The sequence below is a fragment of the Pseudovibrio sp. JE062 genome, assembly GCF_000156235.1.
Classification (GTDB): Bacteria; Pseudomonadota; Alphaproteobacteria; order Rhizobiales; family Stappiaceae; genus Pseudovibrio.
This window is the reverse complement of sequence record NZ_DS996809.1, coordinates 112,735-169,444: the sequence shown is the minus strand read 5'-3', so window position 1 is coordinate 169,444 and position 56,710 is coordinate 112,735. Positions and strand designations below refer to the sequence as shown.

The 56,710-nt window shown below is 52.4% G+C and carries 53 protein-coding genes and 1 pseudogene; 28 read left to right on the top strand and 26 right to left on the bottom strand.

All coding sequences use genetic code 11. The annotated features are described in order from the left end of the window. On the top strand, window positions 1-1,538 hold a 1,538-nt coding region (locus PJE062_RS13155), incomplete at its 5' end, for an ABC transporter ATP-binding protein (RefSeq protein WP_157039173.1). A 76-nt stretch (window positions 1,539-1,614) separates the two neighbouring features. On the opposite strand, the gene PJE062_RS13150 is transcribed toward PJE062_RS13155, so the two are convergent. Then, window positions 1,615-2,061 carry a DUF2000 domain-containing protein gene (locus tag PJE062_RS13150; RefSeq protein ID WP_008549696.1) on the bottom strand — a complete coding sequence of 149 codons (447 nt, stop codon included), beginning with the start codon at window positions 2,059-2,061 and terminating at the stop codon, window positions 1,615-1,617. A gap of 161 nt (window positions 2,062-2,222) precedes the next feature. On the opposite strand from PJE062_RS13150, the gene PJE062_RS13145 reads away from it, so the two are divergent. Continuing rightward, entirely contained in the window at window positions 2,223-2,696 is a 474-nt protein-coding gene (locus PJE062_RS13145) for an Lrp/AsnC family transcriptional regulator (RefSeq protein ID WP_037037042.1), read from the top strand. A 41-nt stretch (window positions 2,697-2,737) separates the two neighbouring features. Here the strand turns inward: PJE062_RS13145 and PJE062_RS13140 are convergent, their stop codons facing one another. Next, complete coding sequence (locus tag PJE062_RS13140) at window positions 2,738-3,805, bottom strand: dipeptidase (protein WP_008549553.1); 1,068 nt, start codon at window positions 3,803-3,805, stop codon at window positions 2,738-2,740. 198 nt (window positions 3,806-4,003) lie between these two features. Between PJE062_RS13140 and PJE062_RS13135 the strand changes: the two genes are divergently transcribed. Next, window positions 4,004-4,318, top strand: coding sequence for a cupin domain-containing protein (locus PJE062_RS13135; RefSeq protein WP_008549620.1), 315 nt, complete (start codon window positions 4,004-4,006; stop codon window positions 4,316-4,318). Between the two features lie 51 nt (window positions 4,319-4,369). On the opposite strand, the gene PJE062_RS13130 is transcribed toward PJE062_RS13135, so the two are convergent. Continuing rightward, a complete protein-coding gene (locus PJE062_RS13130; protein WP_008549837.1) occupies window positions 4,370-5,014 on the bottom strand; it encodes a hemolysin III family protein in 645 nt (214 codons plus the stop codon). Window positions 5,015-5,392: 378 nt separating this feature from the next. Here PJE062_RS13130 and PJE062_RS13125 point away from each other — a divergent pair, with 378 nt between their 5' ends. After that, window positions 5,393-6,859 (top strand): ATP-binding protein, encoded by a 1,467-nt coding sequence (locus PJE062_RS13125; protein ID WP_037036887.1) that lies wholly within the window; start codon window positions 5,393-5,395, stop codon window positions 6,857-6,859. 7 nt (window positions 6,860-6,866) lie between these two features. On the opposite strand, the gene PJE062_RS13120 is transcribed toward PJE062_RS13125, so the two are convergent. From PJE062_RS13120 to PJE062_RS13110, 3 genes are all read right to left on the bottom strand, one after another. After that, on the bottom strand, window positions 6,867-7,730 hold the full coding sequence (locus tag PJE062_RS13120; RefSeq protein ID WP_157039172.1) for a hypothetical protein: 864 nt from the start codon (window positions 7,728-7,730) through the stop codon (window positions 6,867-6,869). Between the two features lie 241 nt (window positions 7,731-7,971). Then, a complete protein-coding gene (locus PJE062_RS13115) occupies window positions 7,972-8,862 on the bottom strand; it encodes a DMT family transporter (protein ID WP_008549582.1) in 891 nt (296 codons plus the stop codon). Between the two features lie 19 nt (window positions 8,863-8,881). After that, a complete protein-coding gene (locus PJE062_RS13110; RefSeq protein WP_157039163.1) occupies window positions 8,882-9,169 on the bottom strand; it encodes a hypothetical protein in 288 nt (95 codons plus the stop codon). 74 nt (window positions 9,170-9,243) lie between these two features. On the opposite strand from PJE062_RS13110, the gene PJE062_RS13105 reads away from it, so the two are divergent. Then, window positions 9,244-11,427: a malate synthase G gene (locus tag PJE062_RS13105; RefSeq protein WP_008550101.1), complete on the top strand. Its 2,184-nt coding sequence runs from the start codon at window positions 9,244-9,246 to the stop codon at window positions 11,425-11,427. Between the two features lie 61 nt (window positions 11,428-11,488). Here PJE062_RS13105 and PJE062_RS13100 read toward each other — a convergent pair whose 3' ends face one another. The 4 genes from PJE062_RS13100 to PJE062_RS13085 form a co-directional block, all read right to left on the bottom strand. Then, window positions 11,489-12,151, bottom strand: a complete 663-nt coding sequence (locus PJE062_RS13100; RefSeq protein ID WP_008549667.1) for a DUF1906 domain-containing protein — start codon at window positions 12,149-12,151, stop codon at window positions 11,489-11,491. Window positions 12,152-12,283: 132 nt separating this feature from the next. Beyond that, a complete protein-coding gene (locus tag PJE062_RS13095; protein ID WP_008550076.1) occupies window positions 12,284-12,952 on the bottom strand; it encodes a DUF1906 domain-containing protein in 669 nt (222 codons plus the stop codon). 125 nt (window positions 12,953-13,077) lie between these two features. Further along, window positions 13,078-14,556, bottom strand: coding sequence for an ATP-binding protein (locus tag PJE062_RS13090; protein ID WP_008549945.1), 1,479 nt, complete (start codon window positions 14,554-14,556; stop codon window positions 13,078-13,080). After that, a complete protein-coding gene (locus tag PJE062_RS13085; protein ID WP_008550010.1) occupies window positions 14,553-15,281 on the bottom strand; it encodes a response regulator in 729 nt (242 codons plus the stop codon). Before PJE062_RS13085 ends, PJE062_RS13090 begins: the two co-directional genes overlap by 4 nt. Window positions 15,282-15,555: 274 nt before the next feature. On the opposite strand from PJE062_RS13085, the gene PJE062_RS13080 reads away from it, so the two are divergent. Next, the gene (locus tag PJE062_RS13080; RefSeq protein WP_008549940.1) at window positions 15,556-16,554 is read left to right on the top strand and encodes an EF-hand domain-containing protein; all 999 of its coding nucleotides are present in this window, start codon (window positions 15,556-15,558) and stop codon (window positions 16,552-16,554) included. A gap of 76 nt (window positions 16,555-16,630) precedes the next feature. Here PJE062_RS13080 and PJE062_RS13075 read toward each other — a convergent pair whose 3' ends face one another. Beyond that, window positions 16,631-18,217 carry a SulP family inorganic anion transporter gene (locus PJE062_RS13075; protein WP_037036884.1) on the bottom strand — a complete coding sequence of 529 codons (1,587 nt, stop codon included), beginning with the start codon at window positions 18,215-18,217 and terminating at the stop codon, window positions 16,631-16,633. A gap of 370 nt (window positions 18,218-18,587) precedes the next feature. Here PJE062_RS13075 and PJE062_RS13070 point away from each other — a divergent pair, with 370 nt between their 5' ends. The 3 genes from PJE062_RS13070 to PJE062_RS13060 all read left to right on the top strand — a co-directional run bounded on the left by PJE062_RS13070 (window position 18,588) and on the right by PJE062_RS13060 (window position 22,673). Next, complete coding sequence (locus tag PJE062_RS13070; protein ID WP_083793252.1) at window positions 18,588-19,424, top strand: nucleotidyltransferase domain-containing protein; 837 nt, start codon at window positions 18,588-18,590, stop codon at window positions 19,422-19,424. Between the two features lie 856 nt (window positions 19,425-20,280). After that, the gene (locus PJE062_RS13065) at window positions 20,281-21,453 is read left to right on the top strand and encodes an aminotransferase (RefSeq protein ID WP_008549479.1); all 1,173 of its coding nucleotides are present in this window, start codon (window positions 20,281-20,283) and stop codon (window positions 21,451-21,453) included. A gap of 197 nt (window positions 21,454-21,650) precedes the next feature. After that, window positions 21,651-22,673 carry an asparaginase gene (locus tag PJE062_RS13060; protein ID WP_008549824.1) on the top strand — a complete coding sequence of 341 codons (1,023 nt, stop codon included), beginning with the start codon at window positions 21,651-21,653 and terminating at the stop codon, window positions 22,671-22,673. A 38-nt stretch (window positions 22,674-22,711) separates the two neighbouring features. Here the strand turns inward: PJE062_RS13060 and PJE062_RS13055 are convergent, their stop codons facing one another. The 6 genes from PJE062_RS13055 to PJE062_RS13030 form a co-directional block, all read right to left on the bottom strand. Continuing rightward, complete coding sequence (locus PJE062_RS13055) at window positions 22,712-24,082, bottom strand: TIGR03808 family TAT-translocated repetitive protein (RefSeq protein WP_008549499.1); 1,371 nt, start codon at window positions 24,080-24,082, stop codon at window positions 22,712-22,714. 19 nt (window positions 24,083-24,101) lie between these two features. After that, window positions 24,102-25,100 (bottom strand): methylmalonyl Co-A mutase-associated GTPase MeaB, encoded by a 999-nt coding sequence (meaB, locus tag PJE062_RS13050; protein ID WP_008549716.1) that lies wholly within the window; start codon window positions 25,098-25,100, stop codon window positions 24,102-24,104. Between the two features lie 175 nt (window positions 25,101-25,275). Further along, the gene (locus PJE062_RS13045) at window positions 25,276-25,596 is read right to left on the bottom strand and encodes a heavy metal-binding domain-containing protein (RefSeq protein ID WP_008549564.1); all 321 of its coding nucleotides are present in this window, start codon (window positions 25,594-25,596) and stop codon (window positions 25,276-25,278) included. Between the two features lie 185 nt (window positions 25,597-25,781). Beyond that, a complete protein-coding gene (locus PJE062_RS13040; RefSeq protein WP_008550092.1) occupies window positions 25,782-26,633 on the bottom strand; it encodes an SDR family NAD(P)-dependent oxidoreductase in 852 nt (283 codons plus the stop codon). A 272-nt stretch (window positions 26,634-26,905) separates the two neighbouring features. Next, on the bottom strand, window positions 26,906-29,071 hold the full coding sequence (gene scpA, locus PJE062_RS13035) for a methylmalonyl-CoA mutase (protein WP_008549685.1): 2,166 nt from the start codon (window positions 29,069-29,071) through the stop codon (window positions 26,906-26,908). Next, complete coding sequence (locus PJE062_RS13030; RefSeq protein WP_008549815.1) at window positions 29,071-31,065, bottom strand: methylmalonyl-CoA mutase family protein; 1,995 nt, start codon at window positions 31,063-31,065, stop codon at window positions 29,071-29,073. The genes scpA and PJE062_RS13030 overlap by 1 nt, the downstream gene beginning before the upstream one ends. Before the next feature lie 749 nt (window positions 31,066-31,814). On the opposite strand from PJE062_RS13030, the gene PJE062_RS26905 reads away from it, so the two are divergent. Then, on the top strand, window positions 31,815-32,516 hold the full coding sequence (locus PJE062_RS26905) for a LuxR C-terminal-related transcriptional regulator (protein ID WP_008549561.1): 702 nt from the start codon (window positions 31,815-31,817) through the stop codon (window positions 32,514-32,516). A 122-nt stretch (window positions 32,517-32,638) separates the two neighbouring features. Here PJE062_RS26905 and PJE062_RS13020 read toward each other — a convergent pair whose 3' ends face one another. Then, window positions 32,639-33,028, bottom strand: coding sequence for a hypothetical protein (locus tag PJE062_RS13020; RefSeq protein WP_008549768.1), 390 nt, complete (start codon window positions 33,026-33,028; stop codon window positions 32,639-32,641). 380 nt (window positions 33,029-33,408) lie between these two features. Here PJE062_RS13020 and PJE062_RS13015 point away from each other — a divergent pair, with 380 nt between their 5' ends. Together PJE062_RS13015 and PJE062_RS13010 are read left to right on the top strand one after the other, a co-directional pair. After that, a complete protein-coding gene (locus PJE062_RS13015; protein ID WP_008549997.1) occupies window positions 33,409-34,797 on the top strand; it encodes a dipeptidase in 1,389 nt (462 codons plus the stop codon). Window positions 34,798-34,895: 98 nt separating this feature from the next. Then, the gene (locus tag PJE062_RS13010) at window positions 34,896-35,477 is read left to right on the top strand and encodes a TIGR00730 family Rossman fold protein (protein ID WP_008549664.1); all 582 of its coding nucleotides are present in this window, start codon (window positions 34,896-34,898) and stop codon (window positions 35,475-35,477) included. Between the two features lie 33 nt (window positions 35,478-35,510). Here PJE062_RS13010 and PJE062_RS13005 read toward each other — a convergent pair whose 3' ends face one another. Together PJE062_RS13005 and PJE062_RS13000 are read right to left on the bottom strand one after the other, a co-directional pair. Beyond that, a complete protein-coding gene (locus tag PJE062_RS13005; RefSeq protein ID WP_208982298.1) occupies window positions 35,511-36,374 on the bottom strand; it encodes a DMT family transporter in 864 nt (287 codons plus the stop codon). Window positions 36,375-36,605: 231 nt separating this feature from the next. Next, a complete protein-coding gene (locus PJE062_RS13000; RefSeq protein WP_008549845.1) occupies window positions 36,606-37,268 on the bottom strand; it encodes a haloacid dehalogenase type II in 663 nt (220 codons plus the stop codon). Window positions 37,269-37,834: 566 nt separating this feature from the next. On the opposite strand from PJE062_RS13000, the gene PJE062_RS12990 reads away from it, so the two are divergent. After that, on the top strand, window positions 37,835-38,704 hold the full coding sequence (locus PJE062_RS12990) for a branched-chain amino acid aminotransferase (RefSeq protein ID WP_008549951.1): 870 nt from the start codon (window positions 37,835-37,837) through the stop codon (window positions 38,702-38,704). A 48-nt stretch (window positions 38,705-38,752) separates the two neighbouring features. On the opposite strand, the gene PJE062_RS12985 is transcribed toward PJE062_RS12990, so the two are convergent. Further along, window positions 38,753-39,967, bottom strand: a complete 1,215-nt coding sequence (locus tag PJE062_RS12985; protein ID WP_008549738.1) for a YbfB/YjiJ family MFS transporter — start codon at window positions 39,965-39,967, stop codon at window positions 38,753-38,755. Between the two features lie 236 nt (window positions 39,968-40,203). Between PJE062_RS12985 and PJE062_RS12980 the strand changes: the two genes are divergently transcribed. The 5 genes from PJE062_RS12980 (at window position 40,204) to PJE062_RS12960 (ending at window position 44,035) form a co-directional block, all read left to right on the top strand. Further along, complete coding sequence (locus tag PJE062_RS12980; protein ID WP_008549597.1) at window positions 40,204-40,803, top strand: superoxide dismutase; 600 nt, start codon at window positions 40,204-40,206, stop codon at window positions 40,801-40,803. A gap of 141 nt (window positions 40,804-40,944) precedes the next feature. Next, window positions 40,945-41,553, top strand: a complete 609-nt coding sequence (locus PJE062_RS12975) for a TetR/AcrR family transcriptional regulator (RefSeq protein ID WP_014285085.1) — start codon at window positions 40,945-40,947, stop codon at window positions 41,551-41,553. Further along, a complete protein-coding gene (locus tag PJE062_RS12970; RefSeq protein WP_037036874.1) occupies window positions 41,528-41,833 on the top strand; it encodes a hypothetical protein in 306 nt (101 codons plus the stop codon). The genes PJE062_RS12975 and PJE062_RS12970 overlap by 26 nt, the downstream gene beginning before the upstream one ends. Next, window positions 41,820-42,980 carry an aromatic ring-hydroxylating dioxygenase subunit alpha gene (locus PJE062_RS12965; protein ID WP_008549766.1) on the top strand — a complete coding sequence of 387 codons (1,161 nt, stop codon included), beginning with the start codon at window positions 41,820-41,822 and terminating at the stop codon, window positions 42,978-42,980. Before PJE062_RS12970 ends, PJE062_RS12965 begins: the two co-directional genes overlap by 14 nt. Continuing rightward, window positions 42,977-44,035: a ferredoxin--NADP reductase gene (locus PJE062_RS12960; protein ID WP_008550016.1), complete on the top strand. Its 1,059-nt coding sequence runs from the start codon at window positions 42,977-42,979 to the stop codon at window positions 44,033-44,035. The genes PJE062_RS12965 and PJE062_RS12960 overlap by 4 nt, the downstream gene beginning before the upstream one ends. Before the next feature lies 1 nt (window position 44,036). Here the strand turns inward: PJE062_RS12960 and PJE062_RS12955 are convergent, their stop codons facing one another. The 4 genes from PJE062_RS12955 to msrB all read right to left on the bottom strand — a co-directional run bounded on the left by PJE062_RS12955 (window position 44,037) and on the right by msrB (window position 47,855). Next, on the bottom strand, window positions 44,037-44,420 hold the full coding sequence (locus tag PJE062_RS12955; protein ID WP_008549520.1) for a hypothetical protein: 384 nt from the start codon (window positions 44,418-44,420) through the stop codon (window positions 44,037-44,039). Window positions 44,421-44,467: 47 nt separating this feature from the next. Next, window positions 44,468-44,884 (bottom strand): hypothetical protein, encoded by a 417-nt coding sequence (locus PJE062_RS26745; protein ID WP_208982297.1) that lies wholly within the window; start codon window positions 44,882-44,884, stop codon window positions 44,468-44,470. A gap of 172 nt (window positions 44,885-45,056) precedes the next feature. Beyond that, on the bottom strand, window positions 45,057-47,150 hold the full coding sequence (locus PJE062_RS12945; protein WP_008549872.1) for a S9 family peptidase: 2,094 nt from the start codon (window positions 47,148-47,150) through the stop codon (window positions 45,057-45,059). Between the two features lie 297 nt (window positions 47,151-47,447). Then, entirely contained in the window at window positions 47,448-47,855 is a 408-nt protein-coding gene (msrB, locus tag PJE062_RS12940; RefSeq protein ID WP_014285092.1) for a peptide-methionine (R)-S-oxide reductase MsrB, read from the bottom strand. A 258-nt stretch (window positions 47,856-48,113) separates the two neighbouring features. Here msrB and PJE062_RS12935 point away from each other — a divergent pair, with 258 nt between their 5' ends. The 10 genes and pseudogenes from PJE062_RS12935 (at window position 48,114) to PJE062_RS12890 (ending at window position 56,527) form a co-directional block, all read left to right on the top strand. Beyond that, complete coding sequence (locus PJE062_RS12935) at window positions 48,114-50,462, top strand: putative monovalent cation/H+ antiporter subunit A (RefSeq protein ID WP_008549950.1); 2,349 nt, start codon at window positions 48,114-48,116, stop codon at window positions 50,460-50,462. Continuing rightward, window positions 50,462-50,878: a Na+/H+ antiporter subunit B gene (locus tag PJE062_RS12930; RefSeq protein WP_008549641.1), complete on the top strand. Its 417-nt coding sequence runs from the start codon at window positions 50,462-50,464 to the stop codon at window positions 50,876-50,878. The genes PJE062_RS12935 and PJE062_RS12930 overlap by 1 nt, the downstream gene beginning before the upstream one ends. After that, on the top strand, window positions 50,878-51,255 hold the full coding sequence (locus PJE062_RS12925) for a Na+/H+ antiporter subunit C (protein ID WP_008549842.1): 378 nt from the start codon (window positions 50,878-50,880) through the stop codon (window positions 51,253-51,255). Before PJE062_RS12930 ends, PJE062_RS12925 begins: the two co-directional genes overlap by 1 nt. Before the next feature lie 4 nt (window positions 51,256-51,259). Then, window positions 51,260-52,846, top strand: coding sequence for a Na+/H+ antiporter subunit D (locus PJE062_RS12920; RefSeq protein WP_008549864.1), 1,587 nt, complete (start codon window positions 51,260-51,262; stop codon window positions 52,844-52,846). Then, window positions 52,843-53,322, top strand: coding sequence for a Na+/H+ antiporter subunit E (locus PJE062_RS12915; protein ID WP_014285096.1), 480 nt, complete (start codon window positions 52,843-52,845; stop codon window positions 53,320-53,322). Before PJE062_RS12920 ends, PJE062_RS12915 begins: the two co-directional genes overlap by 4 nt. Next, on the top strand, window positions 53,319-53,672 hold the full coding sequence (locus tag PJE062_RS12910; RefSeq protein WP_008549505.1) for a cation:proton antiporter: 354 nt from the start codon (window positions 53,319-53,321) through the stop codon (window positions 53,670-53,672). Before PJE062_RS12915 ends, PJE062_RS12910 begins: the two co-directional genes overlap by 4 nt. After that, a pseudogene (mnhG, locus tag PJE062_RS12905) lies at window positions 53,669-54,029 on the top strand (monovalent cation/H(+) antiporter subunit G). Before PJE062_RS12910 ends, mnhG begins: the two are co-directional and overlap by 4 nt. 463 nt (window positions 54,030-54,492) lie before the next feature. Next, entirely contained in the window at window positions 54,493-54,909 is a 417-nt protein-coding gene (locus PJE062_RS12900) for a MucR family transcriptional regulator (protein ID WP_008549808.1), read from the top strand. A gap of 456 nt (window positions 54,910-55,365) precedes the next feature. Then, window positions 55,366-55,809: a helix-turn-helix domain-containing protein gene (locus tag PJE062_RS12895; RefSeq protein ID WP_014285098.1), complete on the top strand. Its 444-nt coding sequence runs from the start codon at window positions 55,366-55,368 to the stop codon at window positions 55,807-55,809. Continuing rightward, on the top strand, window positions 55,793-56,527 hold the full coding sequence (locus tag PJE062_RS12890) for a DUF6456 domain-containing protein (RefSeq protein ID WP_008550039.1): 735 nt from the start codon (window positions 55,793-55,795) through the stop codon (window positions 56,525-56,527). Before PJE062_RS12895 ends, PJE062_RS12890 begins: the two co-directional genes overlap by 17 nt. On the opposite strand, the gene PJE062_RS12885 is transcribed toward PJE062_RS12890, so the two are convergent. Further along, window positions 56,490-56,710: cysteine desulfuration protein SufE (locus tag PJE062_RS12885; protein WP_037036866.1), on the bottom strand; the 221-nt coding region annotated here is incomplete at its 5' end. The two genes, PJE062_RS12890 and PJE062_RS12885, sit on opposite strands and share 38 nt — an antisense overlap.

Sequence of the window (56,710 nt, the reverse complement as noted above, 5' to 3'; positions counted from 1 at the left end):
TGGTTCACGCGGTTAAAGGCGTGAACATCCATGTGGATTCCGGCGAGACAGTCGCAATTGTGGGTGAGTCTGGTTCTGGTAAATCCCAGACCATGATGGCAGCAATGGGTCTGTTGGCAGGCAACGGCATCACGCATGGTGAAGTCCGTTACCGTGGCAACAACATCCTCGGCTCTTCCATTCGCAAGCTCAACAAGATCCGTGGTGCGAAAGTCACCATGATCTTCCAGGAGCCAATGACGTCTCTGGATCCGCTTTACACCATTGAGCGCCAGCTCTGTGAGCCAATGGTTGAGCACGGTGAGTACACCTGGGCAACCGCGAAGAAACGTGCGGTTGAACTGCTCGAACTCGTTGGCATCCCTGAGCCGGCTCGTAAGGTAAAAGCGTTCCCCTATGAGATGTCTGGCGGTCAGCGTCAGCGTGTCATGATCGCAATGGCGCTCGCAAACGATCCGGATATCCTGATCGCGGACGAGCCAACCACTGCGCTCGACGTGACCACGCAGGCTCAGATTCTTGAGCTGATGGCGGACCTTCAAAAACGCCTCGGCATGGCAGTTGTGTTCATCACCCACGATCTGGGTATCGTTGAGCGCATCTCCGACCGTGTGTACGTGATGAAGTCTGGTGAAGTTGTTGAAGAGGGCAACACCAAAAAAATCTTTGGTAACCCTCAGCACGATTACACCAAGATGCTGCTGGATGCAGAGCCAACCGGTTCGAAAGCTGTAGTGCCTGACAGCAACCCGATTGTTCTGGATGCAAAGGACGTGCGCGTTGAGTTTGAAACCGAAACTGGTTTCCTCAAGCCAAACCACGTTCTGCGTGCCGTAAACGACATTTCCATGGAAGTGCGTGAAGGCCAGACCCTCGGTATTGTGGGTGAATCCGGTTCCGGTAAGTCCACACTTGGCCGTGCTGTACTTCAGCTTCTGCCAACAGCAGGTGGCCGTGTGGTTTACCTCGGTAGTGACATCACCGGTGCAACCAAAAAGAAGATGCAGCCACTTCGTAAAGAAATGCAGCTCATCTTCCAGGATCCTTTCGGGTCTCTGTCTCCACGTATGACCGTAGGCCAGATCATCACCGAAGGTCTGCTGGTGCATGAGCCTCAGCTTTCAGCGAAGGAACGTGATCTGCGGGCTATTCAGGCGCTTGAAGAAGTGTCCATGGATCCGGCAATGCGCAACCGCTACCCACACGAGTTCTCTGGTGGACAGCGTCAGCGTATCGCGATTGCACGCACCATGATCCTCAATCCAAAGCTTGTTGTGCTGGACGAACCGACCTCCGCGTTGGACCGTACCGTACAAAAGCAGGTGGTTGAGCTTCTGCGCAACCTGCAGAAAGAACATGGCCTGACCTACCTCTTCATCTCTCACGATCTGGCAGTGGTTCGCGCCATGTCCGATACCGTGATGGTGATGCAGAAGGGTGAAGTGGTTGAAAAGGGTTTGGCAGAAGAGATCTTCTCCAATCCGAAAGAAGACTACACCAAAGAACTACTTGCAGCGGCGGCTCTGAAACCAGCATAAGCTAAGCAATCAGATCTTCTGAAATAAGAAAACCCCGGTGCCATGTGCCGGGGTTTTTGCTTTGATGCTCTGAGGTCTACCGAAGCAGCTTTAGTGAACCGACCAGCGAGCGCACCAATTTGCTGGGGCCACAAAGCCCGATCCCATCGATCTTCTCGCTCTTAAGGGCCTGTGTCGGCACCAGCGCTTCATAGTCCGCGAATGTATGAATGGATCTTGCAAAGGCTGGAAAGACAACCAACGTCATCTCATCGAGACGTGCAGCAGACTTCTCCAGGACGACGCGCATCTGATCGCTATTGGCCTGAAGTATGGGCACAGGCCGATCTGCACTGCTCTTGAAAGACGCACCATCACCGTCTGTGAGAGTGACACCACCAAGTCCTGCATTCGCAGTTCCGATCCCGACAGATATGGCTCCTACAGTGTTGGCAAGTAAACCAACTGGCAAATCTGGATCTACCACAACAGCCAGCCGCAAATCCTGCTCACCCCGCAACGGCTGTTTTTCGATTTGACTCATAAACATACTACCTCCTGTTCAAGGGATAGTATCTGGACGAGTAGAGACAATCTGATCTATTTTGACCTGCGATGATTGTTGAGCAGGTAGGATCTACCCATATTGTTAAATTATAAGGTAGCTTCTGCCTAGAATGGAGAAGGACGTTGGCGAAGAGCGAAATGCAAAAGCAAGCTGTTCAATTAGATGCCGCAGATAAGAAGATCCTGCGGGTTCTTCAGGAGGAAGGACGTCTCTCCAACACAGAGCTTGCTGAAAAGGTGGGAATGTCCACGTCACCTTGCTGGAGGCGTGTCAGACGATTGGAACAAGAAGGGGTGATCAGCGACTACTCAGCTCGGCTGGATCGCCGAACCCTCGGATTTGGTGTGCTCGTGATCGTCACCATCCAGATTGATGCACACAATGTGGAGCAGGCTGTCGAGTTTGAAGAGGCAGTGCTGAAGCTTGAGCAGGTCATCGCCTGCTATTCTGTCGGCGGAGGGGTGGACTTTGTGCTTCAGGTGGTCTGCGAAGATCTTGACGCCTATGCAGAGTTCTCCATGAACACCCTACGGCGCTTGCCGGGCATCAAAGCCATGGAAAGCAACTTCGTGCTGAAGGAACTAAAACCGCTCACCGGATGGCCAATCTAAGCGCGTGCTTATCGGAAAGGCCATCCGCTATGAAGGTTAGCTTAAATCCCGGCACGCTCCAGCACACTGATCCAGTTTTTGTGTGCAATCTTGGCGATGAGCTCTTCACCGAAATCAGCCTTGCGGAATGCGTTGATCAGATTAGGCAGACCAGTCACATCCTTGATGTCCTTGGCAACCAGACAGCCGTCATAATCTGAGCCAATGGCAACCCCATCTTCACCCAGCTTGTTGATCAGATAGTCCGCATGGCGCAGGATCACATCCAGCGGCATATCCGAGTTGAGTTGACCGTCCGGGCGCAGGAAGAATACGGCGAAGTTGATGCCCACCAGACCTTTGGACTCTGCAATTGCATCCAGTTGTTTGTCCGTTAGGTTACGGCTCATCGGGCAGATCTTGAACACGTTGGAGTGGCTTGCCACGATAGGCTTGTCGGTGATCTTTGCCAGATCCCAGAAGCCCTTTTCGTTTAGGTGAGAAACGTCCAGCTGAATGCCGCGCTGATTACACTGGCGCACCAGCTCCTTGCCAACTTCAGTCAGGCCCGGTCCAATGTCTGGGCTATGCTCAAACTCCATCGGCACGCCATAACCGAAGATCGTCTCACGGCTCCACACAGGACCAATAGAGCGAAGCCCGCGCTCGTAAAGCAGTTCAAGGGCCTCAAAGTCCTTATCGATGCACTCAGCGCCTTCAACATGAAGCACCATGGCAAGCTGATCTGCATCCATCGCGTCTTTGATCGCACCGGTTGTCCGGCAAATTTTCACCGCACCGTCGCCCTTGGCCTCCAGGTCTTCGGCGATATCCAATAGCTTCAGCGTATAGTCCAGTGCTTCCTTTTGTGGCACCGTTTTGAAGTGTTCAGGGCTCTTGAAGTCGACCTCTTCACCTTCCTTCGGCTTGGCTCTGACAGATGGGGTGAACATGGCAAACAAACCACCGGCAAACCCGCCTTTGCGAGCACGCGGAAGGTCAATGTGATCGTAACTGGCCTCCTCAAAGAAACTGCGTTCCTTCGGCGTTTGCGACCGGCGCTCCAGTGAAAGGAGCGTATCGTTGTGGCCGTCAAAGACCGGAACAAGGTTCGGGGCAGTATCTGTCATGAAGAACTCCGGGAAATAGAAATATCACTATGAAAAATGCCAATGCTGAAACACAGCTGGGATCTACGCAAACCCAGGGCTTCTGGCAGAAAGCTAGGTCACATTGGCGGAATTTGAAACTACACTGTTAAATATTAAACCCTTAAAATCAATAGGATCACTCCAACTTTCTGAGTGGTGTTGAGAGGGGAAGGCGCAATGGCGACAGTTATCAGAGGCTCTGACTTTACGGCAGACAAGGCGTGGGGCGCACAGCTCATCGCCAAAATGAACGGCATTACAACGCGCCTGCATTGGACCGATAAACCATACAAATGGCACATCAATGACGGAGAGGAGGTCTTCGTGGTTCTGGATGGTACAGTTGAGATGAAGTACCGGCAGGAGGGAGAAGAGCTCTCTGCAATGATGCAGCCGGGAGATATCTTTTTCGCCGCTATCGGCACAGAACATGTCGCTCATCCGCAGGGCGAAGCGCGCGTGCTGGTGGTAGAAACGGAGGGAAGTGTCTGAACCAGCAGACAGGGAAGGGGCACGGCCCCTCCCGCAAAAGATCACTGGGTGTTAAGCCAGTCCGGGCAGGGCCACATCCACCATGATCATGGCAAAGTGACAGGCTGCGGCTGAAAGCACAAAACCATGCCAGATGGCATTCTGGAACGGCAGGTTCTTCCAGATGTAAAACAGCGTCCCAACAGTGTAGAGACCGCCGCCAGTCACCAGCAGCGTAAAGCCAGCCACGGAAAGCTCGTTGTAGATCGGCACGACCGCAAAGAAACCAACCCAGCCCATCGCCAGATAGATCGGCACCGCAAGCTTATCCAGCTGCCGCATATGCAAGATCTTGATGGCCGCTCCCGCAATGGCGCAGACCCAGATGCCGACCAGCATGGAAATGCCAAGCCAACCGCCCAACACCATCAGGCACAGCGGCGTGTAAGTACCTGCAATCAGGAAGTAAATCGCGGAGTGGTCCAAGCGCCGTAGCAGACCCAGCTTGTTGTCTTTTTCAGGGATGTTGTAGGTCGCAGAACAGATCAGCATGGCCAGAAGTGTGGCTGTGTAAACGTAAATGCTGATTTGGCGGGCATAGTCGTCAGCCGCCCACAAAACCATCACAAAGGCAGTGGTAGCAGCTGCACCAAAGGCAATTCCCAAAACATGGATCACGCCATCAGCCACTTTTTCCGCGTAGGTCTCTATTCTCATGCGCAGGCTGTCCCCCCGAATGCACCCGAACTATGTTGAACTACATAATGCCGCCCTTAGCATCTCAACTCAACTGAAACTACTGTGCAAACTGGTCAATATATGGGCATTTGACAGAGCAGGGTGGGTTGCCCCTTGGAAATCGGGCATATCCAATTGCCTCCATCCTTCAGATGTGGCATTGGCTCTCAGGACTTTACTGCCAATATTGCGCTGGTCTGATGGCCGCACCGACCACTTGTGGGAAAGCAATAGAACGCTGCTGCGGGCTTTGCTATTTCCGCAAGAATCATGGATTTTGGTGCGCCTCCCAGCACTCCGATATTGCCGGAACCACGGTTAATCACTGCCTTGAAACGGCACAACAAGAGATTTTGAATGACGGTCAGCATCGAAATGGGTGTCACCCCCCATGGTACCTCCAGTGTTGTCGATCTTGAAGAATTGCTTGCCACGCGACTGCTCGTCCAGGGGAACTCTGGATCGGGTAAATCGCACTTGCTGCGTCGCCTTATGGAACAGAGCGCGCCTTGGGTTCAGCAGGTTGTGATCGATCCGGAAGGGGATTTCGTATCGCTGGCTGATGAGTTCGGGCACGTGGTGATTGAAGCGACCATGAATGATCGCGAACTCACCATGATCGCCGCTCGCGTACGCCAGCACCGCATCTCCGTGGTGCTTAATCTGGAACATCTGGAGCCGGACAAACAGCTCAAAGCTGCCGCCGCTTTCATGAACGGCCTGTTCGATTCCGACCGCCAGTACTGGTATCCCGTTCTCGTCGTGGTGGACGAAGCGCAGCTTTTTGCACCTGCCGCCTCTGGTGACTTTGGTGAGGAAGCGCGCCGCCTGTCTTTGATGGCCATGACCAACCTTATGTGTCGTGGCCGTAAGCGTGGTCTGGCAGGCATCATCGCCACTCAGCGTCTGGCGAAGCTCGCCAAGAACGTGGCAGCAGAAGCTTCCAACTTCCTGATGGGGCGTACCTTCCTTGATATCGACATGGCCCGTGCATCCGACCTGTTGGGCATGGACCGCCGTCAGGCAGAACAGTTCCGAAATCTGGAACGTGGCCAGTTCATCTCCCTCGGCCCAGCAATGACCCGCCGCCCGCAAAAAGTGGTGATCGGTGAAGTTGTGACCGGTAGCCGCGGTGGGTCTCCAAAGCTGATGCCAATGCCGAACCAGCCCGTTGAAACCGCGGCTGAACTGATCTTTACCGCGTCTGACAATGATCCGGTGCTGCACAACAATCGCGTGGCTGCGCCTTCCGCAAAAGACGTAATGTTGCAGCTCTCCCAAACCGCCGCCAGCAACATGCAGGCGCAGCACAGGGAAGTGGTTGAAGCCGAGCCGGAAGATCTCTTCAATCTGGAAGAAAAGAACCAGCAGTATCAGGAAATCATCGCCAAGATCCTTGAAGATCCGGAAGCAGCCTTCGCGCCGGTTTCCCAGCTCTATCAGGATTTCCAGGTCCGCTGTCGTATTGAACGTCTGAAGTCTCAGGACCTCGCAAAGTTCCGCAAGCTTCTCTCTGTTGCCCGCGCTGGCGTGGACAAGAAGGAAGTGGAAGAGGGTGACTGGCAGCAGGCCGAGGTCATCGCCGGACAGCTTCCAGAAGAAATGCGCGGCGTCTATCTGCTGCTGGCAAAAGCTGCATTTGCGGACGAACCATGCCCGGAAGATCTGGAGATCGCAAAAGCCTATGGCACCCGCTCACCGGGCCGCGCCCGTTGGCTGCTCACCCATATGGAAGAGCAGGGCTTCATCATCTGTGCAAGTGATCTGCGTGGAAACCGTATCGTGACACTGCCAGACATCGGCAAGCAAACCGCAACCAAGTAAGCTTTGTTCAGCGGCCATCCGGCAAGGAATGGCCGCCCACCGGGCCTTCGACCTCATCAAAGAACGTGGTCTCTGTGCTGCGCGAGCAGGTCGAGCACAAATGCGGTTTGGAGGGCAGAACATACTTCAGGCAGCAAGCTTTGCGGCGCGGTGCATACTCAATCCGTCCCTCATGTTCGCGCTGCCGCCAAACAATCCCACCATTGATCTTCTTCCCAAGGCTCGCCAGATAAGCCCGCATAATGCTGGCCACCTCAGTGGGCTTGGCTCCATGGCGCCGTAACACCAGAAATGGTGAGGTGATGGAGATGGCTACGGTGGAGTAAAACACTGAAGGCGCTACTTTCCGCCGCCCCAGCTCGCGGTGGAAGACCCGAATGATCTCCTCAAGGCAGATGGAAAGCGCAAATAACTCCGCCGGACCTTGATCCGGGTTCAGCTCAAAATCTTCTTCTGAAAGGCGCGGATCAAAGAACACCTCAACCCAAGGCCCTTTGCCATGCAGCACAAACCGCAGCTCATCAATGCGTGGAGCTCGCCCGGTCAGCAGATAGGTCACCGAGATCCGGTTGAGCAGTGTCTGACACATGGTCTTCAACGCAAGACTGGCCGCAATCTTGGTGGTTGGTGCACCGCGATCTTCCTTGATGAAGTCGATCATGTGCTTGGCAACCAGAGCAAAGTTGCTGTCAAAGCCAGAAAACTCACGCAGTTCCGCTGCCACCACGTGCTCAGTAGGTGCAGTAATTGCCCGCGCTGAAACCAGCTCGCCCCCATCAGGATGGGCTGCAGCAATCAGCCCAGCAAAGCGCGCAGGGATGCCCGCATGTTCTGAGGCGGGAATATCTGTAGGTGGAAGACCGGTAGACACAGCCAACGCAAACCTCTGGATGTACAATTGCGCTTTTGAGGCACCGTAATGATCGGATTTAGGCAAAGAGCGCGATGGAACTTATAGTTACGAGGCGTGCATGTCTGGCTGACAGGTGGCTGAACACGACACAACAACACTTTTGCGTTATTTAGCACAAAAACAAAGTCTACTAAAACAGTAGACTTTGCAGTCTGTGAGTAATGCACCTGTTATGTTGTAACGATCCTCTTGTCGAAGATCAGGCTTTCGCTTTTGTGAACCGCTTCTCCCAGGCGAATTTCTCCGCAATCCAGATGCCACCCAGCACCAGCGCCAGAGCGGCACCGTGGTAGAATGCAAACACTTCGCCCAGCAGAATAATTGCCATCACGGAGGCAAACACCGGCACCAGATTGACGAACACGCCCGCCCTGTTCGGCCCGATGAGCTCAACCCCGCGCATGTAGAAGATCTGTGCGAGGAAGGATGGGCAGAAGGAGATGTAAAGAATAACCAGCCAGCCCTGGAATGTTGGCCATGCGAGTGTTTCCTGACTGTACTCAATCGCCAGCATCGGTACGGAAACCAAAGCTGCAACAAACGCCATCACCGCAAAAAAGGCGAGCGCAGGCACTTTGGGTCTGTTGCGCAGCGCAAGCGTATAGCCAGCGTAAAACACAGCAGCCACCAGCATCAGCGCGTCACCCGGATTGATGTGCAGGTTCAACAGAACCTCAAGACTGCCCTGACTAGCTACAACAAACACACCCAGCAAGGTCAGCAAAATACCGATGAACTGGATCAGCGTCACCTTGGATCCAAACAGGAAGTAGGCCCCCACCACAACGATCATCGGAATGGAGCCTTGCAAAATGCCCATGTTCACCGCAGTGGTGTTGTGAGCTGCTAGATAGAACAGGCCGTTAAAGCCAGAAAAGCCGAAGGCAGCCATCAGGGCAATGCTGATCAGGTGAGGGCGGATTTGTGCCCATGAAGCCACAAGATCACGCCATGCAATCATGCTCATCAGCCCGGCCACAATCGCCCATCTTAAAAACACGATCACCATGGGCGACACGTGTCCCACCGCAAGCTGACCCGCCACTGCGTTGCCGCTCCACATGAGCGTAGTCAACACCAGAAGCAGCATCGGTCTGCTGTACAGGGAACTAAGGATAGGCATGTAAACTCACTGTCAAAAGGCGGGTGGGAGTGCCCGCAGGAAAGGTGCAAACAGACTTCACCTTGCCCCAAATAAATGCAAGGCTATTTTCCGCAAGGGCTGTAGAGGTTTCATCAAGTATGTACCAGCCTTCTATAGCTGCTTGCAAAACCTGCCGAAATGCCGCCAAAATCAAAGCCTTATTAAAGAGTACTCGACCAACCCAATCAATCACCTGTGTTTTGAGCAGCGCGGTAACGAATTGATGCATTGAAACTTGAGATTGAATTTGCAAGGGTCAGGTCTGGAAAACTCAGCGGCAGGAAGTGACGGCATATCCTGCTAAAAATGACAAAACGAGGGGGACCCATGTCGCAAAGAGTAAGCGTTGCATCACTTCAGGTTTCACCGGAACTCTACAATTTCGTAGAGAAGGAGGCTCTTCCGGGTACCGGAGTGGCATCCGACCAGTTCTGGGAAGGCTTCGCGCAGATCATCAAGGATCTGACACCACGCAACCGCGAACTGCTCCAGATCCGTGAAGACATCCAGACCAAGATCGACGACTGGCACAAAGCCAACCCGGGCACGATTGATCTGGAAACCTACAAAACCTTCCTCAAAGAACTTGGCTACCTACTGCCGGAAGGTGAAAGCTTCGACGTTGATACAGCCAACGTTGACCCGGAAATCGCAGAGATCGCCGGTCCTCAGCTTGTTGTGCCTGTCATGAACGCGCGCTACGCCCTCAACGCTGCCAATGCGCGCTGGGGTTCCCTGTATGATGCGCTCTACGGCACCGACGCCATGGGCTCCACCCCTCAGGCTGGCGGATACGATGAAGCCCGCGGCGCAGAAGTCATCGCCTATGCCCGCAAGAAGCTGGATGAAGCTCTGCCGCTGGATGAAGGCAGCTGGGCTGACGTCACCGAGTTCGCCATTATGGGTGGCTCACTGGCTCTGACGCTTGAAAACGGCGACATGGCAGGCCTGCAGGACCCTCTCGGGTTTGTTGGCTATGCTGGTGACAAGGACGAGCCAAAGTCCATCCTGCTGCAGAAAAACGGCCTGCACTTTGATGTACTGTTTGACCGCTCCAGCCCGATCGGTGCTGCTGATAAAGCAGGCATTAGCGATATCATTCTTGAATCCGCCATCTCCACAATCATGGACTGCGAAGACTCTGTTGCAGCTGTAGACGGCGAAGATAAAGCACTGGCCTACCGCAACTGGCTGGGTCTGATGAATGGCGACCTGAAGGAAGAAGTCACCAAAACCGGCAAAACCTTCACCCGTGCCTTGAATGGCGACCGCCACTACACCGATGCACAGGGTGATGCTCTGGCGCTGAAGGGCCGCTCCCTCATGCTGGTGCGGAACGTTGGCCATCTCATGACCAATCCGGCGATCCTTGATGAGGATGGCAACGAGGTCTTTGAAGGCATCATGGACGCCATGGTGACCTCCCTTTGTGCGATCCATGATATCGGCCTGCGTGAAGGCTCGACTGCACGCAACATGAACTCCGTCACCGGCTCCGTTTACATCGTGAAGCCAAAGATGCACGGCCCGGAAGAAGTCGCTTTTGCGGACGAGCTGTTTGGTCGCGTGGAACATGTTTTGGAACTGCCACGCAACACCTTGAAAATGGGCATCATGGATGAGGAACGCCGCACCACGGTCAACCTCAAGGAGTGCATCCGCGTCGCCAAGTCCCGTGTATGCTTCATTAACACAGGTTTTCTTGATCGCACCGGTGATGAGATCCACACCTCCATGGAAGCTGGCCCAATGATCCGCAAGGCGGACATGAAGCAGGCCACATGGATCAGTGCTTATGAAAACCACAATGTAGACACCGGCCTTGCGTGTGGTCTGCGTGAACATGCGCAAATCGGCAAAGGCATGTGGGCCATGCCAGACCTGATGCACACCATGCTGGAGCAGAAGATCGGCCATCCAAAAGCCGGTGCGAACACCGCATGGGTGCCATCTCCAACCGCAGCAACCCTGCATGCCATGCATTACCATCAGGTTTGCGTGCCAGCCGTTCAGGAAGAACTGTCTACCCGCGAACCTGCAAAGCTGGACGATATCCTGTCCATTCCGGTCGCCACCAATCCAAACTGGACACCGGAAGATGTTCAGGCAGAAGTCGAAAACAACGCACAAGGCATCCTCGGATACGTTGTCCGCTGGGTAGAGCATGGTGTCGGCTGTTCCAAAGTGCCAGACATCCATAATGTGGCTTTGATGGAAGACCGTGCAACCTGCCGCATCTCCTCGCAGCACATCGCCAACTGGCTGCATCACAATGTTTGCTCTGAAGAGCAGGTGCTGGAGATCATGAAGCGTATGGCCGCTGTGGTGGATGAGCAGAATGCAGGCGACCCGGCCTACCACAACATGGCGCCTGACTTTGACAACTCCGTCGCCTTCCAGGCTGCGTGTGATCTGGTCTTCAAAGGCCGCATCCAGCCAAGTGGTTATACCGAACCAGTGCTGCACAAACGCCGTCTTGAAGCCAAGGCAAAGTTCGGCGCATCAGCCTGATAAAACACCACCTGCGCAGTTCTGTGACGCTGCGCAGGCTTCTTCCCTATATTGGCAGAGATTAGCTATCAGCCTTAGGCGTAAGGTTTGTGAAGCCGCCAAAGTCTCCATTGCTCAGATTGATCGTGTCACTGTCAAATTCAGTGCCAGAGATTTTGACACTATCACCCTGCAGGATGTTCCACTTCCTGCTCTTGCGAAACGCCTCATAATCTCGAAAGCCTTTGGACTGGCTGAGCCACGTCAGCTCAACAAGACCATCTTTCAGTGCATTTTTGCTGACCAACCCATTCCCATAAACACCTATTCGATAAGGATCGCCTGCCTCCTTAAAGACGGACTGGATCGCCTGAAAATAGGGTTTGATGTAGTGGACATAGTCGTAATAAGAGGCATCGTAATCGACGGCAAAGTAGATGCCGGAGCCTTTGGGCTGTCTGATCACCTCCTGCGCAAGATGCAGCGCCTGATGTGCCTGCTGTGAGCCCGTCGCTCCGGTGAAGGACGAGGGCCTGTCGTTGCTATCCTCGTAAACGGTGATGATAGAAAGGCCCGCAGCAATCAGCTGCTGGGCCTCAGTTGGTTTCAGTTGCTTCCATTTGGAAAAGGAGTAGTAACGCCCAACGGCCTTATACCCTTTCTTGGCGATTGCATTCGCCAGCACTTCCACAATTGTAGCTGTATCAACGGCAGGTTCGGTCTTGATGCCTTTATCGTCAGTCATGGCTTCTCTGCTTCTTATTGTTATGCAGAGTGATGACGAACGTGAGAGAAAGGCCGTGAGAGCCCATCAGTTCCAATGGTTAGCGAAGTTATACGCTGCGCATGGAAGGGCGGGTTGAGGGATGTTTACGCCTCAGTTGGAGCAGGAGGAAGTTGCAAAACTGCCAAAGCCACCATAGGAGCCTTGGTTCAGATTAAGCGTGTCCTGATCGTACTGAGTACCGGCAATTGTCACATATGGACCCTGAAGGATGTTCCAGTCGCCAGACTCTTTGTATTCCTGATAGCCATAGTAACCGGTTGATTGAGAAAGCCACGTCAGCTTCGCAAGGCCATCATCTTTGGCACAGGAGCAAACGATCCCATTGCCATAAACACCGACATGATACGGGTAACCAAAGGAGGCAAACACCTCGTTGATCGCTCTCAGATATGGCCTGATGTAATGAGTGTAGTCGTAACTTGAGGCATCATAATCGACAGCAAAATAGATACCGGTTTGCCGGGGCTGTTGGATAACTGCATCTGCCTGATAAAGCGCCCGCAACGCTTGCTGGTTTCCAATGTCAGCTGAGAAATAAGAGGGAGCATCATTGTTGTCTTCGTAGACCACAAAGATGTCCATATCTGCGGTGAAGAGCTCTGAAGCTTCAGCTCTGGTCAGTTGTTTCCAGCTGTACCGGGAGTAATAACGCCCAACGGCTTTGTATCCGGCTTGTGCCAGTGTTGTGGCGGAAGTACCGGCATTTGAGGCTGTATCAAGTGCTGGGACTAAGAGTTTGGGGGAGATTTTATCTGTCATGTGCTCTGCTTTTTGTTGTTATGCAGAGCAGTGACGAAGAGGTCAGCAGACATGTGAGACAAAGCGTTCTGCTAGAGTAACAGAAGCTTTAATCTCACTTACAATGTAATTGGGGGACAGAGCCCTTAAAGCGGCAGTCTCACGATAGCAATGAGACCTTTTTCCTCGCCGTTTTCGAGACGAATGGTACCGCCCTGAGCGTGGATAATGCTGCGGGTGATCGCAAGGCCAAGCCCGATACCGCCGGTTTCCTCATTGCGGGATTCCTCAAGGCGCACGAATGGCTCAAACACATCTTCCAGCCGGTTCTGCGGAATGCCTGGGCCTCTGTCAGAGATCCGGACTTCAGCATGGGCTTCATCAACGCGGAAACTCACCTCAGCTTCTTCGCCATATCGGATCGCATTGCCGATCAGGTTCTGGAACGCACGCTTCAGAGCAACCGGACGACACTTCAGCACCACGCGGCTCTGTGCTTCCACATTCACATGGTTGCCCATGTCCTCCTGGTCATTGGCGATGCTTTCCAGTAAACCGCCCAGATCAACAGAGCGCAGTTCTTCCTGTTTGGAATCCTCACGGGTAAAGGCGAGCGTTTCTTCCACCATCGCCTGCATCTCATCCAGCGTGGCGATCATGCGCTCGCGGTCTTCATCATCCTCAATGAACTCAGCACGGATCCGCAAAGAGGTGATTGGTGTGCGCAGATCATGACTGATTGCGGCCAGCATACGGGTGCGGTCAGAGATGAAGCGTGTCAGACGTTCCTGCATCTGGTTGAAGGAATGGGTCACAGCCCGCACTTCCGCAGGGCCAGCCTCTTTCAATGGCTTCACATCCGCGCCGCGGCCCAGATCATTGGCTGCGGTTTCCAGCGTCCTGAGCGGTTTCGTCAGGCGATAGACTGAAACCCAGACAATGAGAATAGTCAGCCCTGCCATAATAAAGATTGGCAGCAGAATTGGCACAATAGAGGCTTTCGGCAGACGAAAGTTGCTCTCGATGTTCAGCCACTTGCCGTTCATCAGCTCAATAGCAGCAAACAGCTGCACGCCTTTGAGCGAAAACCAGCGATACTTTTTGAAGAAATCGTCCCGGCGATCATGCATGGCCTGCATATTGTCATGGGGTGACCGGTCTCTTCCTTCGGATGGCCGGTCTCGTCCTTCTGGAGGTGGGCGCCCGTTGTCACGAAACTTGTCTTTGAAGTCTGGTGGAGCACGGTCGTTGTAGACCACCGCAACACGGGCCTGCCTGTCATGATCCAACCTACGTTTCAGATAATTGGCAAGCAGCGCTTCCATGCGCTCATCACCACCCGTGTCCGCCACTACAGGCGTATCGCCAATGGTGAAGCGTGTGCGGGTGTTGGAAACCGTGCGCAGCACCTGCTTTTGCAAACGGGGAGGGGTTGCCTCCAGCAGCTTGACCACATTGGCCGTCCGCCACAGCGCATTGTCACGGGCCAGATTGGCCAGGGCATACTGACGCTCTCGGCCAAGCAACACAAAACTGACCACTTGCGAAAAGATCAGCGCAGCCAGCAGCAGCAGGATCAGCTGAGGCGCAAGGCGGCGAGGGATAAGGTATTTCAAAAACTTCATGCGGTGACTTCTTTGACTTCACCTGTAAAGGTGTAACCGCCCCCCCAGACAGTTTTGATCAATTCCGGACTTTTTGGATCAATCTCGATCTTGCGGCGCAAGCGAGAAACCTGATTGTCGATGGACCGGTCAAACACACCCAGCGAGCGGCCTGAGGTCAGGTCCAGCAGCTGCTCGCGGGAAAGAACCACCCGTGGCCGCTTCAAAAATGCCAATAACAACTGGAACTCACCGGAAGACAGCGGCACAGCAACCTGCTCCGGGTCAATTAACTCACGGCGTGCAGTGTCCAGCATCCAGCCGTTGAACGCCAGCTTTTCAGTCTCGATGGGGTCACGCTCCCGTGGAACACTGGTGGCACGGCGCAGCACAGCGCGGATACGGGCCAGCAGCTCACGCGGGTTAAAAGGCTTGGTCACATAGTCATCAGCCCCAATCTCAAGGCCAACAACACGGTCCGTGTCCTCAGCCATGGCTGTCAGCAAAATAACCGGTGCCTGATTGGTCTCCACCAGATGGCGGCACAGGGAAAGCCCGTCTTCACCCGGCATCATGATGTCCAGCACCACCAGATCAATGGAGGAGTTCTTGAGCACCTTGCGGGCAGCAGCAGCGCTTTCAGCCACAGTGGTACGCATATTATTCTTCGTCAGATAGCGGGCAAGGCTCTCCCGGATATCACGATGATCGTCGACGATAAGAATATGTGCTGTACTTTGAGACATGCGTCCTCGCTTTGTGCCCCGCCTCTCATGCGCGGTGAGAAACAATAGACTATGGGATGCCTAACTTATGCCGCAATCCCAAAGCCAGCGAAAGTGGCTGGGCACTCAAAAATGTATCAAACTGTCACAACCCGATACTCTGGTAAATCCTGTGACAAAACAATGTGTTTTCTGGTGTAGTTTTGCGACAGATGCCTCCTACGTTGTGTTCATCGAAGCACACTCACACAAACCTTCCCCTCGTTTTAGGCTTTGATGATTAGGAGAACACGACATGATGAATTTTAAAACTATTTTGGCTGGTTCTGTAGCTGCAATCATTGCTGGTACCGCTCTGTCTCCTGCCATGGCTGCTCCGGGTTTCGGTGGTGGCTTCGGCAAGAAAATGTCTTCCCAGTTCTTTACAAATTTTGATGCAAACAAAGATGGCTCTGTCACTGCTGCCGAAATTGAAACCAAGCGCAAAGCAGACTTTGCAAAAGCAGACACTGCTGGCGACGGCGTGATCACTCTGGAAGAATGGAAAGTCTTCGCAGCAGATCGCGCAGCTGAGCGCAGCAAAGACCGCTCCGTCCGCATCTTCCAGCGCTTTGACGTCAATGGCGATGGTCAGGTCACCCGTGAAGAGTTCCTCGCGCAGGCTGAACGCATGACTGCGCGCATGGACAAGATGAAAAAGCGCATGGGCGACCGCATGGCTAAGATGCAGGACGGCAAAGGCGGTAAAGGCGGCTGGGGCGATGGCCCTCGTGATGGCAAACCAGGCAAAGATGGCTGGCAGAAAGGCCCACGTGATGGCAAGCAGGGCGATGGCATGCAAGGCAAAGGCGGTTGGGGTGATGGCCCACGCGAGCAGGGCATGATGGGCTTTGGAAAGCACGGTGGCAAAGGCATGCGTGGTGAAATGATGCGCGCAATGTTTGCTAAGGTGGATCTGGACAAGAACGGCAAGATCTCATCTGAAGAACTGGGCAAACTGGCCGACAAGCTCTTCGCAAACGGACCGGTTGATCTGGCTGGCTTCAGAACAATTGCCGCTGAGTTCAAAGAGCCAATGTACGTCCGCTCCTTCCAGCGTCTGGATGCTGATGGCGATCTGAAAGTCACTCAGGAAGAGTTCTTCGCACCGACTGCCCAGATGATGAAGCGCATGGACCGCAACAACGACGGCGTCATCACATCAGCTGACTTCAAAAAGATGAAGAAGGATTGGCGCAAAGGTCAGAAGGACCGCAAAGGTGGCTACGGTCACGGTCATGGTCAGCGCGGTTAAGTCCACCCGCAGTTGACCAATAAAAAAGGCGGAGCCAACAGCTCCGCCTTTTCTTTTTCAATATGTATCAGCAAGATCAGCTGGTCGCTGGCTTGGTCTCTTGCATCTCAGCATCATAGTCTACAGCAACACCGTAATGCGGATCTTCCATAACGGAGACTTCAACCATGCTGCCAGCCTTGTGCAGCAGATCCTTACAGTCAGGAGACAGGTGGCGCAGATGCAGTGTCTTGCCAGCCTGCTCATAACGGGTCGCCAGTGCATCAATCGCAGCCAGACCGGAATGGTCCACCACGCGGGAATTGATGAAGTCGACAATCACGTCATCTGGATCAGACTGAGGATCAAAGATCTCCTGGAAACCAGCCGCAGAACCGAAGAACAGCGGGCCTTCCAGCTTGTAGATCTTCCAGCCATCAGAGTTGGTTGTTGTCTGCGCATCAATACGCTTGGACGCGTTCCACGCATAAGCCAGTGCAGAAACAATCACGCCAACCACAACAGCCACAGCAAGGTCAGAGTAAACAGTCACACCGGTCACCAGTGCAATCACGATGGCATCGGTCCGTGGGATCTTGTGCAAGATCTTGAAGGTGTTCCACGCAAAGGTGCCGATCACCACCATGAACATCACACCAACCAATGCTGCCAGAGGGATCTGCTCAATCAGCGGAGCAGCGAACAGAATGAAGCTCAGCAGGAACAGCGCAGCAGCGATACCTGCAAGACGGGTACGACCACCAGATTTCACGTTGATCATGGACTGACCGATCATCGCACAGCCACCCATGCCGCCGAAGAAGCCGGTCACAACGTTTGCAGCACCCTGTGCCACACACTCTTTGGAAGCACCGCCACGTGTACCAGTCATGTCAGCAACAAGGTTCAGCGTCAGAAGGCTCTCAATCAGACCAATCGCTGCCAGAATAACGGAGTATGGCAGGATGATCATGAAAGTTTCCATGGTCAGCGGAACCATTGGAATGTGAAACTCAGGCAGGCCACCGGCGATAGGAGCCAGATCACCCACGGTCTGCACATTCAGACCAAGGCCGATCACGATGGCGGAAACCACCAAAATACCAGCCAGAGGTGCAGGAATGACGTTGGTGATCTTTGGCAGGAACCAGATCACTGCCATGGTCAGAACCACAAGGCCAAGCATCAGCGCCATATCCATGCCAGCCAGCCAGCTGGTTGCGCCGGTTGTCGCATCAACAGTCTGGAACTGACCCATCTGGGCAAGGAAAATCACGATCGCAAGACCGTTCACAAAGCCTAGCATCACCGGATGCGGCACCATGCGGATAAACTTACCCCAGCGCATAATGCCAAAGAAAACCTGCAGAATGCCCATCAGCACAACAGCGGCAAACAGGTACTCAACACCGTGCTGCACAACAAGAGAAACCATCACAACAGCAAGTGCGCCGGTCGCGCCGGAAATCATGCCCGGACGGCCACCAAACACAGCGGTGATGATGCCAACAATGAACGCTGCATAGAGACCAACAAGCGGCTCAACCTTTGCAACAAATGCGAATGCAACTGCTTCCGGCACCAGAGCAAGAGCAACGGTAAGACCAGAAAGCAATTCTACTTTGACAGTATTGGCTGAAAAGCCGGGCTTTGCGGGCGCGAGCGCCTCCGTGGACGAATGCAAGGAGCACCTCCAATGGGGTTATCGGTACTTTTTTGAATACGGGGCGAATCCTAGGCACGCACTGTGAAGTCCGTGTGAAACCAAGTGTTTTCGGTCAAGGACAAGAGCTTACAAGCTAGGACACCGCTAAAATTTGAGCGGCTTTTGTCTCCCTTTTGACGCGCTTATAAGCGAAACCCGCCAAAAACACCAGTCCCCCCACACATAATAGCTATGCGCGAGGTGGTTGGGCAGACATTTGGTTAACTTCCAAAGTGCCGCGTTAAGATACAAAAAGAGCTTCTGTCTGGGAAGCAGGTCCTCAGGGAAATGTGTCTCTTCCGTTCGGCTGAAAGTGTGATATGTCTCTGCTATTGCAAGGAAATTTCAGATGACTACTTTAACACCATTCAAGCCAAGCATTTCTGAGAGTATGCGCGCCAGAATTACGGAGCAACTCCATCTCATAGAGTCAAAGCACGACGTTACCATCTTATTCGCGATCGAAAGTGGTAGCCGCGCATGGGGCTTCCCATCGCCAGATAGTGATTACGACGTTCGTTTTGTCTACATGCATAAACTGGATTGGTACCTTTCATTGGAGACCGGCAGGGATGTAATCGAGTTGCCGATCGATGATGAACTAGACATCAGTGGTTGGGAAGTCCGTAAAGCTTTAAACCTGATGCTCAGGTCCAACCCTGTTTTGTTGGAATGGTTACACAGCCCAATCAAGTATATTTGGCGTGAGCAACTGGCAGATCCTCTGCGAGGACTTGCGGAAGATGCAGCAAGTCAGACACCTTGCATCCACCATTATCTAAACCTCGGCGTTCGTTATTGGGAAAAAGCAAATGCGACCGAACAACGGATGAACTTAAAGCGCTTTTTCTATTCTCTGCGCCCAGCTCTCGCACTTCTCTGGTTTAAGCAGAACCCAGGCCGGACACCTCCGATGAATGTGCAAGAGCTCGCTGCTGGACTCTCTGTCTCCTCAGAGGTCTTAGCGGAAATGGAAGATCTTATCAGAGCCAAGACACAGCTTAAGGAAAAGCAGCATTTGGAAGCCTTGCCTAACATCGCGCAGCTGAAGGCTCTAATGCTGAACACATTCGATTGGGCGCAAAACACTGACAAACCACGCCATGTTCCAATGACAACTGCTCGTGCGGAAGAATACTTCCGTGAGATTATCAAGCAATCAGATCGTGTTCATGTAGAGGTTTGAGTATCGCAAAGCTCTACCGCCGTCATCCCGGGCGAAGCGCAGCGTAGACCCGGGACCCATAACCCCGGTGTCTGAGATTGGCTAAGGCCTTAGTTAAACAGCGAGGCAAGGGGGTATGGATCCCGGCTCGATGGCCGGGATGACGCCGGTGGGTTAGGCGGGTTGCCCAAAAAACTTATCCCCCTCGCTTGAAACCATGCCCATACTAATCGCATGCCTACGTAACGGGCTGCTGGCGGAGCGACCGTCAGTGTGTCGTAGGCTGGGCGGGGCTATCGGGAGAGGTAACGCAACTTTCGGTGGTCCGGTGAACCGAACTTCAAACGTGGCCGCATGGTTTGAGGGGAAGGGCCCAGGAATATAGGGTATCACGCGGTGACGGGTGTTGATGTGCCGGCAGAGGTAACCTGCTTTTGCTGATGTGTCTGTCAAAGACGGAGGAACTGTTTGGGCATGGAAACGTGTTTGGATAAGCCACTGTCTTTCCGGGAAACCGGCTATCGTGCCTTATAGGCAAAAGAGGCGACGTTGTTCATCCCAAGAAAGCCCGGGCAAGGCGAGTAGCCAATGCCGAAGATTTAGTTTCAATAAGTAGCGCAGGTATTGCCTGCCGCCTTGCTCTCCCCGATTAACTCGGGACCTCCAGCTTCACCACTGCATGGAAGGCCATGCGGTGCTATTCGTGTTACTCTCTCCTACCTGCTTCATGGGTGCAGTCAGTTCATCTATTTCAGCTGAATTGCCGGCGCCTTTATGTGGAAATACGCAGAAAATGCATCTATTGCAGACTTTGCAGGATGCAGCCGGGCCGTTAGCTTGGCGTGATGCGATCCGCGGCATGTGAGGGAGAGACCTGATGAAACCAACAAACTCCATATTTACGGGACTGGAAACGACCGTCTTTGAGCGTATGTCCCGTCTGGCAATGGAGCATAAGGCCATCAATCTTGGTCAGGGGTTTCCTGATGTCGATGGCCCTCGGGATGTGCGGCAGGTTGCAGCCGATACGCTTCTGGAAGGGCCAAACCAATACCCGCCTATGCTGGGTGTTCCAGCCCTGAGGCAGGCCGTCGCCGACAACAACAAGCGCTTTTACGATCTGGATGTGGACTGGCAGACCGAAGTGCTCGTCACCTCCGGCGCCACCGAAGCGCTGGCCGACAGCATCTTCGCATTGGTTGAGTCGGGCGATGAAGTCATCCTCATCGAGCCGCTCTACGACTGTTATCTCTCACTGGTCAAACGGGCAGGCGCCACACCAGTTTTTGTCGAAGTCACCCCGCCAAGCTGGGAGCTGCGTGAAGAAGAGCTGCGCAAAGCCTTCTCCAGCAAGACCAAAGCCATCCTGCTCAACAACCCCATGAACCCAAGCGCCAAGGTCTTCAGCAAAGACGAGCTGCAACTGATCGCGGACCTGTGCCTTGAGTTTGACTGCTACGCCATTTGCGATGAAGTTTATGAGCACATCGTGTTTTCCGATGACAAGCACACACCGCTTATGACCCTTCCAGGAATGCGTGATCGCTGCATCCGCATCGGCTCCGCAGGCAAAACCTTCTCTCTGACAGGCTGGAAAGTCGGCTACATCACTGCCGCTCCAAACCTGCTGGAACCAATCGCCAAAGCGCACCAGTTCGTCACCTTCACCACCCCACCAAACCTGCAAAAGGCAGTGGCCTACGGACTGAACAAGGACGACGATTATTACGCTTCTCTTGAAAGCGAGCTGAAAGCCAAGCGCGACCTGATCTCAGGGCCACTGGAAGATATGGGCTTCCGCGTCCTTCCATGTGAAGGCACATACTTCGTCACCTGCGATTTCTCACCGCTTGGTTTCAAAGGCAACGATGTCGAGTTCTGCCAGAAGATGGTAGAGGAAGCCGGTGTCGCCGCCGTTCCGATCTCCGCCTTTTACGGCACCAAAGGCCCGCAAACTTTCGTTCGCTTCTGCTTCTGCAAAAAGGATGAAGTGCTAAACGAAGCACTGGGCCGCCTGCAGGCATGGATGGGCGAAATGGCCGTTTCTTGAGGCTTTGAAGCCGAGCAACACCAACAATGCCCGGTTAACGGCTTGCACAACAAGGGCAAAATCACAAATGTAGCTCTGCCCTGAAAAATAGAGTATGCAGACATAAAGAGCCGGAGCGGACCTGCCACGCAAGGACGACAGCCCGCTGCCGCGATCAATCATAGGGCCTGAGAGCCAATCCTTGGAAGTTTGAGTGAATGGATAATCCCGTACTCGTCGAAGTGACGCGAGGCAACACTGTCGAGAGCCGCCACCGTGGCTCAATCGCCATCGTTGATGCTGATGGCAAACTGGCGTTTGGTGCAGGTGATGTAGAGCAGGGCATCTTTGCGCGCTCCGCCATCAAGGCCCTTCAGGCAATCCCAATGGTGGAATCCGGTGCCGCAGAAGCTTTGAATTTTGACGATGCCGAACTGGCTCTGGCGTGCGCTTCCCACAACGGTGAGGACGTCCATGCCAAGTCCGCCCGCATGATGCTGTTCAAAGCTGGACTGACTGAGCAAGACCTCATGTGTGGCCCGCAATGGCCAAAGCACATGGATGATTGTGTTGAGATCGTTAAAACCGACGACAGCCCATGCCAGCTGCACAACAACTGCTCCGGCAAGCACGCTGGCTTCCTGGCAATGGCCAAAACCCTTGGTATCCCAACCGAGAACTACATCGATTTTGATCACCCGGTCCAGGCGGAAATACGCAATGTGCTGGAACAGATGAGCGGTGGAGTTCTGGCCCATGATGTTTGCGGAACGGACGGTTGCTCTATCCCGACCTATGCCATGGACCAGCAGAAAACCGCTCTGGCATTTGCCCGCTTCGCAACCGGTGTCGGCCTTGATCCAATCCGCGCCAATGCAGCAGAAGTACTGTATGAGGCTTGCGTAAACGAGCCTTACATGGTCGCCGGTAAGAACCGCTTCTGTACTGAGATCATGGACATCTTCAAAGGCCGCGTCTTCGTGAAAGTGGGCGCAGAGGGTGTCTTCTGTGCAGCCCTGCCGGAACTTGGCTTTGGAGTGACCCTGAAGTGTGAAGACGGTTCCGTACGCGGCGCGGAAGTCATGATGGCAGCCACTGTCAGATCACTGCTTAACCTCTCTGAGGAAGAGGAAAAAGGCCTGCGCACCTGGGAACATCTGCAGCTGAAGAACCGCCGCGATATCCTCGTCGGTGAAGTCCGCCCGGTTGCTGACTTCAAACGTCTGCTGAACACCATTTGATTTTGGTAAGGGCAGGGAGGTCTCTTCCTGCCAGCTCCCTAAACGGGGCTTACAAGATTGTCTGTCACGCGAATGGAGCGTGGCAGATCCTCCGCGTAAAGCGCAAGATCACCGCTGGCCTGCTCATCCCATTTGAAGCCTGCGATATTCACGGGGCATCCCGCGATGATATTCTGGGAAATGAGAGCACTCTGATCATCCGCAGCAAGACTGATTGCAATGCCGACAGGAGCTGAGCGAACAGTGTTCTGAGCTGCAATCAGGTTACGCATATACGGCCCCCAGCCTAAATTGATGCCAATAATCCGCGCATCCTCCACCACGTTGCCGGTCACACTAGTATCCGCTTCAACCGCAATGCCGACACCGAAGGTTGGATTGTCTTTCTCATAAGGCCCCGTACCGGTGATGTCCCGCAGCACATTGTTGGAACACACAGCCAAACGCCCCCCCTCACGGAAGTTGGTGATCGAAATTCCGTTGGCGGCTGTCTCAATCAGGTTACTGCTGACAATAGCCCCTTGAAAGCCGAACTCCACAAATAAGGCCACTTCGCCAGAACGGTGGCAGGTGTTGCCAAGGATCTGGACATTAGATGCAGCATTGGCCCGGATCGCGGAGAATTTGCAGTCTCTCACCTTGTTGCCGGAGATGGTGACATTATCCGCCCGGAAAACATTGATGCCGTTGCCGTTCTGCCCAGTCCCACCACTATTGGCACGGATGTTGGAGACTTGGTTGCCCGATATGATCGACCCATCATGCCCTTCAGACCACCGATGCACCAGTATGCCGCCATTGCCACAATCAGAAACGATGTTCCCTTCAATGCGCAGTGCGCTAGCATTATAGCTGAGCAGAGCAACATCGCTGTGTGTATGAAAATGGTTCCCAATGATGGATCCTGAGCATTGCTCCGGCACCACACCAGACTTGCTGCTCTTGGTTATCTCACAGGACGTCAGGCTGAGCCGAGAGCACTGTGAGAACCACAACAGAGCAGGCACCTCGTCAGAAAGCGGCTGATCACCACCATCAAAAATGAGGTCTTTGAGAGTAACGTCATCTGCCTGCACTCCTTGCAGCAGCAAGCCGTGCCCACTGAACACCAGACGTGTATGATCGGACACACCACGCAGGTTCAAACCACTGGGCAGCGAAAGCCCGGAGACCTGATAGTCACCAGCACCCAACTGAAGGATATGCCCTTGAGCAGCAGCCTCAGCCATCGCCGCTTGCAGCTCTTCTGACACATCGCGTTGAAAAGAAGGAGCGGGGAATTCAACAACAACCGGTTTTAAGGGAGTGGCAGCCTGCGCCTCCTGTGTGGCAACCAGTGTTCCGGCTCCTGCCACAACACCAGCACCAAGCAGGGTACGTCTTGAAAGCTTCTCTTGATCCTCTGCCATCGCGTCCCCCTGTGCTTGATCAGATCCCGAACAAGCTCGCCAGCTTGCTCGCCGCAGCTGTGGCAGGCAGATGGCCGGACTTCACCGCACTCTCAACATCCGGTAGCGCAGCTTTGATTTCCGGGTTCGCCTTCAGGGCCGTCTGGAGTTTCTCATTGAGCAAACCCCACATCCACGCCAACTGCTGCTCTGCGCGCTTACTCTCCCAGTCACCACTGGCCTGCATCCGCTCTTTGAAAATACCCAGCTGGCCCCACAAATCATCCAGCCCTTCATTGGCAAGGCCGGAGATGGTCAGAACAGGAGGTGACCAATGCTTGGAACGTGGCGCAAGAATATTCAGCGCAGCCCGATACTCGGATGCTGCTGAACGTGCCCGTATCAGCCCGTCACCTTCCGCCTTGTTCACGGCGATCAGGTCTGCAATCTCCAACACGCCTTTCTTGATGCCCTGCAGCTCATCTCCAGCCCCCGGCAACATCAGAACGAGAAAGAAATCAACCATCTGCGCAACGGTCGTTTCAGACTGCCCGATGCCTACAGTTTCAACGAGGATCACATCAAACCCGGCAGCCTCACACAAAAGCATGCTTTCACGGGTTTTGGCAGCGACACCGCCAAGTGTACCGGCAGACGGGGAAGGACGGATGTATGCATTGCGATCTACAGCCAACTGCGCCATGCGGGTCTTGTCACCTAGAATAGAGCCGCCTGTACGCGTGGAGGAAGGATCAACTGCCAGCACGGCCACCTTGTGTCCCGCAGCTGTCAGGTTGGAGCCAAACGTATCGATGGTGGTGGACTTACCAACACCCGGAACGCCGGTCACGCCAATGCGGAATGCATTTCCGGTGGAGCCCATCACCTTGGTCAGCAGGGCTTCCGCTTGCTCCCGGTGGGCAGGCTTCTTGGATTCAACAAGCGTAATGCCGCGTGCAAGCGCTGCGCGCTGCCCATTCAGCAGCCGCTCGGCAAGATCATCAATGTTGTCTCTGGAAGAAGCGAGGCGTGCATTCATTCAAATAAGTCCGGTCAGAAGAATCTCTTCTGCCAACCTTGAACAGATGGCGCCCCTTTGCAAGTCAGCGACTTGGAGAAGTTGTGGGGCAGGGCTGAACCCTGCTCACACTTTAGTGCGCGTTTCCGAAAAGTAGTTTCCGGATTTCGGAAAAGAAGACGCAGACAAAAACGCGTTAGCGATAGGTAACAGCAGTACCGGTCGCGGTCACCATCAGCATGGAACCATTGCTGCCAACAGTCTCATAATCAATGTCGATGCCGATCACAGCGTTTGCGCCATAACGGGCCGCTTCCTCGGTCATCTCATGCAATGCAATCTGACGGGCTTTCTTCAGCTCATCCTCATAGGCGCCGGAACGACCACCGACAATATCCCGAATACCGGCAAACAGGTCTTTAAAAACGTTCGCACCCAGGATTGCTTCACCGTGAACAATACCTTTGTAGTCGGAAATCTCTTTGCCCTCGATGGTGTTCGTGGTCGTAGTAAGCATATTTCATCCTCAAATGTGCGCTCCACTGCTTGTGCAGAACACACGCCAAAAATCCCGATCCGCAGCAACAAGCCTAGATCGAAGTGCCCGAGCTCAAATAATTTATGAGCGCTTAACTCATGTAGGAATGGATTAGGAAAATACCAGAGTTTGCAATGCTTGTTTCTCCAAATCAAACACGGCGCTTAAGAGATCTTCCCCGCTTTCTGATAGCTGATAAACTGTTCAGCATAGTCTGGATGCCAGCGAGAGAGAGCAGGGCGGTTTCCGATGATATCACCGGCTGCCCAGGAGACCCGGAGGTTGTCGGTTTTTGAATCTACAGCGTTGTCCGGGCATAGAACATAAAAGTCGCCCTCAGTCATGCGTTCAAGGAAGTAGTCAACCGTCTGTTCACTGGTCCACGCGTCTGCGGGCTTATCCGGATACTGGGCCATGTTGATGCCTGTGTGAGTAAAGCCCGGCACGAACAGGTGAACGGAAATCGGAGCATTTGCCTCTCGCAGCTCATGGCTGAGCTGTTCACTGATGACTTTCACACCCGCCTTGGTCGTATTGTATGCTGGATTACCGGGAGGTGTTGTGATCCCTTGCTTTGAACCGGTGTTGATCACAACAGCTGGACGATTTGCTTCCATCATGCGTGGTAGAAAAGCATGAACACCATAAATCACACCAAACAGGTTCACGGAGATGAGTTTTTTCCAGTTCTCCATCTCACCCCAGCTTGAAGAGGGTATCTCAATCCCAGCGTTGTTCATGAGAACGGCGACCTCGCCAGCCGCAAAGGCTTTGTCCGCCAAAGCGTTCACTTGGGCTTCATCAGATACATCCGTCGGAACGCCAATCATGGTAGCACCCTCAGACGCAACAGAACGAACCTCTTCAACTGCCGCATCAAGTCGTGGTCCGGGAAGATCTGCTAGAACCACGCTGAGCCCACTCTGAGCAAACCGAAGGGCGGCAACTTTGCCCACCCCACTTGCTGCACCTGTAACGACTGCCAAACCACCGAGTTCAAGAGCTTCTTTAAACATTGTTATTCGCCTGATGACTGGGAGTTCAAATATGGAAGGAGACCTGTTTCCTTCACCTCACCTATATGAGCTTGAAACATTAAGGGTTCATTGCAGCACAACTTGCAGACATCTGCTAGCCGGTTAAAGCCAGCCACCTATAGCGAATGATGAGTGAGGGAGCGGCAAACCTGTCTTACCCTTCCACCTATCGAGCAAGGCGAGCACAAAAAAGAAAAGGCGAGAACAAGCGTCCCGCCTTCGCCAAAAACAATCATCAACTGCAGAGGTGTTTACTCAGCAGCCTGCTGAGGCTCATAGCCTAACTTTTCGTTCAGCTCGTGGATCAACCCTTCAGCAGCTTCCGAAATCACAGTTCCTGGAGGGAAAATTGCAGACGCACCGGACGCGTAAAGCTCATCATAATCCTGCGGAGGCACAACGCCGCCCACAACAATCATGATGTCCTCTCGGCCTTCATCTGCCAGCGCCTTTTTAAGCGCAGGCACAAGGGTCAGGTGACCCGCAGCAAGGGAGGAAACGCCAACGATGTGCACGTCGTTTTCAACTGCCTGACGAGCAGCTTCCTCAGGCGTTGCAAACAGCGGCCCGATGTCCACGTCAAAGCCAAGATCAGCGAAGGCTGAGGCGATCACCTTCTGGCCGCGGTCATGACCATCCTGTCCCATCTTGGCAACAAGAATGCGCGGGCGGCGACCATCGTTTTCTTCAAACGTGTCAACCAGCTGCTCAATTTTGGAGATGCTCTCAGACATTTCACCAACCTCGCGCTTATAAACGCCAGCAATGGATTTGATTTCAGCCTTATGGCGACCAAACGCATTTTCCATGGCCAAAGACATTTCGCCAACAGAAGCCTTTACACGGGCTGCTTTCACGCAAAGATCCAGCAGGTTTCCTTCGCCAGAACGAGCAGAATCTTCCAGCGCTTTCAAAGCTGCCTGTGTCTCGTCTTCATTGCGTTCTTCACGCAGGCGTTTCAGCTTCTCGATCTGCTTGGCGCGAACCTCTTCGTTGTCCACCTTGAGAACTTCAAGCTCATCTTCACGGTCAGGACGGAACTTGTTCACGCCCACGACAGTCTGGTGTCCGCTATCGATGCGTGCCTGTGTTTTAGCAGCAGCTTCTTCAATACGAAGCTTTGGAATGCCTTTTTCAATGGCCTTCGCCATACCGCCAAGGCTTTCGATTTCTTCGATATGCTTGAGGGCCTTCGCTGCCAGATCCGCAGTCAGGCGCTCAACATAGTAAGAACCGCCCCATGGATCGATGGTTTTTGTCGTCCCACTTTCCTGCTGCAGGAACAGCTGAGTATTACGGGCAATGCGGGCAGAGAAGTCTGTCGGCAGCGCCAGCGCTTCATCGAGCGCGTTGGTGTGCAGAGACTGAGTGTGCCCCTGCGTAGCCGCCATTGCTTCAACAGTGGTGCGGATGACGTTGTTGAACACATCCTGCGCAGTCAAAGACCAGCCGGAGGTCTGCGAGTGCGTGCGCAGAGACAGGCTTTTCGGATTCTTCGGCTGGAAGTTCTCCTGCATCAGCTTCGCCCAGATCAAGCGAGCCGCGCGCAGCTTGGCAACTTCCATGAAGAAGTTCATGCCAATGGCCCAGAAGAAGGAAAGGCGAGGAGCAAACGCATCAATATCAAGGCCAGCAGCCACACCTGCACGAGCGTACTCGATGCCATCAGCGATCGTGAATGCCAGCTCCAGATCTGCGGTCGCACCCGCTTCCTGCATATGGTAGCCGGAAATAGAGATGGAGTTGAACTTCGGCATGTTCTTCGAGGTGTAATCGAAGATATCCGAGATGATCCGCATAGATGGAGCAGGCGGATAGATGTAGGTGTTGCGAACCATGAACTCTTTCAGAATGTCATTCTGAATGGTTCCGGAAAGCTTCTCAGAAGAAACACCTTGCTCTTCCGCTGCCACAATATAAAGCGCCATAACGGGCAGCACAGCACCGTTCATGGTCATGGACACGCTCATCTTATCCAGCGGAATGCCGGAGAACAGAGTGCGCATGTCATAAATAGAGTCGATGGCAACACCGGCCATGCCCACATCACCGGCAACACGTGGGTGGTCACTGTCATACCCACGGTGAGTTGCCAGATCGAACGCGATGGAAAGACCCTTCTGACCAGCAGCCAGATTGCGGCGATAGAAAGCATTGGAATCTTCAGCCGTGGAGAAACCAGCGTACTGACGCACGGTCCATGGCTGCTGAACATACATGGTTGGATAAGGTCCGCGCATGAAAGGCGGCAATCCCGGCCAGGTGTTCAGGTGCGTCAGGCCATCAAGATCCTGTGGGCCATACGCTGGCTTAACCGCAATGCCTTCCGGCGTGTCCCAAGTCGCTTGCGTATCAGTGGAAGCGGTGGCCGCGCTGTCGTTGTAATCTACCTGGGTGTAGTCAGGAAACAAGCTCATCAAATTGCCTCCACTTCATCAGCCAGCGAAACGCCAACCACTTCAAAACATGTCTTCAGTTCAGCAAGCATATCACAGCCTTGGTATATGGTCCCATCAAGGCCATTCTCGGTCAGTTCCGCCATAAGCTCCTTCGGGCGACCCGCCAGCGTCACACGCTTAGCGCCAGCTGCTTTAAGCTCTTTCAAAACAGCAACAGCCTGTTCTTCGTAAACTTTGTCAGAGGAACAGATACACGCAATCTTCGCATCACTAATACGGAAACAGGAGATCAGATCATCAAGGCTTTCAAAGTGCTTGCCACCACCGCTGACGAACCCGCCAGCCGCATAAAAATTGCTGGTGAAGGTTGAACGGGCAGTATGTTGAGCCACAGGACCCAAAGTTGCCAGGAACACCTTTGGCGGGTTGCCCTGAGTTTCCTTGAAGGCCTCAGCCTTGTCCCGGAGGCTTTCAAACGGTGTCGCCAGTCGTGTCAGCTTCAGGGCGTGACAATCATTATCACCCAGCTGCTTACGGCTTGCCTGAATATCGACCAATCCGGCGCCATCACTCAGCGCTTTGGCAACAGCTTCAATCAGCTGTCCATCGGGGCTTGGTTCCGGAAGGTCTTTACGGGTCGCAATCTCACCGATCTGATCCGTGTCTGCCTTCAGAACTTCCACATCTGCCTCTCCCAGGTTCGGGAAGGCACTTGTACCCGTCAGAGGGTGGTGTCCAGTGGCGACCAACTTATCCTCTTCAGCACGTGCTGCGGTAACATCAGCATAGATCACACCAGATTGCAGCGCTTCAAGAACACCGCCTTCTTTCTCAATCTTCTGGAAGTAACCCCAAGCCGCATTGGCCAGCTCTTCTGTGCGCTCTTCAACAAGACCACTACCGGCAGCTGGGTCACTCACCTGCGCCAGATTGCTTTCTTCCACCAGAATAAGCTGAGTGTTACGGGCAATACGACGCGCAAACGCATTTGGCAGACCAAGAGCGCTGGTGAATGGGAGCACGCTCACACTGTCAGCGCCGCCAATACCGGCTGCAAACGCAGCCACTGTGGTGCGCAGCATGTTCACCCATGGATCACGCTTGCTCATCATGCGCCAGCTGGTCTCCATATGAAGATGCAGCTTTTGGGATGGCATCTGCGCAGCATCCAGCAGGCGGGCCCACAGCTGACGCATCGCACGCGCTTTAACGATGGTACCAAACTGGTCCGCACTCGCACTCAGGCAGGCAGAAACGTGTTTGGGCAGATCGTCAGCAGGAATGCCGCCCTTTTCCAGTATGCGCATATAGTAAAGCAGGCTGGAAAGAGTAAGGCCAAGCTCCTGAACACTGTTGGCGCCCGTGTCGTGATAGCAACGGCCATCACCGCGCAACAAGCTGCCCTGAATACCGTTGTTGCGAGCGTATCCCGTAAGGTCCTGAGCGCGCTGCTCAAGGCGCTCAAAGGAGTTGCGAACACGACCGGAGCTGACAAACACGCTGAGAGGATCAGAGACACCTTGAACAGTCAGTTGATCAGAAGGAACGCCCAACCGCTTGCAGGTTTCAACCAGCAAAGCAAGGGTCGCGCTGCCTTCATAGCCACATTCAAGGCGGAAATCGATGAGATCAGGCTTCACTCCGTCAAGCAGCTTCAGCATGTCATCAATACGCTGAACGCTCAGTCCGCCGCCAAGAATACGCGGAGAAGCAGGCAAAACCAGCTCGATGCCATCAGCCCCGCCTTCCAGGTCTTCCAGCATCTGGGTGTTGGCCTCGGAAATGACGGGATGATCACTGCGTTGAATGATCTTCCAAGGGCGAGAGCTCTCCCTCAATTGCAGTGGAGCGCTGTCGGTGCGTCCTTGGTATAGCGGCTTGTTCTCAAGGCCACCTGCAATTGGTGTGTTTAGTGCATCCAGAGCGGCGCCTTTAAGGGCACGCAGAGCAGATGCTTCCCAGTCACTTTGTGTTGCTTCTAGGAAATCGCTTGGAAAATCAATGTTTTGCATGTCTATCCCATGTCCTTCTGGTAACTTTATACGAAGGAACCTTTGATGGTTTCAAGCTATGCGTTAGGACGAGATTGGAAAACAACTGGCCCAAACACTGCGTAAATTGCAGAACTACTGATGTGACAAAGGCTGGATAGATTTCGCATTAGCTTAATTTATCCTAAACTTGTCGCAATTGACCCTAGGGCATGTAACGCTGTTACTATTGCCGAGAGCTAAGCAGTAGTTTCGTACTCTTACTATAGATTTTTCGGAATTACTGCCAATTAGCTCCTAGGTAAAACTGTTGGAGTAGTGAGTTTTATGGGGCAACAGTGGGGGCACTATTTACAGGTGCTCTGAATACTTAGAGGTTAGTTGATCTACCTCCGAAAATGAGAATGACGGTATTGCCGAGATTGCTGTAAGAACAAGTGGTCTGAGAGTAATACAAGCATACATGAGATGGTGACATCTTGTCAGCGCGAGGCAACTCAAAGAATTGCCCGTGACGAACAAAGACAGCGTTTAACAGGCGTGCGAACAACTACTCAATACGAGAGAACTGGCCAAGGCCATGCTCCGTAAAGTCGCCCTCCTGCGCTGAGCCGCCATTCAAGACTGAGAGTTTTCGAATTTACCTGCGCAAACAATGGGTTTGCGAAAGTGAGTTGGCATGCCTCTGGTATGTCAGGTGGGCAAGTGCGTCTTCAATCCGGCGACACAAGAGCGAGTGCTGCGCGGATAGAAACGGGAAGGCAGGGCAAATGAACGATACTTCAGATATCGAAGCAAAGGTAAAAGCGATTTCAGAAGCACGGGCAGCGAAACCCGTTCTGGACATTGTGGAGTCCTATCTAAGACGATTGGGTGCATCCCATATCCTCATCACAGGTCTTCCTATGCCAAACCGAACAATTGACAGTTTGGTTCATAGGTTCCGTTGGCCGGATGAGAGAAATGGCGGTGTTGAGCGGACAACCCTGAGCGCTGGCGATAGTGCTCTTATGCTCGGCCTGTCCGGCAACCGTCCGGTTGTCTGGTCAGTTTCCGGCACAGATACCGGTAACTCAGAGCTTTTCGCCGCAATAGGCGAGGGTGCCCGGGTCATGGTGATACCGGTAGATGCGCTTCATCCATTCCAGGCAATGGTGGTCGGCGCTGGGCATCAGATCGCCGCTGAACCATATGATCTGGCATCATTGGAAATCGTCTGCTCCGCAGCTTTCCGCCGTCTGTTTGAGCTAGGTGTAATTTCAGACCAAAGACCGGGTGATTTATCAGCCCGCGAGCGTCGTGTTCTGGAACTGACAGCGCTGGGCAAGACAGCGCACGAAATCGCAGAGCTTCTGGAGATTTCCCAGAGAACAGTTCACGCGCACTTGCAGAACGCAAGCGCCAAGCTCAACGCATCCAACAAAACCCACACGGTGGTTGAAGCGTTGCGGTACGGTCAGATCAAAATCTGACAAAGCTTATCGCAGGCATAAGAAAAGCAGGCTCATTTCCGATGGGCCTGCTTCTTTGCGTTTTAGGCACTCAGCTATCGAGCACCCAAAATCTTGATCCAATAGCATCGGTTACCACTTTGCTAGGTGATTTCAGCAAGCCCCGGCACACGGGCTACGATTTCATCCGTGAACTCCGGTCCTGCTTTTTCGCGAGTATACTCAACAGTCTCTTTCGCGACTTTTTGAATATCCTCAACAGTGAGCCCAAGGCTGGTCATTTCGTTCAAGGCAGCAAGCACACCAACACTGGCATTCATCTTACTGGCCAGACCGCCAAAGAGACCTTTGTTTTCGGTGGCTTCGTCGATGGCCAGAAAACCTTCCGCAGCTGGAAAAGCTTCCAGTAAGGTCTCGACTTCTTCTCTGGTGCTGTTCTTTGCAATGAAGTTCAGCATGATCCCTACAGCAGGTTCTACCTTTTCGGGATCCAACCCGGTTTTTTCGGTAATGCGATCAACAAGTATATGCATCGTGATCTCCAGTCCCCCAATAAATCTAATATAGTGACGATTGGGTCCAATGTTAGGGACAACGGAACAGGCTCATTCGCATTGGGTGATTTCATAAGTTCGAAATCCGGGCCTAATCCCGTGTGTTTCCAAAAAGATTCTGCGTTGCTTGGCCTCTTGCGTGCCTTCGTTCTTCAAAGTATCGCCCACGCACCTTAAAAGAGTTTAACCGACCTGTTTAAACAGTCTGCCGAATTACAAGTGGTTACTAGGGCAAAGCCATAGCTTTGACTTTGGAAACTATGTTAGAGCTTCTTACAGCCTCATATCTACGCAGTGATCTGCGTACTATCCCATCCTACAGGTGATAAACACGAGCCTGCACTACAAAGGAATGAATCATGTCGAATCTCGACAAAGTCCTTGATCGTATTGATCAAAATTTGGATCAAAGTCTCGATCGGTTGTTTGAACTCCTGCGCATCAAGAGCATTTCTACCGATCCTGAATATAAGGGTGACTGCCGCGAAGCAGCCGAGTGGATGGCACGTGAGCTGACTGCAATTGGCATTCCTTCTGAGGTCAGAGACACCACCGGCCATCCAATGGTCGTCGGTCACCGCGTAGCAGATGGCAAGCCGGGACCACACGTTTTGTTCTATGGCCACTATGATGTGCAGCCGGTTGATCCGATTGAGCTTTGGAACGCTGATCCGTTTGATCCGCAGATTGTGACCCGCAAAGATGGCTCCAAAATGATCGTTGCTCGTGGTGCTAACGATGACAAAGGTCAGCTGATGACCTTTGTGGAAGCTGTTCGTGCCTGGGTTGAAGAAACCGGCGATGTTCCTATCAACATCTCCGTTTTGCTGGAAGGTGAGGAAGAAAGCGGCTCCCCGTCTTTGCAGCCATTCCTGGATGCAAACAAAGAAGAGCTGTCAAAAGATCTCGCCCTCGTATGTGACACCTCCATGTGGGACAAGGACACACCAGCGATCTCCGTTATGCTGCGCGGTCTGGTTGGCGAAGAAATCACCCTTAAAGGTCCAAGTAAAGACCTACACTCCGGCATGTACGGCGGTGCTGCACGCAACCCGCTTCATGTGCTGTCTGACATGATTGCTGGCCTCCGTGATGAAAACGGCGGCATCACCCTACCAGGCTTTTATGATGATGTTCCGGAACTGCCGGAAGACGTCAAAGAGATGTGGCAGAATCTCGGCTTCTCAACTGAGGAGTTCCTCGGTGGTATCGGTCTGAAGGATCTGGGCGGCGAAAAAGATCGCTCTGGTTTGGAACAGATCTGGGCGCGTCCAACCTGCGAAGTAAACGGCCTTTGGGGCGGTTACACCGGCGCTGGCTTCAAAACCGTTATCCCAGCTGAAGCGCACGCAAAAGTGTCCTTCCGTCTTGTTGGTGATCAGGATCCTGAAAAAATCAGAGATGCATTCCGTTCTTATCTGAAGTCCAAAACACCAGCAGACTTTGAGCTGGAACTGCACCCACACGGCGGTGATCGTGCTCTGCGCATGGATTTTGACGCACCTGCTCTGGCAAAAGGCCGTGCGGCTTTGTCAGCTGAATGGGACAAGCCAGCAGCACTGGTTGGCTGTGGTGGTTCCATCCCAATCGTGGGCAGCTTCAAGCGCACTTTGGACATGGACAGCCTGCTCATCGGTTTTGGTCTGGACGAAGATCAAATCCACTCACCAAATGAGAAATATGAGCTGAAGAGCTTCCACAAAGGCATCCGTTCCTGGGCGCGCGTTCTGGAAGAGCTGGCCAAGTAATCTGCTTTTGACCATCTTCAGTCCCGGACATCCTCTGTTCGGGGCTGATACCTCATAATTGAATATGTGTTTTGGGCTCGGCCGACTGGAGAATTGAAATGGCATCTATCTGCGTATTTTGCGGATCATCAATCGGGAAACGCCCGGAATATGAAGCAGCAGCGCGCCTGCTGGGTACCGAAATCGCTAAGCGTGGCAACCGTTTGGTCTATGGTGGTGCGGAAGTTGGCTTGATGGGCGTTGTTGCAAACGCAGCGCTGGAGGCGGGCGGAGAAGTGGTTGGCGTTCTGCCAGAAGCGCTGGCCGCAAAAGAACTGGCGCACAGATCCCTGACAGACCTTCATGTCGTCGGCTCCATGCATGAGCGTAAGGCGATGATGGCAGATCTGTCAGACGCGTTCGTCGCGCTGCCAGGCGGCATTGGCACCATGGAAGAGCTTTTTGAGGTCTGGACATGGGGCCAGTTGGGCTACCACAACAAGCCATGCGGTTTATACAACGCAAACGGTTTTTATGGTCGCATGTTGGCATTCTTGGACTTCATGGAGGAAGAAGCATTCATGAAGAAGACCCACCGCGACATGCTTCTGGTCGGCGACAATCCAACGCAGCTTCTGGACCAGATTGAAAACTATCAGGCTCCAATTGGTCACAAGTGGATCACCCGTGCTGAGACCTAAAAGCACCGTAAGTGCAGGGCTGATCTTCGAGCGTTAGTCCTGCAAGTATCTTGGTAAACGTGAAGGTTCGTTGGTCAGATAAAGAGCACCCAGCAAGAAGGCAAAGCCGACGGCTTGTCCGATGCCCAATGGCTCTGAAAACAGCAAGTAGCCGGTCAAAATGGCGAGGCCGAACTCGATAAAGCCAGTGGTGTAGGCTGTCTTGCGACCAGAACGATCTGAGCTTCCATAGGCAAGCAAAAGCTGCGGCAACAAACCCGCAATCAATGCCAATCCCAAAATCGGCAATGTGCTCGGAGCAGTGCTCACGCTCTGCCAAAGCTTCAACTCCACCAGTGCAAATGGAACTGCTGTCACAACAGCCCCAGCAAAGATGCAGGCGGCGATGGAAAGGGATGGCAAATAACTCGGAGTTTTGCGACTAACCAGTTGCAAGCCGCCATAACACAGCGGCCCAACCAAACCGATTGCTACTGCAACAAAATCCACGTCAGGCAAAGGTGTCGAGGCAATGATGATCAGCAGAGCGCCAAACACCAATCCGAGTGTCAGTTTGTCACTGCCACGCAGTTTTGCTCCTCCAATAGCCCGCAAGATCACGAGCAGAGCAGGGTAGGAGAAGAACAGGCTGGCTGCGAGATAGATCGGCAGAACGCTCAGAGCATAAAAGTAGCTCCATGCTCCCAGTCCCATGATCATCCCAAAAAGCACATACTGCCGGCTGCTTGGGCCAGATTTGAGCGCTTGAGGCAGATATGGAGCCAGCAAAACGGCAGGAAGGATGTAGCGCAGGAGAACAGCAGCACCGGGAGAAATGCCAGCAGCAAAGCCGATCTTGGCAAAGTAGGGAATGCTACCAAAGCAAACCGCGCCCAGACCCAAAGCAATCAGGCTCACAATTCTGTGGCCAGTGCCTTCACTTTTAAATCCATGAAACATGAAGTGTAAGTAACGTCGACTGCTTCTGCTCTTTCAAAACTGCTGGCCTTAAAGCCGCCACAAATATGAAACCTGAGGCAGCTAAGAGCAAGTTTATTTGCCAGATCAACAGTGTTTGAGTTCAGATGGCCACAGAAAACCGCACTACATGTTTGATTATGCCAGCCTGAAGTCAGTTGCACTCAAGGTTTACCCCAGAGCAGGCAGCCCGCTCAGATCTTTCAGAACTGCAGACGGAGAAAGGTCGGCATACTCATCGGGCATCTGCGAGCGATTGATCCAGACTGTGCGCATGCCATACTTTGTGGCACCGGCAATATCCCACCGGTTGCTGGACTGGAAGGAGATCGCTTCTGGATACAAACGGAAATGCGTTGTCACCAGATCATAAACGTCAGGATGTGGCTTGTAGGTCTGTACCGGATCAACAGAGAAAACTTCGTCAAAACAATCCGTAATGCCTGCATTCTTAAGCGCACCGTCCATCATCTTCATAGGTGCGTTGGAAAGGATCGCCAGCTTGGAACCGCGCTCACGCAGATCCTTCAGCAACTGTGGAACTTCCGGATAGCAATCCAACTCCCAGTAAGCAGCCAGAAGCTCGTCGCGAGCACCTTTGTTGGCTTCAGGAACCAGCGCAAATGCAGTGTCCAATGCCTGAATAGTCAACTCCCAGAAATCAACGTACTGCCCCATTAAAGAGCGTACCCAGGAATATTCCAGTTGCTTCTCACGCCAGATGGATGAGAGTTTTTTGCCTTCAGGCCCCACGGCACCCATATGCTTTCTGGCGGCGGCATGCACGTCAAAAAGGGTTCCATAGGCATCAAAAACATAAACTGAGTGGCTCATCTCTGCTCTCCGGCTCCACACCAAGCGTCAAGATTGGCAAATTCCAATACCCCTAAGAAAGCGATGTGATGAGGTTTCGTCAAGGCATGGGAAATACGTGTTCCCTATGCTTTGGGTGCATAAATTTAACAATTGTCTCCTGAAAACAACATTTCACTCTCAAAACCCATGTTCACGCACAAAACAATTCCAGAATCTTTAGCCAGCTCTGAGGAAGGTTGCGGCAATCTCAAAAGTCCTTGAAACGTTAATGCGTTAAAACTGTGCAAAAGAACAATGAAGAGGCCTCACGCCCGCAAAATACAAGCTCGTCCCGGCTCGCAATGTAATTGCGTATTCTTGCCTGATATCTGGTTGCAACGACATTTAGTTGCGTTTCAAGCTTAATTTTGCCGCCCACGATAACTCTTAGGGCTTCCGTATTGGGCATGATGTCTGCGCTCAGGTGCTTTATCTTCTTTGTCGAGAGTATGGTTGACCCCATTTGAATTCTCAGGTCGACTGACAAAAGATAATAGGGCGGGGCCTGTTTGGCTCATAAGCCGACTTTTGAGGAGAGATTTATTATGGCCGAAATGTCGAAGACTCGTACATGGGTTGAAGGCAAATGGTACGAGGGAAATCCGCCACTGATCGGTCCTCGTACGCATTCTTTTTGGTTGGGCTCAAACGTATTTGATGGAGCTCGTGGTTTTGAAGGCGTCATGCCTGACCTTGATTTGCACTGCGCCCGCTTGAACCGTTCTGCTGTAAACCTCGGCATGAAGCCAACCATGCGCTTTGAAGAGATGGTTGAGCTCGCGACAGAGGGCATGAAGAAGTTTGAAGCCGATGAAGCTGTTTACATCCGCCCAATGTATTGGGCTGAAAACGACGGTCCGGGCATCATTGATGGCGACCCAGAATCCACCCGTTTTTGCATGTGTCTGTTCGAAGCTCCGATGCCACCAAAAGGCGCGTCAAACAGCCTGACATTGTCTCCATTCCGTCGGCCAACAATGGAGTCCATGCCAGTCAATGCAAAAGCAGGCTGTCTCTATCCAAACAACGCTCGCGCATCTCGTGAGGCAAAATCTCGCGGTTTTGATAATGCGATCATGCTGGATGCCCTCGGCAATGTTGCTGAGCTGACCTCTGCGAACATCTTCATGGCCAAGGATGGTGAAGTGCTCACTCCTTACTGGAATGGCACCTTCCTGAATGGCATTACTCGTCAGCGTATCATCAAGCTGCTCAGCAGTGCGGGCTACAATGTCCATGAAACCACGCTGACCTATAAAGACTTCTATGAGGCGGATGAGATCTTCTCGACCGGCAACTACGGTAAAGTCGTTCCAGTCCATAAACTGGATGATCGCACCATGGATCACGGTCCAGTAGCTGCAAAAGCCAGAGAGCTTTACTGGGAGTTCGCACACGCTAAAGTGCCAGCTTAAACCAGAGCCAAAAAGCACGTTTTGAAGGGAGGCAATCGCCTCCCTTTTTTATGCGGGTGTAAAGTGTTTTATGGTCAGCAGCGCTGCGAGGATAAGAGCACCAGCTGCAACGAGAGAGGCGAGCATGAAATCGCCGTTCAGCTCGTAAAGGTAGCCTGCGAAACTTGGTCCGAACATTTGCCCAAGACCAAAAGCAGCTGTCATCAAGCCAACAATCTGGCGTGGGTTAGAACTGGCAATCCGGCGTGCCTCGACCAATCCAATGGATGTAATCCCGACAAAAGTCCCCCCCAGCAGAATTGCAGCAGCGGAAAGACCAGCGATCGTAGGCATCAACACACTGAGAGCCACCCCAACGGCCTCCAGCGTACACGCAACCGCAATTGCTCTACCATAGCCGATGCGCACACCCAGCTTTTCCCAAAAGAAGACGGATGGGATGATTGCCAGACCAACCAGCAGCCAACCAAGTGATTTCATGGGAGCAAGCTCCGGCGTCAGGCTGGCCAATGCCCCAAGGAACGTTGCCGTGATGACATAACCGAAACCGAAACAGCCATATGCAAAGATCAGCCGCCAAGCGCTCAAGTTTAACGGTTTGGTTTTTCTTTTAGTTTGAACGGACTGCATCGAAGCTTGTGGTGGCACCTCTTTGCGAGGCGGCAGCAGAAAGGGAATGCAGAGCGAAAGAACCAGACTTAAAACCCCACTGGCAATCCAAAGCTGAGAGGATGTCTCTAAGTTCGTTCCAAGCCACTCAATCATGAGCGAAGAGCCTGCAATGCCAATCCCGACGCCGGTGAAATGGATCGGGAAGAGATGCAGACTGTGTTTCTCAGCAAGACGCTGCATAACAATATTCGCGACCAGAACAAACGCATAGGCACTTGCCAGACCCGCCAGAAAGCGGATCACAACAAACCAGTACACACCAAGGCTGAACGCCATAAGGAACGTGACAACAGTGCTGGTGATCAACGCCACCATGAAGATCCGGTAGGGACCACCGGGCAGGGGAGCGCGTGCGGCCATCAAAGCGCCAAGCAAGTAACCGAGATAATTGGAGGACGCTACGAACCCCGCATTCACCTCGTTCAAAGTGCCGTCCTGCAACATAAACGGGAGCACTGGCGTATAAACAAATCGTCCGATGCCCATGACGGCCGCCATGGCAAGGCAGCCGCCCACCGCTGAAAGGAACGCAAACTGGTCTTTTTCAGGACTGGTGGATGCTTTCATGAGTTTTTCGGAGGTATCTGTCACAAATTGATTCCTTATAACCCGCAGAAAACAGCCATTTATAAGGCGAAAAAGCTCCTGCAATTCTCAACTTAGAAGTTCTACTTACAAAAAAACAAGAAAAATATTTGCAAATTATGCTCTTCACCCGTTGCTCATACGCAAAAACATCACTATTTTGCACCATGAGTTGCAGCGCTGGTTGGTTGTAAAACTGAAAAGCACTGCGCCTAAAGTTTCCTTTCCCATGGAGGTATACCATGTCTTTTGCTCTTGAAGACCTGCCATATGCATACGACGCTCTGGCCCCTTACATGTCTGCTGAAACTCTCGAGTTCCACCACGACAAACACCATATGGCTTACGTAACCAACGGCAACAAGTTGCTCGAAGGTTCAGGTCTTGAAGGTAAAAGCCTCGAAGAGATCGTTAAAGAAAGCTACGGCACCAATGCTGGTCTGTTCAACAACGCTGGTCAGCACCTCAACCACCTTCACTTCTGGAAGTGGATGAAGCCTAATGGTGGCGGTTCTTCTCTCCCAGGCGTTCTGGCAAAGAAAGTTGACGAAGATCTCGGTGGTTTCGACAAGTTCCGCGCTGACTTCATCAACGCTGGTGTAACCCAGTTCGGTTCCGGTTGGGCATGGCTTGCAGTTAAAGACGGCAAGCTCGTAGTGATGAAAACCCCTAACGGCGAAAACCCAATCGTACACGGCGCAACCCCAATTCTTGGCTGCGACGTATGGGAACACTCCTACTACATCGATTACCGCAACGCGCGTCCTAAGTACCTGGAAGCGTTCGTTGATAACCTGATCAACTGGGAATACGTGGAAGAGCTGTACTCTGCAGCTGTTTAATCCCACAGACAGATTATAATTAAGGCGGCCTTGTGCCGCCTTTTTTGTTTCGACTGCTTCGATTTTTTAAATTGTCACTATTGACAGTTTATTGATTGTTGCCTATCTCTATTTACGTCCGTTGAGTGAAAGCACATACCCATGCCGCGTCCGAGTGTTCAATCCGCCAGACTTAATGAGATCGTACAAGCAGCAGCAAAATGCGTTGCTCAATATGGTTTGGAAGGCGTGACGCTGGAACGCATTGCTGAAGAAACAGGACTGAAACGACCGCTTATCCGCCACCATGCGGGTAATCGGGAAGAGATAATAAACGCTGTTGTAACCCATGTTCTTGCAGGCTTTGCCGAAGTGACAACCATGTTCGCCAAAGCACTACCTGAAAAACGTGGCTCCTACGCCGCTGTTGATCATCTGTTTGATGATCATGGCTATTCTGATCCTGCTGAGATGATGGTGTTCCAATCCATCGTGGCAGCTGCGGACAGGTTTCCGGCGGAATCAGAGGCTCTCCTGAAATGGGTGGGCGACTTTACAGCAGTTATAGTCGAGGCAATTAAACGAGACTTTCCTGAAGTAGAAACTGAAGCCGCCGAAACCGTTGCCCATGGCATCGTGGCGATCTACTTCAACGTTGATTCCTTGGCCCCGTTAAAGCCGCCACATGAGTGGAGGCGATATGCAAAAAATGCAGCATTGCTGCTTCTGAGGTCCTTGGAAACGAATGCAAGTACTCAAAGAGCTACTTAGAACGATAATCAGCTACAGCAAGTGGCGAACCATTTTCGCTCTGATCCTGATTGCCGCCTCACTTTACTACGGCTGGCAATGGGTCTGGGGTGCGCTTTTCCTTCTCTGGACGTTTAGAGCGTGGCGGACCAACTCAGTTTATGTCGTCGAGGCCCTCGCACGTGATGACCATCCGTTCCTGTTCTGGATCATCATCATCCTGTGGGCGACGCTATCGCTCTACCTCATCTTCGCAGATCTAATAATGATGCTAGGAGGCGTTCCCCATGTCTACTCATAGCAACGGTATGCCAGTCCTCCCGAAGGAGGCATACACCTCTCAGGAATGGTTTGACCGTGAGCAAGCACTGATCTTCTCAAAAACCTGGGCACTTGCTGGGTTTCAGGAAGATATCACAGAGCCGGGTCAATACATTTCAGTTCAGGCAGGCCTGAACAATATCTTCATCGTGATGGGTAGAGACCACCGCCTGCGCGCGTTTCACAACATCTGCCGCCACAGAGGCACGCAGCTTTTGAGGGCTGAGGGGAAAACGCAAAAGGCGATCACCTGTCCTTACCACGATTGGACTTACGACCTCGAAGGCAACCTGATCTCAGTGCCGGAGCAGGAAAAAGAGTTCCCAGGAATTGATCTGTCGTGCAACGGCCTGAAGAAAGCTTCGGTCGATATCTGGCGCGGCATGCTCTGGGTCCATCCAGATGAAAACGCACCGTCCATCGTCAACTGGTTTGGTGACGTGGAGCCATACCTTGCGCCTTATGATCCTGCAGGACTAATCGAGACTGAGGAGGGCTACTCAAAACACGAGATCAAGGCCAACTGGAAGATCATCGTCGAGAATTATATCGACGGCTATCATCTGGCTCACCTTCATTCTCACACGCTCAATATGTACGATCATTCCAAGATCGAATGCGAGTTCATCGGTCCACACTTTGCTTTCTGGGAGCCACTGGCTGACTTCTATGCAGCTGAGGTGGAAAAGGTAACCCCGATGCCACTCATCCCGGGTATCCCGAAAGACAGGGTGGGCGCTTGGGTGCCAATGCTGTTTCCCGGCATTGGGCTGGGTGAATCTGAGAACTCTTGGTCTACATTCCACATCACACCAGTAGCTCCAGACAGATCCATCGTCGAGATCCGCACGCGTGTCGCAAATGAGTCAACCTGGGCTTTCACGAAGGCGGCCATGGCCTCAGCATCGTTCTGGGATAAGCATCTAAGTGCCAAGTACAACGGTGATCCAAATGTAGATCCAATGTCCTCCGGAGATTTCATGCTGGAAGATATCTACGCTTGCGAACAACAGCAAAAATCATTGCAAAGCCCATACTTTGAGCATGGCCCGTCCTCTAAGCACGGCGAGAAGCCGGTGAGAGACCATCAGTCCGTGGTCGCGAAGTGGATGGAGAGCGATCAGTGAGAAATGTTGTCTATCCACTAAGGGTTTCTGAGGTTATCTCGGAAACCAAACAGGCGAAAACCATCAGGTTTGATGTGCCGATTGAGCTGAGAGATGAGTTTCATTGGCAACCTGGTCAGCACATCACCATCGAGCTGGAAGCAAACGGCGAGAAACTACGCCGCCCTTTCACGATCTCAGCAGCACAAGGCAACCGCAGGGCATTGCAAATTACAGTGAAACTAAATCCTGATGGCATTGTCTCTAAGTACCTATGCACTGCGGTAAAGGCAGGTCAGCAGCTTAATGTGATGCCACCGTTCGGAGGCTTTATGCTTGAGCCGCGTTCAGACCATCAGCGCACGCTCTACTTCTTTGCCGGAGGCAGCGGTATCACACCTGCGATGGCAATGATTGAAGCTGTATTGGAAAATGAGCCTCGTTCAAAATTGTACTTGCTCTACGCAAACCGCTCTGCTGACGACATCATCTTTAAGGATCATCTGGAGCAGTTGGCTGAACGCTACCCAGCTCAGCTTGAAGTCAGGCATATTCTCTCAAAACCATCCATGTGGTCCATGTTCTCACCCTGGAAATCTGGCCGGATCTCCAAGGATGTCATTCTGGAGTACCTGTCTGAATGTCGCCCGATTGCTCAGGATGCCCAATATTTCATTTGCGGTCCGGGTTCTATGAACAACGACGTCCGTGGTGCTCTCCATAATTGTGACGTTCCGGCTGATCGAATCCACGCAGAGAGCTTTGGTAGTGATACAGGCGCTCCAGTTGATGTTAGCAGCGTTCCGGCACTGCTCAAGCTCGATTATTACGGAGAGGCCATTGAGCTGGAAGTGGCGGAAGGTCAGTCCATAATGAACGCAGTTCGCGCAGCAGGTTTGGAACCACCATACTCCTGCCAGTCCGGCATCTGCGGCGCATGTAAGGCACAGATCAAGAGTGGGGCCGTACATATGCAGGCCAGAATGGCATTGGAAGACGCAGAGGTCGCCAAAGGCGCAATCCTGACCTGTCAGTCATATGCAACAACGCCGGAGTTATTTGTCAGTTTCAGATAGATCAGGAGCCGAAAAGCTTATCAAAGAAGCTTTTCTCGTAACCCATCTGGCAGCGAGAAGTGATGATCTGGTCCAGAACCCCATTCATCAGATAGAGGAAAGCTTCGCACTCACTTTGAGTTGTAAAGCAAGCCTCTGTCGAAACGTTGTAAGGCTGGTTATCACTTAAGACACGCCCACCCACATTCGCCTGCCAAACATTGGCAGCGCCATGCTCAGCAGTGGCTATGGAGCAATCATATTGCGTGCCTCTCACGCGTGGCATGATAGGTCCAGTGCGAGGAATAAGCTGGCGTTCCAGATAGTTGGTGCTGGGTGGTTGACTGCAACTCACAAGAAAGAGAGACGCCGCAGCAAAGCAGGCGAGGGGGGCAATCGTCTTCATGTACTCAACGCTTTCGGGCCTTAACGGCCTCTTCTGTCAATGTTGTTTTAAAACCAGCCGAAAAGTCCTTTGTAATAACCATGCTGGCAACTGGCACTGCGCGTGAGCTCCAAATAGCCACGCATAAAATTCAGATAAGCCTGACACTTCTCCATGGTCCTGAAACACGCCACGCTGGAAATGTTCCGGCTCGGATCGCTGAAGTACCCTGTCACAAACGCCTGATAAACATTCTCAGCCCCATCCTCCTTCACCCGTATCCGACAATCATACTGCGACCCATAAATCCGCGGCGCCGACCGCAGATCATTCGGGATTAAATGATTGAAAGGATACAGCTTGTTGTTGACCTGAGCGGATGCTTGCGCAGGTGGGAAGGCGAACAAGAGTAGAATGACAAGAACGGCACGCACAGGATGTTCCAGACTTTTATTGTTGTTTATGTCTTTAACATTGAGCGCCAAGAGGAGCTTTCACTCCTCATTAGACCTGCAAATTCTAGCTCTTTCTTGGTTCCGGCATTCCTAACAGAGCTTTTCGAACTGAGAACAAGGTTAAGGTAAACTTGCAGCGTTATTGAATAGAAAAAAGGCGCCCCGAAGTGAGGCGCCTTTTTTGCTGTAAGACTTATCGTTCTTAAGCTTTGCCGGTCTGTTTCAAGGCAAAAGCATAAACCAGTGCGACCTCTTTCAGGCGATCAAATCGACCGGAAGCACCGCCGTGGCCAGCGTCCATGTTTGTGCGTAGCATGGTGAGGTTGTCGTTGGTCTTTTTCTCGCGCAAAGTCGCGACCCATTTGGCAGGCTCCCAATAGGTCACGCGTGGGTCAGTCAGGCCACCAAGAGCAAAGATGGCTGGATAGTCCTTTGCGTCCACGTTATCGATTGGTGAGTAGGAAGCAATGTAACCATAAGCGCTCTTGTCGCGGATAGGGTCACCCCATTCCGGCCACTCAATCGGGGTCAATGGCAAAGTATCGTCCAGCATGGTTGTGAGCACATCTACGAACGGCACTTCAGCGATCATCGCAGCAAATGCTTCTGGTGCCATGTTCGCACAGGCCCCCATCAGCATACCGCCAGCAGAGCCACCATGAGCAACAATCCGATCATGTGATGTGAAGCCTTCACTGGCAAGGAACTTGGCGGAGGCTATGAAATCATAGAAGGTGTTCTTCTTGAACTCACGGCGACCATTCTTGTACCAGGCATAGCCCTTGTCCTTGCCACCCCGGATGTGAGCGATGGCATAAACAAAGCCGCGATCTACCAGAGATAGTGTATTGGTAGAGAAGCTGGCCGGAATGGATATGCCGTAGGAGCCGTACCCGTAAAGCAGGCAAGGTGCACTACCATCCAGAACGGTGGATCGCTTATACAGCAGGGACACCGGAACCAGTGTTCCATCATGGGACGGAGCCATCAGCCGGCGGGTGATGTATTCAGAAGCATCATGGCCAGAAGGCACTTCCTGACGTTTGCGCAGAACGCGATCACGTGTTGCAAGGTCATAATCATAAACCTCGCTTGGTGTGGTCATGGAAGAGTAGGTGAAGCGAATGGTGCTGGTATCGTACTCAAACCCGCTTGCCATACCAAGGCTGTAAGCTTCCTCATCAAACTCGATCACATGAGAAATGCCGTCGATGAAGCGATGCACCACAATGCGCGGCAAGCCGTCAACACGTTCCAGCCAGACCATGTAGTCCTTGTAAACGTCATGAGACAGGATCAGACGGCCCGGCTTATGCGCGATTAGATCCACCCAATGTGATTTACCCGGCATTGCCAACTGCGCCACGAGCGGCACGCTCACGATCTTGAAATCTTCCGCCTCACCAGCGTTGGTGAGGATCAACAGACGATCACCATTGTCTTCAACGGAATATTCAACGCCGGTCTCACGCTCAGCCACCAGCGTAGGCTTTGCCAAAGGATCATCAGCCGGGATCAGCCAGACCTCGGTGGTCTCATGATCTCCTGAACCAATGCAGATGAAGCGGCTAGACTGGGTTCGGCCAAGCCCAACGAAGAAGCTCGTATCCTTCTCTTCATAAACCAGCGCATCCTCGGTGCGTGGTGTGCCAAGCTTGTGGCGGAAGAGTTTGGATGGGCGATGGTTTGCATCTACCTCAACATAAAACAGATACTGACCGTCTTTGGACCAGACACCTCCGGCACCAGTATCCGGAATGGTGTCTTCCAGATCTTCGCCAGTTGCGGTATCGCGGATCTTGAGGGTGTAGTACTCAGAGCCTTTATCGTCATAAGCCCAGGCTAGGTATTTGTGGTCGTCGCTGTGAGACGCGCCGCCAAACTTGAAGTAGGCTTTTCCGTCTGCTTCAAGGTCTCCATCAACCAGCACGATAGGGTCGCTGCCATCTCGCTTGCTGCGGACGAACTTGGGATGCTGCCCGCCTTCAACAAACTTGGTGGCATAGGCATACTCGCCATCAGGGGAGGGAACCGAGCTGTCGTCTTCCTTGATGCGTCCCTTCATTTCTGCAAACAGAGCTTTTTGTAGCTCTTCAGTATCTGCCATTTCGCTTGTGGTATAAGCGTTCTCGGCTTCCAGATACGCGCGGATCTCTGAATCAAGTACCTCAGGATCGCGCATAACCTCTTGCCAGTTGTCTGCGCGCAGCCAGGCATAAGGCTCGTTGCGGGTAAAACCGTGATGGCTGGTTTCGTGAGTGCGCATCTGAGCGCGTGGTGGAACTGGTTTATTCATTATACCTGACTGAGTTTTCGCAAATGATTTTGAGACCTAAGCTCTGTTGGCTCTGCATTTTAAGTGAGAACTGACATAAAGCCAGTTCCCGATTAAAACTTATCCATCAGAAGATATGTGCCGTATCGAAGGTATAAATTTGAAGGCGAAGCTTTTTACACCGATTATTTTCATGCTCATATGTCTATCGATGTGGAGCTGATAATATTGTTTCAGTGTAAATTCAGTTGTTCTTCCACAGCTTCAAAACGTCGCTCTTTCGCTCCGCGACAACACCTATCTTAGATTTTATCAAAACTACTCGTCAGGTGTGAATGTCATCGAAGTACCATTCATGCAGTAGCGAAGTCCTGTAGGTGGCGGGCCATCTGGGAAAACGTGTCCAAGGTGTCCTCCACAACTTGCACAGCAGATCTCCGTACGCACCATGCCCAAAGTCGTGTCTTTATGCTCGGTTACAACGTCTGGAGCGACCGCTTCGAAGAAGCTTGGCCAGCCGCAGCCTGCATCAAATTTTGTGTCTGATTTGAATAACTTAGACCCACATGCAGAACAGCTGTAAGTGCCGGTTTCAAAGGTGTTCCAATAAGGACCGGTAAATGCGCGTTCAGTTCCTTTTTCGCGTAAGATTCGAAACTGTTCCGGAGTCAGTTTTTCCCGCCATTCCGCCTCGGTCATGTCCTTAGGTGATTTTTTGTTAAACATGATAGAAATCCTTATTCAACGGGCTCAATGGTAGGGCCATGTTAAGTTTACCAAGACATAAACAAACAGCAGATGTCTAAAAGGCAAGTTACAAATAGGTGAGGTTAGAGTTTATTGAAACCTGACAAAACTAGAATGTGATGAACTTGCCCCGCATGGGTGGGCAGATTATGTCTTTGGAGTGGTCGGGGGAGCGTGTTTGGCAAATTCGACTCGGTCTTATAGGTTCAACCACGAAAATAATTCACGGAGTGCTACATGCCTTTATTCGGTGTCGAGGCAACGTTCTGGGCGTTATTAGGCCCGTTTGTTGCCGCTGCGCTTAGTCCCATTCTGGCAAAGACTCTGAAACACAATGCATCATGGCTTCTGGCTATAATTCCTGCATTGGCTTTCTTACAGTTTCTCTCATTCGTGCCGGGTCTTGCTGAGGGGCAAACCTACAAGGCAAGCTTGGAATGGGTTCCCACCTTTAACGTAAACTTCTCGATTTATCTGGATGGCCTGTCAGTCGTTTTTGCGCTTCTGATCTCCGGGATCGGCACATTCATTACGTTATACGCTGGTGGTTACCTGAAAGGGCATGAAAATCTCGGGCAGTTCCTGTCCTATTTGTTCCTGTTTATGGGCGCTATGCTTGGCGTTGTCGTGGCCGATAATGTCATCACGCTGTTCGTCTATTGGGAGCTGACGTCCATCACGTCGTTCCTGCTGATTGGCTTTGACCATCTGCGCCGTGCCTCGCGCCGCTCTGCCGTGCAGGCGCTTGTTGTGACTGGCGGCGGTGGTCTTGCCCTGATGGCAGGTCTTATTCTTGCAGGCTATCAAGGCGGTAGCTTCGAGATGAGTGAGCTGCTCAACTCAGGTGATGTGCTACGTGAGAGCCCATATTACACCGCGATCTTTATTCTGGTCGTACTCGGTGCCTTCACGAAATCCGCTCAATTCCCGTTCCATTTCTGGCTTCCAAACGCAATGGAAGCGCCAACACCTGTTTCCGCGTACTTGCACTCCGCGACCATGGTGAAAGCTGGCGTTTACCTGCTTATGCGCATGCATCCGGTTCTGGGAGGAACCGAGCTTTGGATGACAGTTCTGCCAATCTTTGGCGGTATCACATTGCTGGTTGGTACCATCCTCGGTATTCGCCAGACAGATCTAAAGCTTGTTTTGGCCTACACCACCGTTGCATCTCTTGGTCTTCTGGTGATGCTGACCGGCACGTCTGATCAGATCGCTATTCAGGGTGCGGTTCTCTATCTGTTTGCGCACTCTCTCTTCAAAGGTTCGCTCTTCATGGTCGTCGGTACGGTGGACCATGAATCTGGCACGCGAGACCTGCACAGAGTGGGGGGACTGTTCTCCGCGATGCCGATCACAGGCACTGCCGCAGTTCTATCGGCTCTTTCTATGGCTGGTCTGCCTCCACTTATCGGCTTTGTTGCTAAGGAAGTCCTCTACGACGGCACCTGGTACACCACCAACGGCGGATTATGGACAGCCTTCGCTGTACTGGGCAACGCCATGATGTTTGCATTGGCCGCAACTGTTGCCATCAAACCGTTCTTCGGCGCTAAGTTGAAAACGCCAAAAGCTGCTCATGAAGGGACAGTTTTGCTGATTGCCGGTTCAATCACACTGGCTGTTTTGGGCTTAGTGGCGGGTGCCTTTGTAGCTTCTGTAGGGCATCAGCTCTTGTCGCCGATGACCTCAGCAATCCTTGGCCAGCCGTTTGATAAAGAACTGCATCTGTTCCCAACCTACCTGTCTCCTGCGCTGTACTTGTCTGTAGCAACTATCGGTCTGGGCATCATCATCTTCATGTACATGGATCGTCTCCGTGTCATCGTTGCTGATGTTCTGCGCACAATCGGATGGGGACCAGACAAAGGCTTTGATCAAGTTCTGGAAGCGATCATCCGCTTCGCGACGACGCTGACACAAATGGTTCAGACTGGCAGCATGGTCACCTACATGCGGGCCACGTTTACTGTGATCGCGTTGATGCTGTTTGTGCCAATGATCCTCACAGGCAATTGGCCAAAGCTGGAAGGCTTGGGAAGTCTCCACGTTTATGAGTGGTTCATCGCAGCCATAGCCGTCATTGGTGTCTATGCAGTGTTGACCGCACGCTATCGGGTAACTGCGATCGTCCTGCTTGGTATTCAGGGATTTGCGGTTGCGTTGATCTATCTGCTGTTTGGAGCGCCAGACCTGTCCTTCACCCAGTTCATGGTTGAAACGCTGTCTGTGGTCATCCTTGCTCTGGTCATGACACGACTGAACCTCAAGCCAACGGATGCCCGCTCGTCCCGTGGCAAGGCCTTTGACATCAGCATAGCTGTGCTTTGTGGCGCTGGCATCAGCATGTTGCTCATGTCCATTGTTCAGCTGCCATTTGATCCGACACTCTCTGAGTTCTTCACCCAGTACAGCCGCACGATTGCGCATGGCCGCAACATCGTGAACGTCATCCTCGTTGATTTCCGTGGTTTTGATACCATCGGTGAAATCTCTGTTGTGATGGTAACTGGCCTTGCGGTGCTTGCACTTATCAGAGTTCGTCCTAAATCAAATGGAAACTCGAATACGGAGAAAAATCGCTAATGAATACGCTTATATTCAGAACGGTCGCTCCGTACCTTTCAGCACTGATGCTGTTGTTCTCCGTCTTTGTGCTGCTGCGGGGTCATAATGAGCCCGGCGGTGGTTTTATTGGCGGCCTTATCGCAGTTTCCGCATTCGCCATATACGGCATCGCTTGTGGCGTATCGGCTGTGCGCCGCGCAATGAAGTTCCATCCAATGTCCATTGCAGCATCCGGCCTGTTTCTGGCAGTCCTGTCTGTGCTGCCGAGCATCTTCTTCGGTCAGCCAGCCATGACCAGTCAGTGGTTGGCACTGCCATTCCTAGGCACGGTGATCGATCTGTCGACACCGCTATTCTTTGATATTGGCGTGTATCTGGTTGTTGTAGGAGCGATCTCCTCTATCGCTCTTTCTCTGGAAGAAAGGGCAGACTAATGGAAACGCTTTTTGCTGTACTTGTAGGCGTACTCTTCGCAGGCTCAATCTATCTGCTGCTCTCTCGCAAGCTGGTCAGAATCCTGCTGGGTATCGCTATTCTCGGTAATGCAGTGAACCTCTTGATCTTCACTGCAGGTCGACTGACACGAGATGTGCCGCCAATCATCCCGGTCCATAGCTATCTCCCCGTAGAAGCAACAGCGAACCCATTGCCTCAGGCATTGGTGCTCACTGCGATCGTGATTTCCTTCTCTTTCCTCGCGTTCTTTCTGGTCCTCGGGTATCGGGCCTATCAGGAACTTGGAACAGATGATCTGCTGGAAATGCGCGTCGCGGAACCAAAAGAACACAATGAACCGCCGCTGGGGTACTAAGTAGATGGCTGCAACGAAAACTACAGTTGATATTACAGCGGCGATGGTTACCGAGGCGGTGCCGCTTGCAGATTGGCTTCTGGTTGCGCCAGTCCTGCTGACAATGGCAGGCGGTGCGATCTCTATCATCTTCCGCAAGAAACCTCAGACCCAACCATGGATCGCGATCTCGATCATTTCGCTCGTTATCCTCTCGAACATTGGCCTGCTGACCCACGTCCTCAACAATGGTGTTGTCACCATGGTCATGGGCAGCTGGCTGCCACCATTCGGTATCGCATTCACAGCTGATCCACTCGGAGCACTGCTTGCTCTGACGGCGTCTATCGCAACGCTGTGTGTTGCTGTTTTTGCGATGAACTCCATTGCAGAGAGTGAACGCCGATACGGTTTCTATCCGTTTTTGATGATGCTTCTGTGTGGTGTCACCGGCTCATTCCTGACAGGTGATATCTTCAACCTCTACGTCTGGTTTGAAGTGCTGCTGATCTCATCCTTCGGTATGCAGATCCTAGGCAATGAGAAAGTCCAGATCGATGGTGCTGTTAAATATGCCGTCCTGAACCTGATCGCCACCACATTGTTCCTTGCCTCAACTGGCTTGCTGTATGGTCTGGTCGGCACGCTGAACATGGCGGACATTGCTGGCAAGCTGAAGGCCTTTGATGGCTCAGGACCTGTTCTTGGCCTCGCAGCTCTCTACTTCCTTGCATTCGCAATGAAGGCAGCAGCATTCCCGGTCAATTTCTGGCTTCCTGCGTCGTACCACACGCCGCGTCTGGTCGTGGCAGCGATCTTCGCTGGTCTTCTCACAAAGGTCGGTGTTTATGCACTGCTCAGAGTGATGGTGCTTCTGATGCCGGAAGGCCGTGATTGGCTTGCTACCCTGATTGGTCTCGTCGCAATCGCAACCATGCTGACAGGCTCTCTCGGCGCACTGGCTCAAACGGATATCCGCCGCTTGATGGCATACCTCGTGATTGCGGGTATCGGCGCAATGTTGGCTGGTATCGCAGTTGGCAACGAAGTCGCTGTATCTGGTGCGATCTTCTATTCCATGCACTCCGTGCTGATCATGACCGCGCTGTATCTTCTGGTCGCATTTATGTTCCAGATGAGTGGTACGTTTTCCCTGCGCGAAATCGGCGGGCTCTATGTCCGCACGCCATTGGGAGCCGTCATTGGTTTGATCCTTCTGCTGGCTGTTGCAGGCTTGCCGCCGTTCTCAGGCTTCTGGGCAAAACTGCTGCTCGTAGCAGGTGCTTTGGAAGCAGATCGTGGCTGGGTTGCTGCCGGTATTCTGGTGTCCGGCCTGCTCACCACAATCGCAGTTGGTCGCCTCTGGATCTTCGCCTTCTGGCGGGGAGGGAACGAGCATACCGTGGACGGTATTCAGGCTCTTCCAATCGCAGGCAGTGCAGAAGCCTCTGAGATCTCCTGGAGCATCTGGCTACCGTTGATCCTTCTGACGACGCTTATTGTTCTGATTGGAATACTTCCGGAAAGCATGATGTCTGTAGCTGACTATGGAGCAAAAACGCTGATTGATCCGACAGCCTATATCGGTTCCGTATTTGGAGGTTCCCGATGAACAACAGGGTCTTTCTAATGAACCTGCTGCTCGCTGCAGCATGGGGTGCCGTTACAGGCTCATTTACACCGCTCAACCTGATCTTCGGTTTTGTGCTCTCTAGCATCGCCTTGTTCCTGATCCGGGAGCAGATCGCATTCAGAGATTACTTCCAGCGCGGTGGTAAGGTCGTCATTCTCGCAGGCAGTTTCTTCAAGGAACTTGTGCTGTCTTCATGGCGGGTATTGATGATCGTCATCCGCCCTAAGATAAAACTGCATCCGGGTATCATCGCTGTACCGCTGTCAGTTACAGAGGACTTTGAGATTACTCTGCTGGCAAACATGGTCACACTGACCCCAGGCACACTCTCGGTTGATGTCTCAGAGGATCGTAAAGTCCTGTTTGTGCATTGCCTGAATGTGCCGGACCCTGAAGAAACGATTGATGGCATTAAGAACGGTTTTGAGCGTCAGATTCTGGAGGCGTTTCGATGAGCGGATTTGAAGCTTTTGCTGCAGACTTTCTGTACGCCTGTGTGAGCATCGCACTCTTTATACTGGGCCTGACGTTTCTGCTGATCGTGTATCGCATTATCAAAGGGCCTACGCTGCCTGACCGCATCGTGGGACTGGATCTGCTGGTCGTCGTTGCAATCGGTCTGATTGCGACCGTAGGCGTAGGATCGACCTACACGCTGTATATCGACATCTCATTGGCTCTTGGCCTTGTTGGCTTCCTGGCAACTGTCGCTTTCGCGCGCTTCATTCTGAACCGTGGACAAGCCAAGGACTTCATCATTATGCAAGAGATCAAAGATTCTGAAAGACTGGAGGAGCAGGAATGATGTCAGCAGTTATCTCCATCCTGACAGGGATCATGTTGATCATTGGTGCAATCTTTGCTGCAGGTGCGGCCCTTGGCATAAACCGTTTGCCGGATGTCTATACGCGCATGCACGCAGCGTCTAAGGCTGGTACGCTTGGCTCTGGTCTGATGGTCCTGGCGCTGGGGTTATACTCTCAGCAATGGGATGACTTCATGCGCGCTGTGGCAACTGTCTGCTTCTTCTGCTCACCGCACCAGTGTCTGCACACTCATCGCACGCGCAGCTTATGTGGTTGGCTATAAGCCGTGTAAAGAGACCACAATTGATGAACTGAGTGTGACGAAGAAAACAGCAGAGCCAGATGCTCCGCAATAATGTGTCAGCCTCAGCCAAGCTTTTTGCGTTTTAGTGCTGAGCAAAGATACAATATAATCGACAATGACCATTAGGAAGGCGAAAAACTAGGAGTTGAAGTTTCAACTGCTTCGCCTTTCTAAAAGCCGATTACACAGTACAGTCACATTCTTCTGTCTGTACATTAGAGCCCGCAGTTTATCTAGCTCACTTCTATAATTTCTCAAGTTTGTTAGAAGTCTGTAAGGTCCTTCTAAATCACAATGCACAAAAAACCATAGTAAATCTGATTTTTTTGACCGGATTTAACTTGTTATCCTTATTTCCTGTCTCTATAACAGCCCCCTATGGTTTTTGCTTGTTTAGAGTCGAATTTCGGCTGTGGTAAGTATGGATCTTATCTTTGATCTTCGGGTCGAAGTATTGGTTCAGTAGTAAACAAGCACACGTATGAAATTTAGATCCACAAGATGACAGGTTTGAGATGAGCGAGATCCCTGCAGATAACAATTTGATGGAACTGACTGCTGATATCGTGTCAGCCTATGTTGGTAATAACACTGTGGCCTCCGCTGATTTGCCTGTGCTGATCAACGACGTTTACGTCGCTCTGCAGAAAACCAGCGGTGATCTTTCTGAGCCAGAGCCAGAGCCACTGAAGCCAGCTGTGCCGGTTAAGAAGTCTGTCACGAACGACTACATCATCTGCCTTGAAGATGGTAAGAAGTTTAAGTCCCTGAAGCGCCACCTGCGCACTCACTACGATATGACCCCTGAGGAATATCGTGAGAAATGGGGTCTTCCTTCTGACTACCCAATGGTTGCTCCTCATTACGCAGCAGCTCGTTCTGAGCTTGCTAAGAAAATGGGTCTCGGCCAGCAGCGTAAACGCGCTAAGTAATTTCGGGATATATCCTGAACGAAAACCAGCCTCATTCGGGGCTGGTTTTTTTTATTCCCCTTCCTTCATTTTTTATGCTCCCGTTATCGATGAATTCCCCTAAGGGTGCGTGCATTGTGTATATCGCCCTAGGTTGGTGAACGCTGCTTTCCGTAAAGGTAAATTTGGCTCATCGAACACTAGAGCTTAAGTTCTAATTTTACTGCGCTTGCCACAGTTGTGATTTCAAAATACCTGCAAGTCTCAAGAGTTAATTCAAAAATATAATTTGATAAGGTTTTAGGCAGCACGATTGCTGTGCCCAGGCAGCACGCTGAACCCACCTGATTTTACCAGTTGTTTAGAAAAATTTATGTTTTGAGGGCGCTCAGTCTCAATCTTATCCCCCCCGAGTATCGCTAGGGCAACAATCAATTGTTCTTTGACGATAACCAATCAGTTCATTGGAGTAATTAAATGCCAAGAATTTCTGAGGGGGAGAAAGACGAAATGTCCAGAAGTCCGCGTTTGGGATCTCCGGTTCATTCCGCCCTGCTGAACAAACCTTTGTCAGCGGTGGACTGGATGGCAACAGGACGCGTCGCGCTCGCATTTGGATTAAAGCCCGAAGAACTCCATTCCGCATCTCGTGGTTATGCAAAAGCAGCAAGAGCTCGGCAAGTCTCCATGTACATCCTCCATGTCTGTATGGGCATGACGTTGTCTCAGGCAGCAGCAGCCTTTGGCCGGGACAGAACAACAGCAGCCCACGCCTGCAAGGTTGTTGAAGATTTGCGTGAAGATCCCAGATTCGACGCTGTTCTCTCTGAAATTGAAGGGCAGCTCTCTGCATCTGTTGCCAGTGCTCGCATGCACCCGGCCATAAACGCTGGAGGCCCGTCTGATGTCTTCACAGCCTGAAACTGAAATCCCTGAGAAAGAGCTGATCAACCTATGCAGACGACTCTCTGGGCCAAATAGAAGTTCCCTAAAGGCGGCCGTTGCCAGAAAAACGCTAAATCATGCAATCGCCCTGAAACTTGTAATCAATCACGAAGACGGGCCAAGGCTAACCAAACACGGGAAGCAATGGCTCAAAAAGACTCTCAGCAATGGTGGGCTCGAGACGCAACCTGCTCCTGTGCAAGCAGTATGTGCTGATAGCCCTCTCGCCTGGCTTAAAAGCCGAAGGGACAAAGCGGGGAGGGCCTACATCACAGAACTGCAATATGAGGCTGGTGAGCGGCTGAGAGAAGATTTCACTTATGCTCAGTACTGGGGAACAGTTAAGTCCAATTGGCGAAGCGAACGAGCGCCCAAATCAGCCTGCAAAGTCGATGACGTCAGCGACAGTGTTTATGACGCCAGAGAACGTGTCCAGAAAGCACTGGCTGCGGTAGGGCCAGAGCTGTCAGGCATTCTCATGGATGTTTGTTGTTTTCTCAAAGCCCTCAAGCACGTCGAAAGCGAACGGCAATGGCCACAGCGCACAGCAAAGGTGGTACTGGGATTAGCACTGGATCGACTATCTAAGCACTATGGCTCCTCACGCCAACGCGCGGTCGGTCCTGAAACCTCACAAATTGTAAATTGGACAGCTCTTAGTTCAGAGCAAGTGCAGCAGACGCATCATCCTTGATGCGCTGGACCATTGAGCTCAGGCCATTTGAGCGCTGTGGTGTAAGATGCTCTTTGAGGCCGATTTTGCTGAAGACATTCTCAATGTCGGTCTCAAGGATCTCTTTTGCGGGTACACCAGAGTACTGCGCAAGAACGATGGCAACCAAACCACGCACGATATGCGCATCGCTATCGCCTTTGT

Coding starts and splice junctions, on each gene's coding strand:
- PJE062_RS13090 (WP_008549945.1), bottom strand. CDS start 14,556: ATGAAGTTTTTGAAATACCTTATCCCTCGCCGCCTTGCGCCTCAGCTG.
- PJE062_RS12965 (WP_008549766.1), top strand. CDS start 41,820: ATGTCTACTCATAGCAACGGTATGCCAGTCCTCCCGAAGGAGGCATAC.
- PJE062_RS13045 (WP_008549564.1), bottom strand. CDS start 25,596: ATGCTTACTACGACCACGAACACCATCGAGGGCAAAGAGATTTCCGAC.
- PJE062_RS12930 (WP_008549641.1), top strand. CDS start 50,462: ATGAATACGCTTATATTCAGAACGGTCGCTCCGTACCTTTCAGCACTG.
- PJE062_RS12895 (WP_014285098.1), top strand. CDS start 55,366: ATGCCAAGAATTTCTGAGGGGGAGAAAGACGAAATGTCCAGAAGTCCG.
- PJE062_RS13080 (WP_008549940.1), top strand. CDS start 15,556: ATGATGAATTTTAAAACTATTTTGGCTGGTTCTGTAGCTGCAATCATT.
- PJE062_RS12970 (WP_037036874.1), top strand. CDS start 41,528: ATGCAAGTACTCAAAGAGCTACTTAGAACGATAATCAGCTACAGCAAG.
- msrB (WP_014285092.1), bottom strand. CDS start 47,855: ATGTTTAACAAAAAATCACCTAAGGACATGACCGAGGCGGAATGGCGG.
- PJE062_RS12915 (WP_014285096.1), top strand. CDS start 52,843: ATGAACAACAGGGTCTTTCTAATGAACCTGCTGCTCGCTGCAGCATGG.
- PJE062_RS13000 (WP_008549845.1), bottom strand. CDS start 37,268: ATGAGCCACTCAGTTTATGTTTTTGATGCCTATGGAACCCTTTTTGAC.
- PJE062_RS13020 (WP_008549768.1), bottom strand. CDS start 33,028: ATGCATATACTTGTTGATCGCATTACCGAAAAAACCGGGTTGGATCCC.
- PJE062_RS13040 (WP_008550092.1), bottom strand. CDS start 26,633: ATGTTTAAAGAAGCTCTTGAACTCGGTGGTTTGGCAGTCGTTACAGGT.
- PJE062_RS13145 (WP_037037042.1), top strand. CDS start 2,223: ATGCAAAAGCAAGCTGTTCAATTAGATGCCGCAGATAAGAAGATCCTG.
- PJE062_RS12910 (WP_008549505.1), top strand. CDS start 53,319: ATGAGCGGATTTGAAGCTTTTGCTGCAGACTTTCTGTACGCCTGTGTG.
- meaB (WP_008549716.1), bottom strand. CDS start 25,100: ATGAATGCACGCCTCGCTTCTTCCAGAGACAACATTGATGATCTTGCC.
- PJE062_RS13060 (WP_008549824.1), top strand. CDS start 21,651: ATGGATAATCCCGTACTCGTCGAAGTGACGCGAGGCAACACTGTCGAG.
- PJE062_RS13010 (WP_008549664.1), top strand. CDS start 34,896: ATGGCATCTATCTGCGTATTTTGCGGATCATCAATCGGGAAACGCCCG.
- PJE062_RS13070 (WP_083793252.1), top strand. CDS start 18,588: ATGACTACTTTAACACCATTCAAGCCAAGCATTTCTGAGAGTATGCGC.
- PJE062_RS13095 (WP_008550076.1), bottom strand. CDS start 12,952: ATGACAGATAAAATCTCCCCCAAACTCTTAGTCCCAGCACTTGATACA.
- PJE062_RS12890 (WP_008550039.1), top strand. CDS start 55,793: ATGTCTTCACAGCCTGAAACTGAAATCCCTGAGAAAGAGCTGATCAAC.
- PJE062_RS12945 (WP_008549872.1), bottom strand. CDS start 47,150: ATGAATAAACCAGTTCCACCACGCGCTCAGATGCGCACTCACGAAACC.
- PJE062_RS26905 (WP_008549561.1), top strand. CDS start 31,815: ATGAACGATACTTCAGATATCGAAGCAAAGGTAAAAGCGATTTCAGAA.
- PJE062_RS13065 (WP_008549479.1), top strand. CDS start 20,281: ATGAAACCAACAAACTCCATATTTACGGGACTGGAAACGACCGTCTTT.
- PJE062_RS12925 (WP_008549842.1), top strand. CDS start 50,878: ATGGAAACGCTTTTTGCTGTACTTGTAGGCGTACTCTTCGCAGGCTCA.
- PJE062_RS12955 (WP_008549520.1), bottom strand. CDS start 44,420: ATGAAGACGATTGCCCCCCTCGCCTGCTTTGCTGCGGCGTCTCTCTTT.
- PJE062_RS13150 (WP_008549696.1), bottom strand. CDS start 2,061: ATGAGTCAAATCGAAAAACAGCCGTTGCGGGGTGAGCAGGATTTGCGG.
- PJE062_RS13130 (WP_008549837.1), bottom strand. CDS start 5,014: ATGAGAATAGAGACCTACGCGGAAAAAGTGGCTGATGGCGTGATCCAT.
- PJE062_RS12990 (WP_008549951.1), top strand. CDS start 37,835: ATGGCCGAAATGTCGAAGACTCGTACATGGGTTGAAGGCAAATGGTAC.
- PJE062_RS13085 (WP_008550010.1), bottom strand. CDS start 15,281: ATGTCTCAAAGTACAGCACATATTCTTATCGTCGACGATCATCGTGAT.
- PJE062_RS13100 (WP_008549667.1), bottom strand. CDS start 12,151: ATGACTGACGATAAAGGCATCAAGACCGAACCTGCCGTTGATACAGCT.
- PJE062_RS12900 (WP_008549808.1), top strand. CDS start 54,493: ATGAGCGAGATCCCTGCAGATAACAATTTGATGGAACTGACTGCTGAT.
- PJE062_RS13015 (WP_008549997.1), top strand. CDS start 33,409: ATGTCGAATCTCGACAAAGTCCTTGATCGTATTGATCAAAATTTGGAT.
- scpA (WP_008549685.1), bottom strand. CDS start 29,071: ATGAGCTTGTTTCCTGACTACACCCAGGTAGATTACAACGACAGCGCG.
- PJE062_RS12980 (WP_008549597.1), top strand. CDS start 40,204: ATGTCTTTTGCTCTTGAAGACCTGCCATATGCATACGACGCTCTGGCC.
- PJE062_RS12975 (WP_014285085.1), top strand. CDS start 40,945: ATGCCGCGTCCGAGTGTTCAATCCGCCAGACTTAATGAGATCGTACAA.
- PJE062_RS13125 (WP_037036887.1), top strand. CDS start 5,393: ATGACGGTCAGCATCGAAATGGGTGTCACCCCCCATGGTACCTCCAGT.
- PJE062_RS13140 (WP_008549553.1), bottom strand. CDS start 3,805: ATGACAGATACTGCCCCGAACCTTGTTCCGGTCTTTGACGGCCACAAC.
- PJE062_RS12935 (WP_008549950.1), top strand. CDS start 48,114: ATGCCTTTATTCGGTGTCGAGGCAACGTTCTGGGCGTTATTAGGCCCG.
- PJE062_RS13105 (WP_008550101.1), top strand. CDS start 9,244: ATGTCGCAAAGAGTAAGCGTTGCATCACTTCAGGTTTCACCGGAACTC.
- PJE062_RS12920 (WP_008549864.1), top strand. CDS start 51,260: ATGGCTGCAACGAAAACTACAGTTGATATTACAGCGGCGATGGTTACC.
- PJE062_RS13055 (WP_008549499.1), bottom strand. CDS start 24,082: ATGGCAGAGGATCAAGAGAAGCTTTCAAGACGTACCCTGCTTGGTGCT.
- PJE062_RS13115 (WP_008549582.1), bottom strand. CDS start 8,862: ATGCTGCTTCTGGTGTTGACTACGCTCATGTGGAGCGGCAACGCAGTG.
- PJE062_RS13135 (WP_008549620.1), top strand. CDS start 4,004: ATGGCGACAGTTATCAGAGGCTCTGACTTTACGGCAGACAAGGCGTGG.
- PJE062_RS13030 (WP_008549815.1), bottom strand. CDS start 31,065: ATGCAAAACATTGATTTTCCAAGCGATTTCCTAGAAGCAACACAAAGT.